Origin of the sequence: Bartonella sp. 1-1C, assembly GCF_002810325.1 — a bacterium.
Lineage (GTDB): Bacteria > Pseudomonadota > Alphaproteobacteria > Rhizobiales > Rhizobiaceae > Bartonella > Bartonella rochalimae.
In genome coordinates this window covers 1,347,550-1,405,220 of record NZ_CP019489.1, presented here as the reverse complement: position 1 = coordinate 1,405,220, position 57,671 = coordinate 1,347,550, and the positions used below count along the sequence as shown (strand labels likewise).

Annotated in this window: 45 protein-coding genes and 3 pseudogenes (2 of these 48 only partly in view); 29 read left to right on the top strand and 19 right to left on the bottom strand. The window is 36.9% G+C overall.

Annotation, left to right across the window (positions count from 1 at the left end; genetic code table 11):
• The 4 genes from B11cv2_RS06295 to argH form a co-directional block, all read right to left on the bottom strand.
• A protein-coding gene (locus B11cv2_RS06295; RefSeq protein WP_100693785.1) for a TIGR02302 family protein crosses the window boundary here: on the bottom strand, positions 1–1,715 show its 5' portion. The gene continues 703 nt to the left of window position 1, outside the view; 1,715 of the gene's 2,418 nt are visible here — the first part of the coding sequence; its start codon is at positions 1,713–1,715; its stop codon lies off the left edge, out of view.
• A 115-nt stretch (positions 1,716–1,830) separates the two neighbouring features.
• On the bottom strand, positions 1,831–3,102 hold the full coding sequence (gene lysA / locus B11cv2_RS06290) for a diaminopimelate decarboxylase (RefSeq protein WP_100693784.1): 1,272 nt from the start codon (positions 3,100–3,102) through the stop codon (positions 1,831–1,833).
• 7 nt (positions 3,103–3,109) lie between these two features.
• Complete coding sequence (locus tag B11cv2_RS06285; protein WP_100693783.1) at positions 3,110–3,289, bottom strand: hypothetical protein; 180 nt, start codon at positions 3,287–3,289, stop codon at positions 3,110–3,112.
• Between the two features lie 64 nt (positions 3,290–3,353).
• A complete protein-coding gene (gene argH, locus B11cv2_RS06280; protein ID WP_100693782.1) occupies positions 3,354–4,754 on the bottom strand; it encodes an argininosuccinate lyase in 1,401 nt (466 codons plus the stop codon).
• Between the two features lie 33 nt (positions 4,755–4,787).
• Between argH and B11cv2_RS06275 the strand changes: the two genes are divergently transcribed.
• A complete protein-coding gene (locus tag B11cv2_RS06275) occupies positions 4,788–5,489 on the top strand; it encodes a TlpA disulfide reductase family protein (RefSeq protein ID WP_100693781.1) in 702 nt (233 codons plus the stop codon).
• A 469-nt stretch (positions 5,490–5,958) separates the two neighbouring features.
• Here the strand turns inward: B11cv2_RS06275 and B11cv2_RS06270 are convergent, their stop codons facing one another.
• Positions 5,959–6,834: a YihY/virulence factor BrkB family protein gene (locus B11cv2_RS06270; protein ID WP_100693780.1), complete on the bottom strand. Its 876-nt coding sequence runs from the start codon at positions 6,832–6,834 to the stop codon at positions 5,959–5,961.
• A gap of 658 nt (positions 6,835–7,492) precedes the next feature.
• On the opposite strand from B11cv2_RS06270, the gene B11cv2_RS06265 reads away from it, so the two are divergent.
• From B11cv2_RS06265 to B11cv2_RS06255, 3 genes and pseudogenes are all read left to right on the top strand, one after another.
• Positions 7,493–8,671, top strand: a complete 1,179-nt coding sequence (locus B11cv2_RS06265) for a COG4223 family protein (RefSeq protein WP_100693987.1) — start codon at positions 7,493–7,495, stop codon at positions 8,669–8,671.
• Positions 8,672–8,683: 12 nt separating this feature from the next.
• Positions 8,684–10,228 (top strand): heme biosynthesis protein HemY, encoded by a 1,545-nt coding sequence (locus B11cv2_RS06260; RefSeq protein WP_100693779.1) that lies wholly within the window; start codon positions 8,684–8,686, stop codon positions 10,226–10,228.
• A gap of 88 nt (positions 10,229–10,316) precedes the next feature.
• A pseudogene (locus B11cv2_RS06255) lies at positions 10,317–11,071 on the top strand (glutamine amidotransferase).
• Positions 11,072–11,416: 345 nt separating this feature from the next.
• Here B11cv2_RS06255 and B11cv2_RS06250 read toward each other — a convergent pair.
• Positions 11,417–16,132, bottom strand: a complete 4,716-nt coding sequence (locus B11cv2_RS06250; RefSeq protein WP_100693778.1) for an NAD-glutamate dehydrogenase — start codon at positions 16,130–16,132, stop codon at positions 11,417–11,419.
• Positions 16,133–16,387: 255 nt separating this feature from the next.
• Between B11cv2_RS06250 and B11cv2_RS06245 the strand changes: the two are divergent.
• From B11cv2_RS06245 to rpsP, 4 genes and pseudogenes are all read left to right on the top strand, one after another.
• Positions 16,388–17,047: pseudogene (locus B11cv2_RS06245) on the top strand (carbonic anhydrase).
• A 227-nt stretch (positions 17,048–17,274) separates the two neighbouring features.
• A complete protein-coding gene (ffh, locus tag B11cv2_RS06240) occupies positions 17,275–18,822 on the top strand; it encodes a signal recognition particle protein (RefSeq protein WP_100693777.1) in 1,548 nt (515 codons plus the stop codon).
• Positions 18,823–18,847: 25 nt separating this feature from the next.
• Positions 18,848–19,108, top strand: coding sequence for a chorismate mutase (locus B11cv2_RS06235; protein ID WP_100693776.1), 261 nt, complete (start codon positions 18,848–18,850; stop codon positions 19,106–19,108).
• Between the two features lie 79 nt (positions 19,109–19,187).
• Positions 19,188–19,556: a 30S ribosomal protein S16 gene (rpsP, locus tag B11cv2_RS06230; RefSeq protein WP_035006476.1), complete on the top strand. Its 369-nt coding sequence runs from the start codon at positions 19,188–19,190 to the stop codon at positions 19,554–19,556.
• A gap of 128 nt (positions 19,557–19,684) precedes the next feature.
• Here rpsP and B11cv2_RS06225 read toward each other — a convergent pair whose 3' ends face one another.
• Positions 19,685–19,900, bottom strand: coding sequence for a DUF1674 domain-containing protein (locus tag B11cv2_RS06225; protein WP_100693986.1), 216 nt, complete (start codon positions 19,898–19,900; stop codon positions 19,685–19,687).
• A 78-nt stretch (positions 19,901–19,978) separates the two neighbouring features.
• Here B11cv2_RS06225 and htpX point away from each other — a divergent pair, with 78 nt between their 5' ends.
• From htpX to B11cv2_RS06200, 5 genes are all read left to right on the top strand, one after another.
• A complete protein-coding gene (gene htpX / locus B11cv2_RS06220) occupies positions 19,979–21,028 on the top strand; it encodes a zinc metalloprotease HtpX (protein ID WP_100693775.1) in 1,050 nt (349 codons plus the stop codon).
• A gap of 42 nt (positions 21,029–21,070) precedes the next feature.
• Complete coding sequence (locus B11cv2_RS06215) at positions 21,071–22,438, top strand: RsmB/NOP family class I SAM-dependent RNA methyltransferase (RefSeq protein WP_100693774.1); 1,368 nt, start codon at positions 21,071–21,073, stop codon at positions 22,436–22,438.
• Positions 22,439–22,495: 57 nt separating this feature from the next.
• Positions 22,496–24,202, top strand: coding sequence for a heparinase II/III family protein (locus tag B11cv2_RS06210; RefSeq protein WP_100693773.1), 1,707 nt, complete (start codon positions 22,496–22,498; stop codon positions 24,200–24,202).
• A gap of 151 nt (positions 24,203–24,353) precedes the next feature.
• Positions 24,354–25,970, top strand: a complete 1,617-nt coding sequence (gene purH / locus B11cv2_RS06205) for a bifunctional phosphoribosylaminoimidazolecarboxamide formyltransferase/IMP cyclohydrolase (protein WP_100693772.1) — start codon at positions 24,354–24,356, stop codon at positions 25,968–25,970.
• A gap of 157 nt (positions 25,971–26,127) precedes the next feature.
• Entirely contained in the window at positions 26,128–26,280 is a 153-nt protein-coding gene (locus B11cv2_RS06200; protein ID WP_100693771.1) for a DUF1127 domain-containing protein, read from the top strand.
• A gap of 271 nt (positions 26,281–26,551) precedes the next feature.
• Here the strand turns inward: B11cv2_RS06200 and B11cv2_RS06195 are convergent, their stop codons facing one another.
• Positions 26,552–27,328, bottom strand: coding sequence for an SURF1 family protein (locus tag B11cv2_RS06195; RefSeq protein WP_371410325.1), 777 nt, complete (start codon positions 27,326–27,328; stop codon positions 26,552–26,554).
• Between the two features lie 252 nt (positions 27,329–27,580).
• Here B11cv2_RS06195 and rpmB point away from each other — a divergent pair, with 252 nt between their 5' ends.
• Positions 27,581–27,874: a 50S ribosomal protein L28 gene (gene rpmB, locus B11cv2_RS06190; protein ID WP_100693769.1), complete on the top strand. Its 294-nt coding sequence runs from the start codon at positions 27,581–27,583 to the stop codon at positions 27,872–27,874.
• Between the two features lie 102 nt (positions 27,875–27,976).
• Positions 27,977–28,630 carry a VUT family protein gene (locus B11cv2_RS06185; protein WP_100693768.1) on the top strand — a complete coding sequence of 218 codons (654 nt, stop codon included), beginning with the start codon at positions 27,977–27,979 and terminating at the stop codon, positions 28,628–28,630.
• A gap of 153 nt (positions 28,631–28,783) precedes the next feature.
• Here B11cv2_RS06185 and cobT read toward each other — a convergent pair whose 3' ends face one another.
• The 3 genes from cobT to B11cv2_RS06170 all read right to left on the bottom strand — a co-directional run bounded on the left by cobT (position 28,784) and on the right by B11cv2_RS06170 (position 32,469).
• Complete coding sequence (gene cobT, locus B11cv2_RS06180; RefSeq protein ID WP_100693767.1) at positions 28,784–30,661, bottom strand: cobaltochelatase subunit CobT; 1,878 nt, start codon at positions 30,659–30,661, stop codon at positions 28,784–28,786.
• A gap of 14 nt (positions 30,662–30,675) precedes the next feature.
• Positions 30,676–31,662 carry a cobaltochelatase subunit CobS gene (gene cobS / locus B11cv2_RS06175; RefSeq protein WP_100693985.1) on the bottom strand — a complete coding sequence of 329 codons (987 nt, stop codon included), beginning with the start codon at positions 31,660–31,662 and terminating at the stop codon, positions 30,676–30,678.
• 189 nt (positions 31,663–31,851) lie between these two features.
• Positions 31,852–32,469 carry a J domain-containing protein gene (locus tag B11cv2_RS06170; protein WP_035006486.1) on the bottom strand — a complete coding sequence of 206 codons (618 nt, stop codon included), beginning with the start codon at positions 32,467–32,469 and terminating at the stop codon, positions 31,852–31,854.
• A gap of 129 nt (positions 32,470–32,598) precedes the next feature.
• Between B11cv2_RS06170 and B11cv2_RS06165 the strand changes: the two genes are divergently transcribed.
• Positions 32,599–32,877: a BolA family transcriptional regulator gene (locus B11cv2_RS06165; RefSeq protein ID WP_100693766.1), complete on the top strand. Its 279-nt coding sequence runs from the start codon at positions 32,599–32,601 to the stop codon at positions 32,875–32,877.
• Positions 32,878–32,901: 24 nt separating this feature from the next.
• Here the strand turns inward: B11cv2_RS06165 and B11cv2_RS06160 are convergent, their stop codons facing one another.
• Positions 32,902–33,867: a tyrosine recombinase XerC gene (locus B11cv2_RS06160; protein ID WP_100693765.1), complete on the bottom strand. Its 966-nt coding sequence runs from the start codon at positions 33,865–33,867 to the stop codon at positions 32,902–32,904.
• A 2-nt stretch (positions 33,868–33,869) separates the two neighbouring features.
• Entirely contained in the window at positions 33,870–34,688 is an 819-nt protein-coding gene (locus tag B11cv2_RS06155) for a SapC family protein (RefSeq protein WP_100693764.1), read from the bottom strand.
• 178 nt (positions 34,689–34,866) lie between these two features.
• Between B11cv2_RS06155 and rimM the strand changes: the two genes are divergently transcribed.
• The 7 genes from rimM to B11cv2_RS06120 all read left to right on the top strand — a co-directional run bounded on the left by rimM (position 34,867) and on the right by B11cv2_RS06120 (position 40,951).
• The gene (rimM, locus tag B11cv2_RS06150; protein WP_100693763.1) at positions 34,867–35,382 is read left to right on the top strand and encodes a ribosome maturation factor RimM; all 516 of its coding nucleotides are present in this window, start codon (positions 34,867–34,869) and stop codon (positions 35,380–35,382) included.
• A gap of 51 nt (positions 35,383–35,433) precedes the next feature.
• Positions 35,434–36,132 carry a tRNA (guanosine(37)-N1)-methyltransferase TrmD gene (gene trmD / locus B11cv2_RS06145; protein WP_100693762.1) on the top strand — a complete coding sequence of 233 codons (699 nt, stop codon included), beginning with the start codon at positions 35,434–35,436 and terminating at the stop codon, positions 36,130–36,132.
• Positions 36,133–36,333: 201 nt separating this feature from the next.
• Positions 36,334–36,771, top strand: coding sequence for a 50S ribosomal protein L19 (rplS, locus tag B11cv2_RS06140; protein ID WP_100693761.1), 438 nt, complete (start codon positions 36,334–36,336; stop codon positions 36,769–36,771).
• A 733-nt stretch (positions 36,772–37,504) separates the two neighbouring features.
• Positions 37,505–37,906, top strand: a complete 402-nt coding sequence (gene sdhC / locus B11cv2_RS06135) for a succinate dehydrogenase, cytochrome b556 subunit (protein ID WP_100693760.1) — start codon at positions 37,505–37,507, stop codon at positions 37,904–37,906.
• A gap of 15 nt (positions 37,907–37,921) precedes the next feature.
• Entirely contained in the window at positions 37,922–38,308 is a 387-nt protein-coding gene (gene sdhD, locus B11cv2_RS06130; protein ID WP_100693759.1) for a succinate dehydrogenase, hydrophobic membrane anchor protein, read from the top strand.
• Positions 38,309–38,312: 4 nt separating this feature from the next.
• Positions 38,313–40,157 carry a succinate dehydrogenase flavoprotein subunit gene (sdhA, locus tag B11cv2_RS06125; RefSeq protein WP_100693758.1) on the top strand — a complete coding sequence of 615 codons (1,845 nt, stop codon included), beginning with the start codon at positions 38,313–38,315 and terminating at the stop codon, positions 40,155–40,157.
• 14 nt (positions 40,158–40,171) lie between these two features.
• Positions 40,172–40,951, top strand: a complete 780-nt coding sequence (locus tag B11cv2_RS06120; RefSeq protein WP_100693757.1) for a succinate dehydrogenase iron-sulfur subunit — start codon at positions 40,172–40,174, stop codon at positions 40,949–40,951.
• Between the two features lie 1,299 nt (positions 40,952–42,250).
• On the opposite strand, the gene B11cv2_RS06115 is transcribed toward B11cv2_RS06120, so the two are convergent.
• Entirely contained in the window at positions 42,251–43,495 is a 1,245-nt protein-coding gene (locus B11cv2_RS06115) for a ubiquinone biosynthesis hydroxylase (RefSeq protein WP_100693756.1), read from the bottom strand.
• 189 nt (positions 43,496–43,684) lie between these two features.
• On the opposite strand from B11cv2_RS06115, the gene B11cv2_RS06110 reads away from it, so the two are divergent.
• The 6 genes from B11cv2_RS06110 to B11cv2_RS06085 all read left to right on the top strand — a co-directional run bounded on the left by B11cv2_RS06110 (position 43,685) and on the right by B11cv2_RS06085 (position 52,385).
• A complete protein-coding gene (locus tag B11cv2_RS06110; RefSeq protein ID WP_100693755.1) occupies positions 43,685–46,090 on the top strand; it encodes a DNA translocase FtsK in 2,406 nt (801 codons plus the stop codon).
• Positions 46,091–46,190: 100 nt separating this feature from the next.
• Positions 46,191–46,823: an outer-membrane lipoprotein carrier protein LolA gene (locus B11cv2_RS06105; protein WP_100693754.1), complete on the top strand. Its 633-nt coding sequence runs from the start codon at positions 46,191–46,193 to the stop codon at positions 46,821–46,823.
• A complete protein-coding gene (locus tag B11cv2_RS06100; protein WP_100693753.1) occupies positions 46,823–47,641 on the top strand; it encodes an exodeoxyribonuclease III in 819 nt (272 codons plus the stop codon). The genes B11cv2_RS06105 and B11cv2_RS06100 overlap by 1 nt, the downstream gene beginning before the upstream one ends.
• Positions 47,642–47,694: 53 nt before the next feature.
• A complete protein-coding gene (locus B11cv2_RS06095) occupies positions 47,695–49,179 on the top strand; it encodes an efflux transporter outer membrane subunit (protein WP_100693752.1) in 1,485 nt (494 codons plus the stop codon).
• A complete protein-coding gene (locus B11cv2_RS06090) occupies positions 49,179–50,399 on the top strand; it encodes an efflux RND transporter periplasmic adaptor subunit (protein WP_371410324.1) in 1,221 nt (406 codons plus the stop codon). The genes B11cv2_RS06095 and B11cv2_RS06090 overlap by 1 nt, the downstream gene beginning before the upstream one ends.
• Positions 50,400–50,402: 3 nt before the next feature.
• Positions 50,403–52,385 carry a MacB family efflux pump subunit gene (locus tag B11cv2_RS06085; RefSeq protein ID WP_100693750.1) on the top strand — a complete coding sequence of 661 codons (1,983 nt, stop codon included), beginning with the start codon at positions 50,403–50,405 and terminating at the stop codon, positions 52,383–52,385.
• A gap of 175 nt (positions 52,386–52,560) precedes the next feature.
• Here B11cv2_RS06085 and B11cv2_RS06080 read toward each other — a convergent pair whose 3' ends face one another.
• From B11cv2_RS06080 to B11cv2_RS06060, 5 genes and pseudogenes are all read right to left on the bottom strand, one after another.
• Entirely contained in the window at positions 52,561–53,262 is a 702-nt protein-coding gene (locus B11cv2_RS06080) for a YdcF family protein (RefSeq protein ID WP_100693983.1), read from the bottom strand.
• Between the two features lie 4 nt (positions 53,263–53,266).
• Positions 53,267–54,241, bottom strand: a complete 975-nt coding sequence (locus tag B11cv2_RS06075; protein WP_245406970.1) for an ABC transporter permease — start codon at positions 54,239–54,241, stop codon at positions 53,267–53,269.
• Positions 54,234–54,893: a cell division ATP-binding protein FtsE gene (ftsE, locus tag B11cv2_RS06070; RefSeq protein WP_100693749.1), complete on the bottom strand. Its 660-nt coding sequence runs from the start codon at positions 54,891–54,893 to the stop codon at positions 54,234–54,236. The genes B11cv2_RS06075 and ftsE overlap by 8 nt, the downstream gene beginning before the upstream one ends.
• 120 nt (positions 54,894–55,013) lie before the next feature.
• A pseudogene (gene acs, locus B11cv2_RS06065) lies at positions 55,014–56,947 on the bottom strand (acetate--CoA ligase).
• 208 nt (positions 56,948–57,155) lie between these two features.
• On the bottom strand, positions 57,156–57,671 hold the 3' portion of the coding sequence (locus tag B11cv2_RS06060; RefSeq protein ID WP_100693748.1) for a YggS family pyridoxal phosphate-dependent enzyme. 165 nt of this gene lie beyond the right edge of the window; the window shows 516 of its 681 coding nt (coding positions 166–681); the start codon falls outside the window, past its right edge; it ends in the stop codon at positions 57,156–57,158.

The window sequence follows — 57,671 nt, the reverse complement described above, 5'->3', positions numbered from 1 at the left end:
TTAGCCATTTCTTCAATTGAATTCAGTTTATTTTGTAATGTATCTATAGAGAGAGTAGCCTCTCTTGAATCTTTATCTTCTGGTGCTTTTTCAGCTAAAGCATGGATATAATCATTTACAGCTTGTCGTAAATCTGCCATAAGTCGCTCGATTTCAGCAGCGGAAGCACCATGCTGCAATGCATCACGGAGAGCAGCTTGTGCTTGTTTTAATCTCTGTTGAGCAGACTCGAGCTGATTATCTTCAATACCTAAAGCAATTGTCCATAAATAATCAACGACATCTCGCAATTGATCCTCTGTTTGTGCCATAGAAAGCCTTGTCCATGCACTCTGTAAAAGAAGGAAGTGAGTTGTATTTTGAAGACCATTTTCTGGACGTAAAAGCAAAGCAGAAATCATATCAAGCACATGCTCGCGTTCAGATGCATTAAGAGCCAATAAACGACGTTGTTCATTGATTGCACGTGCAACAGGATTTGCAAAAATACGCTCTGGTAATGTCATGATAAAAGTTTTACTGCGTCCCTGTTGGCCAGCACCATCTTGTACTATCAAAGTAATTTTTACTTCTGAACCAGCCCACGGATGGCTTGATAAATCTTGCACTGTCCGCATTTTACCTTTTCCACCACGTGCTAAAAGAAGCTTTATTTCAGGTGCTTTATAAAGGGGAGAACTATTTTTTTCTTGATCAAAAAAAGGTTCTATTTCAACAAAAGCATTTGTAACTCCATAGTCATCATCCATTTCATACTGCAATTCTAATGATCCAGATAAAATTCTTCCTGGTTTTTCTAGCCAATGAATCGCTGGTAACTGATCTTTAATCATGCGTAAATGCCATTTTTGTTGCTTATGGCGCGATGATAAAGATAAATAAATTGAACGCTCTAAGTGTGTTTCAAAACGAATAATTGAATTATTTAAAGCCGGTTGTTCGTTCTTCTTAGTAAGTGAAATTTTCTGACCATCTTCTTCAGAGATTGCTGTTACTGTAATACCAGCACCATTGACAATACGTACAACAACCTCACTACCTTCAGGAATTGTAAATTGTGTTGTTTCATTTTGCGTTAAATAAATGGGTGCAACTCCTGTATAAGCAGGTGGTGTAACCCAAGCATCAACGCGCATTAATGTTTCATCAACGGTAGGACGAAAATCAAATGCATCTGCTAAACGTCCACCTGATGAACCAAAAGAAAAACTAAAAGCACAAACACAAAATAGAATAAATAAAGCTCTAAGAGCCATAGGATCGTAGGAAGCACTCTTGAGGTAAACTGATCTAATTCGCAAGTGATATAATTGTTCTGCCATACGGCGTTGATGTTCATGCCAAATATTTGTAGTTATATCTCCTTCATCTTCAAAGTGTAAACGATCCTTTTGAACGTTGAGAGGTTGGTGTTTGAGATTATTTGTTTGTTCGATATGGTCATTAATATCTTTGATTGTAGGCAAACGGAAACCGAAAAGCAGAAAAAGACTCCCCGCTGCTATAAAAAGAATAAGCCACAGAAGAAATAAATGCGCCCAATAACCAAGAGCATTGAAAATGCCAAACCAACTTAGCGAATATAAAAGGCTCATAGCAAGAAAAAAGGGTAATAATCGTGGCCATATTCGCTCGCAAAATAGGAGACACCAAACAAGAATGCGCACAAACAAAAGCTTTAGTTCTGAAAAACTTTTGATGTTTTTATTGTTCATAGATAAATAGTTACCTTTTTTTATAACGGTGCATTGAAATCATAAGATTCATACAAAATAATTATGAGAAAATAAATTGTTTCATGAGAGTTGAGTGAAAATAAGACTAAGATATTTAAAAATTTTCAATCCAATCTGGAATTTGATCGAGTCCGATCAATTGTGCATAATCAAGACGTGGACGAATAATTGCATACCGCATATCTTGAACTAAAACCTCTGGTATTAAAAGTCGGCTATTATAAGTATTTGACATAACCGCACCGTAAGCTCCTGCTCCTGTAACAACCAAAAGATCTCCTTTCGACAAGAGCGGTAAAGAACGATTCAAACCTAAATAATCACCCGTTTCACAAACAGGGCCAACAATATCTGCATTGATCAGTGGAGTATCTATTTTTTCTTTTACCAAGAGCACATTTTGCCAAGCTTCATACAGTGTTGGGCGAATGAAATCATTCATTGCTGCATCAACAATAACAAAATTTCGCTCTTTTCCCCTTTTTAAATGTATTACAGATGTGACGAGTATGCCAGCTTCACCAACAATACTACGTCCAGGCTCTAGAATAATATTGATCCCTAAAGGGGCAATATGTTTTCTAACGAGTGCTGCATAATCAAAAGGAGAAGGCACGGAGTGATGTTCAGAACCATAAGGAATTCCAAGTCCTCCTCCAATATCAACATGGGTTATGGTATAACCATCATTCCACAACTGACGGACAAAATCTGCTGTAATAAGAAAAGCATCTTCAAAGGGTTTTAAATCACAAATCTGACTGCCAATATGTATATCGACACCACAGATATATAAGCTAGGCAATTGAGCGGCTTTTTTATATACTTCTCGTGCTGATGAGAGTGGAATACCGAATTTATTTTCAGATTTCCCTGTTGTGATTTTTTTATGAGTTTTTGCATCCACATCTGGGTTAATTCGTAATGAAATGGGTGCTGTTGTTGAAAGTGCAGCAGCACGTGCTGATAATTGTTCAAGTTCTGGTTCTGATTCAACATTAAAACAATGAATATTTTGCGTAAGAGCAAAATCAATCTCTTTAACTGTTTTACCAACACCAGAATAAATAATTCGGTGAGCAGGGATACCGGCAGCAAGTGCACGTCGGAGTTCACCTTCTGATACCACATCAGCTCCTGCTCCACTCCGTGCTAAGAGCCGTAAAATCGCTTGATTAGAATTCGCTTTGACCGCATAAGCAATTAGAGAAGGCATATCTTGAAATGCTTGCTGATAGTTTTCAAAATTTGTAATAAGTGTACGCGCTGAATAGCAATAAAAAGGAGTCCCTACCTTTTGCGCAAGAATAGAAAGTGAAAGGTTTTCAGCGTGAAGTTCGCCTTGATAATAAGAAAAGAAATGCATAAAAAACCTATTGTATCAGCTGATCAAGAAAAAAAGGCTTATCTGCTTTTCTTTCAGAAATAAATGCTTCTTGTGAAGGATTCATGATTGTTGAAGATGGTAAATCTAGTATTTCTCTCCGTCCACATCCAACTATGATAACACTGCAAAAAAGAATAATTATTAAGTTTTTCACAATGGTTATCATATATCTTTTCCTATTATGTCGATATTGTTTCTGTCTTATTTTTTGTATTAAAAAATAAAATCACTTAAGCGGCTATAAGGCGCTTTTTCCAATAAGAAATTTGACGCAGAACTTCTGAAGGTGCTGTTCCACCAAAACTTTTCCGGCTTTTAACGGATTTCTCAACTGTCAAAATATCAAAAATGGTTGCATTGATATTGGGATGTATCGTTTGAAGTTCAACTAATGTTAGCTCATTAAGAGTGCACTGTTTTTTTTCTGCTAATGCTACAATAGATCCAGTAATATGGTGCGCCTCACGAAAAGGAAGCCCTAATTCACGAACAAGCCAATCAGCTAAATCAGTTGCTGTTGCATATTCAAAATGAGCTGCTTGTTTCATGGCTTCTTTATTAACTTCAAGATCACCAATAATCCCTGTCATGGCTGCTAGCGATAATTCCAAACTCAAAGCTCCATCAAATACATATTCTTTATCTTCCTGCATATCTTTTGAATAAGCAAGGGGTAAACCCTTCATCACTGTTAAAAGTCCAATCAAAGCAGCATTTAATCGCCCTGCTTTAGCGCGTATAAGCTCGGCAGCATCAGGATTTCTCTTTTGTGGCATAATAGATGAACCCGTTGAAAAAGCATCTGATAAACGAATAAAATGAAATTGTGCACTCGACCAAAGAACAATTTCTTCTGCTAAACGGGAAAGGTGCATAGCACAAAGAGTCCCAACGCTTAAAAATTCTAATGCAAAATCACGATCTGAAACACTATCAATCGAATTACGCGTTGGCTCACGAAAACCTAATGCTTCTGCTGTCATAAAACGATCAATCGGAAAACTTGTACCTGCTAGAGCAGCAGCTCCTAGGGGGGATTCATTCATTCGTTCAATGGCATCATGCATACGCGATAAATCTCGACTAAACATTTCAACGTAGGCCATCATATAGTGACCAAATGTAACAGGTTGTGCGGTTTGTAAATGCGTAAAACCTGGCATAAAAGTGTCGACATGCTGTTCTGCTCGAATCAGGAGTTGTTTTATCAACTCTTTTAAAGCTTGGGTCATTTTTTGCATTTTTTCTCGTACCCACAAACGAAAATCAACAGCGATTTGATCATTTCGTGAACGTGCTATATGTAAACGTCCTGCAACAGGGCCAATTAATTCACTCAGCCGTGCTTCAATATTCATATGAATATCTTCAAGTTTTCGTGAAAATGTGAATGTACCCATTTCAATTTCTTGACGAATCTTCTTTAAGCCATGGGTAATTTTTTCATAGTCGGATTGTGAGATGATTTTTGTTTGAGCTAGCATGGCTACATGACAAAGTGAACCTTCAATATCTTGTTTATAAAGTTTTTGATCAAAATCAATTGAAGCGTTAATTTCTTCCATAATTGCGGCAGGTCCTGCTTTAAATCGACCGCCCCACATCTGGTTTTTTAATTCTTCATCTGCCATATCTTAAAATACCTATTGAAAAGGACAAAAATTATGATTCATAAAATTTTTATCAGCCGAAAAAATAAGAATAAAACAACACAATATTTCCTTATGTTTTTTATGATTGTTTTAAGTTTATACACAACAATCAATCAAAATAACAACAACAGAAGAGTATTCTTTCCAAATTTTATTTCAGAGGTAAGAGCTCAAGAAACAGATATCAATAAGCAACAGACGGAAAAAATAAGAGCAATTAAAAAAGCAGCAAAGGGCTTTTTTACACATATACGATTTGCCGATACTCCTTATGATATGAACCAATTGTCTTTTAAAGATATTGAGGGAGAAGATCATAATTTGTCTGAATTTAGGGGAAAACCAATACTCGTCAATTTATGGGCTGTTTGGTGCGCACCTTGTCGTGCAGAAATGCCAGAATTAGCACGATTAAAACGTGATATGGGGGGAAATAATTTTGATGTTATAGCTATTAATGTTGATAAAAATACTTCTGCTGAAAAAATTCAAAAGTTTTTAAATGATGCTCATGCTGATAATTTAGTTTATTATCGGGATAATACAATGAATATTTTTCAGGATATTAGAAAAAAAGGACTCGCTTTAGGTTTGCCTATCACATTTCTCATAAGTAAAGATGGTTATCTTATTGCTTCGTTTAATGGTGCTGCTCCATGGGCTGATGATGATGCAAAAGCGCTTATAAAAGCCGTTATTGAAGAGAATTTATAACTTTAATAATTAAATTTTAAATGGAGTGCGATTAAATCTAAGACTCATGGATAAAGCAGGTGTATTTTTGCAATAAAAAAGGAAAGGTTCACCTGTTAGATAGCTTTATTTCTAAAGATTGTTTATTCTTAACAGTTTGACCAATCACACTCTCGATAAGAAAATACCTCATTGATGAAGCACATTCATTTAGGCTGCAGAATTTATATTTCACGTGCTCAAAGAAGTTATATTTGTACAAGTGAGCTTCGTTTATGATTATCATTTAATCTTGATATTTATAGAATGAGGTTTACAGTGAAAATCACTCTCACGATAAGGGAGATTTTAGGAGAAAACAAACAGTTGGTTACAATCAATATTTCAAGCGGATAAAAGTTTTATATTATGGGCAATTCCAGATTTTAGAAAATTAATATTAATTCCATTTCCGAAAATGATATGCGTTTTTTGTGTTTGTCTTTTGCATTTAATCAATAGAGAATGACTTTAATTTATCTGTGCGTTGTGAATGATCACGATAAAATATAATTGCTGCATTTATTTCTCCTCCTAAAATAAAAATTGCACTTAAGATATACAGAAAAATAATTGCAACCATAATAGAGGTTAATCCTGCGTAAGTAGAGGCATAATTAAACATTGTTAAATATTGTGCAAAAGCAATAGAGGTTAAAAACCAAACAAATATTGTTACTAAGATACCTGGTAAAATATCTATTACTTTTCGCTGTCCTGCTGGCAACCATTTGTGAACAATTAAAAGACTCGTAAAAAGAACAACTATCGCAATTATATAACGCCATAAACGAATTATACCAATATATTCAGTAATTTGAGAAGAGTAGTTTTGCATAATTTTAATCAGTAAAGGTGCTAAAACCAATAAAAAGCTAATAACGACAAGACCTACTGTCCCAATAATGACGAAAAATAAACTTTGAAAACGACAAAAAAACAAGCTGCGTCGATCAATAACACGGTAAGCTTTATTTAATGCTGTACGCAAAGCACCCACACCATTTGAAGCAAAATAAGCGGCTCCAATAACTGAAAGTGTTAATAAATCTCCCCGTTGTGTGGTTAGGACAGTAATGATTTCTTTAGAAAGAGGTTCTGCAATTGCATCCGGCAACAATTGTACAAGTGCTTCAATTTTTTGCGGTGTATATGTAAATGCTCCGAGAAAACTAGCGAGAGATGTCCCAAAAATAAAAAAAGGAAAAAACGCTAAAAGTCCCGAAAGTGCAACATGGCTTGCAAAGGCACTCCCATTATCACGCAAATAATGACTCACTGCGTTAAAAAAAATACGGTAACTATACCACAATGCCCTTTTTATCAAATTTCAATACCTTTGGAAATAGCCTTACACTTAGCATAGTTTTTTCATTAGGAGTATATAAAAATAAAAAACATTTGCACAATAGGAACTGTTTATCAGAACGTTCGTCTATGGTAGAGATAAATATTGTCTACTTTATATTTTAGAATATTGTGAGGAATATATCGGAAATAAAAAGGGAAAAACGATTTTAGGGCATTTTAAGATTGTACTGGATAAATTTATAAGCAGAAACGTTCGTAAATGAAGCCGAATTATTTTAAAAATAATGAAGTTATGGAGAACACTTTAAAGAGTATATAGCATTTAATTATACTTAATAAAATATCATATGGAATTCAACCAAAGGATTTTCTAGTATATTATATATTATGAGGAGTGTCCTTTAAATTTGCATGTTTATATTCTTGCGTCTTTTAAGAATTTCTATTCTAAATTATTTCATTAATATTATAAAGCTGAACATATTCATCATTTTTATTTTAAAAAAGGATCTTGAGTAAGAGAAATTTTAAAAGATTTTATTTGTTCTTATCATACACTGTTCATAAGAAGTCCTCTGCAAAAAATGATGTTATTCGAAAAACATCTAATTTTTAAAGTTTTTTTCATTTTGATATCGTATTGTAAAAAAGCACGTGGTAAAAAAGTGATTATTATGGTAAATTCTTCAAAATCAAAAGAAAAATTAAAAAGTTCTAAGGCATCTGTTATTAAATCTGAAATTATAGCTCATGACTCAGAGCAAGAAACACAACACTCAGAAGAGCCAGTAATAACAAAGCAAAGTGATGTTGAGCGCAAGACTGTAAGTAGTGTCGCTTTTACTTCTTTAATGGTTTCAGGGATTATTTGTGGCCTTATAACTATAAGTCTTTGGGTAGGCTTGGAAAGAGCAGGTTTTCTTCCTTCTTTTTTAGCGGTTGATCATTTGGAAGAAGAAAAAAATCTTCAGATTACTATACATACAAAAGAAAAAGCAGAAGAAACAGAGAAACAGTTGAAGCATATGCTTCAACAGTTTGATGCATTGAAGAGGGAGTTTTCTTCTTTTTCATCACAACAGGTTGAAGCGTTTCAAGAAGATGAATCTTTTCAAAAAGAGAGAAGCAAAGCTTTTGCAATCTTAGAAAAAAAAGTAGATGCTTTTGAAAAGAATATACAGGCTTTGGTTGGAATATCAGAAGATGTAAAGACAGCTTTATTTGTTGGGAAAAGTAATAAAAACGATATTATCACCTTAAAACAACAGTTAGATAATATACAAAAGAAAATATTCACTCAAAATAGCGAACAAAATAGTGAAAAAGGTAAGATAAATATTGCACTGTTTGTTGCAGTAAATGCATTAAAAAACGCTATAGATCGTGGTGGATCTTATGTGCGTGAATTAGAAACGGTACAACATTTTTCATCTTCTGTTGCAGGATTGGATTTGTTACAGAAAACAGCGCATACTGGTCTTCCAAGCTCTGCAAAGCTTTCAGCTGATTTTGCTTATGTTGCAGATAAAATTGTTAGGACACAAAATAGTCTTGTATCGGATACTGATTTTTTAAAGAAGATTGAGATATGGATAAAAAGTTTTATTGTTTCGCGTCCAATTGGGTATGTTGAAGGGACAACAGTGCCTGCAATTGTGGCTCGGATGGAAGTTGCTGTTCAAGCTGGAGATTATGAAAAAGCTTTAGCTGAATGGCAAACTTTACCTCAAAATGCTAAAGATATTTCGGTAGATTTTATTGATCAGCTTAAACGACATCTTGCTGTCCAGCGCATTCTTCAGAAGTTGTTGATTGGAATGCCAAAAGAAACTTCCGAAGCTGCAAAAATGTAAATAGGATCAAAAATGATACGTATTTTTATTTATATTTTTGTCGTTTGTGTGATCGGTGCAATTTTTAGCTGGGGTGCCAATAATAATAGTTTTTTGGTCATAACATTTTTGCAGATGCGATTTACTGTCTCATTGCTTACGATTATTAGTGGGCTTGTTATCCTGTTGATGGTATTAGTGTTTTTATGGAAATTTTTTAGAATTATTTTTTCTATTCCTAGAACTTTATACAGATTTTTTTCAGGACGTTACCAAGAATGTGGTCGCAAAGCGCTTACGCAAGGTCTGCTTGCTGCTTTTGCAGGTGATTATGCGGCCGCGCAAAAGATGGAAAGACGTGCATTAAAATACCTTATAAAAGATTATGAACCACTGATAAAGCTTTTAAGAGCTCAAATCTTATCTTTGCAAAAAAATTCTATGAAGGCTATTGCTCTTTATGAAGAGATGCAAAAAGACGAGCCGACAAAGCTTGCTGGGCTTTATGGTTTGTTTCGTGAAGCTATGAATACGAAAGCTTATGATGTCGCAAAGCACTATGCAGAAGAGGCACTCGCTTTGTCACCAGCGCTTTTATGGGCTCAACAATTTGTCCTTGATCGATTAAGTGCTGAGGGTCAGTGGAATAAAGCGCTTGATGTTTTTTATCGGGCGCAAAGAGCTTTGCCACGTTCTGAGCATTGTAATTCAGAGCGTAACTATACCCATGCTCTTTTATTAAGTGGGTTAGCACTTCACCTTACGGAAACTAAGCTCGCAGAAGCTCGTAAAGCTATTTTAAAGGCTCATAAGTTGATGCCTGATTTTGTACCAATAACGGTGATTATGATCGATATTCTTTATCAATTAAAAGAAGTTCGTAAAGCTGATAAAATGATTATTAAAGCTTGGCAGGAAAATCCTCATCCTGATTTGGGAGCACTTTATCTTAGGAGAGAAGAAAGTGCAGTTGGGCGTTTGAAAAGAGCTAAAGCACTTGCTTCTTATAATAAAGATATCTTTGAATCAGCTTTTATTGTTGCAAAAGCTGCTCTGGATGCAGGCGAATTGGAATTAGCAAGAGAGTACGCACAAAAAGCACTCACCTATCATCCGCGTGAAAGCGTTTATTTATTATTAGCAGATATTGAGGAAGCACAAGGTAATGGTCAAGGGAATCGTCAATGGTTGTCTTTAGCATTACGAGCAGAACCTGATCCAGCATGGGCGTGTGATGGTTCTTTCTTTTCTTCTTGGTTGATCGTTTCTCCAATCAGTGGTCGATTAGGTCGTTGTGAATGGAAAGTACCCCCCCGTTGTTCTCCTATAACATTAGAAGTCGATAACGTGATGCTGAAAAGAGAATGCAAAAAAGGCGTCGTGGATGAAAAAGAAGTTATTAAAAATAAATCCTTTGAAGAAAAATCATCGATAGGGCCTGATTTTTTATTAAAGTCGCGCACAAAAAAACAGAATAGAAAAAAAGTCGATCAGATACCTTTAAGTGTTGAAGATTTAGAGAGTAAAGAAGCAGAAGAAGAGAGTTCTTTGCCAAGAGAGAAATTTCAATTATTTTAGAGGTATTGTAGATATTTTTGATAAAAATAAGGTTCTTATTTATTCTCAAATGAAATGAAATCTGATTGTAAAAATGATTGGTTAAAATATGTTTTTAGCGAAAACATATCTTGATAGAAAACAAAGAAACGGTAAACTAAAAATTGCAGTCGTTTTGCATCGCCAATCTTCACAGACTGGTTTTTTAGGGCAATTTTTACAAAGAAATGGTTTTGCTCTTGATTTTTATTATCCTATTTTAGGACAGAAACTTCCTAGAACATTGAAACATCACGCGGGTGTTGTCATTTTAGGTGGTCCGATGAGTGTGAATGATAAGGATGCATATATTCATGAGGAAATTGATTGGATTTCATTATCTTTGAAAGACAATAAACCTTTTTTAGGGATTTGTCTTGGAGCACAGATGCTCGCAAAAAATTTAGGCGGGCGTGTTGCTGCAAAAAGTGATAAAAGTGTAGAAATTGGTTGGTATCCGTTAGAGGGGACTTTGCAGGGAAAGACCTTATGAATTGGCCAAAAATGGTCTATCATTTACATAATGAGGGCATCTATGATTTGCCTAAAGAAGCTGTTCTTTTGGCAACAAGTCAAACCTATCCCACACAAGCTTTTCATTATGGAAAAAATGCATGGGGTTTACAATTTCACCCTGAATTAACCCGTGTAATGATACAACATTGGTTGATAGATTCAGCTCAAGAATTGACTAAAAAAGGGGCCCAATCTGCTTCTGCACATTTAGAAGGTTATTCACTTTATGGTCAAGTTTTGTGCGAATGGTTTGACAATATATTACAACACATTTTTGGTGTTCCTATTGCTCGCAATACGAAATTGTGAATTGTATGGATTCTAAAAATTATTCTTAAAAAGAGAAATTTGAATTGAAGAAATTATATCAAATAATATGATAATAAAAAATCCCAAAAAATATGAGCATTTTTATGGAAAAAAAGGAACAATAAAAAAATAAGATGAGCACGGTCCTTTTTCTGCTTGTTTCACTATGAGTATGGCTTGTTGATATGCGTCATATTTTTAGGATGAGTGACGATAACTCTCGTAATTTCCGTGTTTTATTTTTTGTTCTCTTTTTTCAAAAAGCAAACAATAGTACATATATCTCCTTGCACTTAATATACAAGGGGATCAATAAAACCTTTTCTAAGGTTGATTGTGAATGTTTTAATTTTGAAAAGCAGTATTTTTAAGTTGGGCAATCATACTTGCTGTAAAAGTAAAGCGAGAAACATTGAGATCACCTTCAATGAGTGCATGAACGCGGTTGATGATATTGTGAATTTGATCTTTATCAGATTTTATCCAAGCTGCTAGAGAATCATTTTTTTCGTTATAATTTCTTAAGATTTTTATAACGATTTGTCGCAAGCTATCAGCAATGTTTTCTTTAGCTTCACTTAAGGCCATACCATCATAATAATCAACAATAGGAATTGTTTGGCTTGCTTCATTAATACGATTTATACGAATAACCTGAGCAAGTGAAAAATAGATTTCTGCAGTTTTCATAAGATCACTTTTGCTTTGTTCTGCAATCAAAGAAATATCACAGATCATCGGAGCAACATCTAAAAGAGCTAATTGTCTTGCTAAAGCTTTTGGCGCTCCTTCTTCATTGTATTGTGTTGCTTTTTCTTCAATTTTTTGACTGATATCTTGATCATTGGCGTGCATAAGCTTTTTTTCAATTAGGCTACGCGCTGTTTTAATTGTTTGCACAAGCTCCTCTAATGGCACTGAGAGATCCATATTGCGCAAGCCCCAATTGGTTGCTTCAAAAAGCATTGAAGTAATTGCTGCATAGAATTTATTTTGATTCAATCCCGGTATTTTATTATCAAGATCGTCAATTTGGCTCGAAAGCTGAAGAATTTCAAAACTATCTCGGATGATAATAAATACACGAATGATGTTTTCAGTTTTTTGACCTGTTATATCTTGCAAGCGATTAACAAAAGTAGGACCACCGCGATTCACAATATCATTAGCAATAAGAGTTGCAATAATATCACGACGTAATTGGTGTTCAATGATTTCCTTTTTAAAATTTTGTTGAAGTTGAGTTGGAAAATAATTTAACAAGGTTGTGTCGAAATAACAATTGTCAACAATAGGATTGTTTGCAATTTCTTCTTGTAGAGTTAATTTAGCATAAGCTAAAATAACTGCAAGCTCTTGGCGGATAAGTCCTTGGTTTTGGTTAATTCTTTGACGTAAAATTTGCTCATTAGGGAGAATTTCAACTCTACGATCTAGAAGTTTTTTCTGTTCTAAATCATGCATAAAACGTATTTGATAAGGTAAATCAATAACACTTCGTTTTTCAGCTAAGGAAAGCGAAAGTGGTTGCAAATAATTATTACGCAAAACCAATTGTTCAACTTGTGGGGTCATTTTTTTCAACAACTCATTACGGGCTTCACGAGTCAGTTTTTTTGTGCGTAGAGCTGAGGCAAGAACAATTTTAATATTAACTTCAAGATCAGAACAATTGACACCTGCGGAATTATCAATGGCATCAGTATTACAGCGCCCACCGTTTAAAACATATTCAATCCGACCGCGTTGTGTAAGACCGAGGTTGGCTCCTTCACCGATAACTTTTGCGCGCACTTGTTCACCGGTGATGCGAATGGAATCGTTGGTGCGATCGCCTACTTGAGTATCCGTTTCGGTTGTTGCACGAATATAGGTTCCAATACCGCCAAACCATAAAAGATCTACAGGGGCTTTTAAAATGGCTGAAATAATTTCAAAAGGTGTTCCCGTTTGCTTTTCAAAACCAATAGCTTGTGCTGCTTCAGGAGAAAGAGTGATTGTTTTGGCAGTTCGTGAGAAAATACCACCACCTTTTGAGAGTTTTGTTTGATCATAGTCTTGCCAGCTTGAACGAGGAAGTTGGAAGAGACGCATACGCTCTGCATAACTTGCTGCTATGTCTGGTTCGGGATCGATGAAAATATCGCGATGATCAAAGGCAGCAATAAGCTTTGTTTGTTGAGAAAGTAACATTCCATTCCCAAAAACATCTCCCGACATATCACCAACTCCAATACAGGTGAAGGGGGTTGTTTGAATATCGTGATTAAATGATTCTCGAAAATGTCTTTTTACAGCTTCCCATGCACCTTTAGCTGTAATACCAATTGCTTTATGGTCATATCCTGCTGATCCTCCGGATGCAAAAGCATCGTCAAGCCAAAAATTATTCGCTTGGCTAATAGCATTAGCGGTATCAGAAAAGGTTGCAGTACCTTTATCGGCAGCAACGACAAAATAAGGATCATTGCTATCGTGACAAATGACATTTTGAGGCTGATATATTTTACCATCGATTAGGTTATCAGTAATCGAAAGGAGTGCTGTAATGTAGTTTGTGTAAGCTTGCCGTGCTGCTTCTGTTATAACGGCACGATCATTAGTTTGAGGAAGGCGATGAGGGAAAAATCCACCTTTCGCTCCCACAGGAACAATAACAGCATTTTTGACTTGTTGAGCTTTAACGAGATCTAATATTTCAGTACGATAGTCTAATGCACGGTCAGACCAACGAATACCACCACGGGCGATAGGACCAAAGCGTAAATGGACACCTTCAACTTCAGGTCCATAAACAAAAATTTCTCGATAAGGACGTGGTTCAGGTAAGCCTTCAATTTGGCGTGGATTTAATTTTGTTGCTATGATACGCCGTGGGCTTCCATCAGGAAGAGGAGAATAGGCATTCGTTCGTAAGCTTGCAACAATGAGATTACGATAACGACGCAAAATAAGATCATCATCCAAACTTGGCACTTTCTGCAATTTTTCTTCAATGCACTGCTGAATGATTTTTTCATTGTTAAGCCGTTCTTTTTCTTTATGGCTTTGATGAAATTTCAAATGAAATAAAGCATAAAGATCTTTAGTAATTTCAGGATAAGCGTTTAAAGTTTGAGCAACGCGTTTTTGTGAATAAGGAATTCCAGTTTGCTGGAGATAGCGTCCATAATGACGCAAGATAACAATTTCGCGCCAGTCGAGTTGAGCTGTTTGTGTTAAGGCATTAAAAGCATCATTGTCCGCATTTTGTTCCCAAACGGCTTCAAATGTTTCAGCATGCTTTTGTGCATTTTTATCAAGATCAATATTGAGTTGGAAATCACTTTCCAATTGCATATCATGAAGATATACAGAATGCCCATAGCCGTCTGGGAGTTCCAATGTCTGTTCAGCAATAACCCGAAAGCCCATATTTTCGAGAAGGGGGACACGTTTGGAAAGGGCAAGGGCTTCGTTACGATGAAAAAGTCGCAGAGAAATATTTTGTTTTTCTTTATTGTGGGCGCGGTAAAAAGTAACGAAAAGAGGTTTTTCGCTATTAAGGTTTAAAATATGGTCAGCATCTTTAATAGCATCTTCAGCTGAAAATAAGTCACGATAGCTATTAGGAAAGTCACTCGCTAAAGATATTTGTTGGTCTGTTGCTTTATGAATAAGGGCTATGGCGCGGATGCTGTCTTCCCAATTTTGGGTTATAGAGCGAATATGATATTCAAGTGTGGTACGCTCAATTACGGGAGCACTGTGACTTCCTTTACGATGGATAATGTAGTGAACACGGATAAGCGTACTTTCCAAGAAGAGTGGATAAGATTCAAAGAAATCACCTTTATAGGTCTCAACAAGATATAGTCCAATTTTTTCTCGGATATTACTACTATATTGATCACGTGGTACGTAGACAAGAATCGAAACAAAACGTCCAAAAGGATCAGTGTGAGCGAGTACCCGTAAACGTGGACGTTCATCCAATTGCATGATAAGCTCTGCATTTTCTGTTAATGTATCGACATCAGAGCGAAACATTTCATCTCTTGGGTAGGTTTCTAAGACACTCATCAATGCTTTTCCAGAATAGTCGGTCTGATTATATCCAAGGCGTTGAATAATCGTCTTCGCTTTTTCTTTTAAAAACGGAATTTGCAGGATAGAGTGCGTATAGGCTGAGGATGTAAACAACCCAACAATACGTAATTCTCCACATAGATACCCTTCTTTATCAAAAATCTTAAGACCGATATAATCCAACCAAACAGGACGGTGGATTTTTGAGCGGCTGTTGGCTTTTGTAACAATAAGCAAATTGTCACTTTCCATAAAAGATAAGACTTCTTTGGGGCGTTCTTCTACGCTTGCATCACCAATAATGCGAATAGAAGCATCAGTGAGAATACCTAGTTCAATACTACCTGTTTTAAAGGCTTTTTTGGGTTCTTGGCCTTTGGTAAAGTCATAGGTCCGCATTCCAAGGAAGATGAAATTATTGTCCATAAGCCATTCGAGAAATTCAATGGCTTTTACCCCTTCATTTTGGTAGTTCGATGGAAGATTTGTTTGATAGGTGTGAATATGCTTCTTGACTTCTTCAAGCATCAGTTTCCAGTCTTGTACAGCTGCATTGACTTGTTCAAGAACGAGAGTGATTTCATCTTTAAGCTTTTTTGTCTTTTCTTTGTTCAATGATTCAATGTGGATTTGCATCAAGCTGATACGTTGTCCAGAATCACATTCAAGAACAGGATGTGCGATTAAATAAATGTGATTTATTTGTTGTTTAAAAACATGCAATATAGAATCAAGAAGAAAAGGTTTGTTATCATTAACAAGTGTAATAACAGTTATAGATTTATCATGACGCGTTAAGGCGTGTTCAAAACAAATTGTACTTTTACCAGGTTGGTGAGACTTAAATGCTTCGATGGCCACATTTGTAGCTTTGTGAAGCTCATCTTGTTTATAAAAAGCAATATCTTCTTTATCAGTATGAGAAAAAAGAATTTGTTCTATTTTATTTTCAGTGCTCTTTAGATTTAGTGCTGTTTTTGTTGACACAATCATCCTCCCTTTATTTATTGTGGCAACCTTTTCTTTAAATCCTAAGAGCAGGTCCTTATGCCATTTTTATACTGTAACATCTTCCTTTTAAAGTGAATAGTTATTTGTTGTTGCTAGAATAAAATTATTTTTACTTCGTAAGAAGTGTTTGGTTGTTTTAAGAAAGTATATCTTGTGTGTAACAAGAATATTTTCATTAATTTTATTTTTGCAGGGTAAGAGCATATTTTAAAAGTGTATAATGAAAGTAAATATATTATGACATGTTTACCAGAAAAATTTTTAAGCGGTTATCAATCTTTTATAACGAATCATTTTACACATAAAGTGGAACGTTATTGACAATTAGCAGTGGAAGGACAGAAGCCTAAAACTTTATTGATTGCGTGTTGTGATTCGCGCGCGATACTAGAAATTATTTTTGATGCGAATCCTAGTGAAATTTTTGTGGTGCGTAATGTTGCTAATTTAGTTCCTCCTTTTTCTCCTGATTATCAATATCAGGCAACATCAGCGGCTATTGAATTTGCAGTGCAAGTGCTGAAAGTTAAGAATGTTGTTATTTTGGGGCATGCGCATTTCGGGGGAATTAATAATGTTCTTAATGGAAAATGCACATCTTTATCATCAAATGATTTTATTGGTCGATGGATGAGTCTTTTGGCTCCTGCTGCAGAAGAAGTAATTGGAAATAAATTGATCACTCCTTTAGAGCGACAGACTGCATTAGAACGACTTTCTATTCGTTATTCATTACAGAATTTGGAAACATTTCCATGGTTAAAGGCTCGTAAAGATCAAGGACTTTTGACAATACACGGTGCTTGGTTTGACATTGCAAACGGTGAATTATGGAGTATGGAGCAAGAAACGGGTAATTTTGTGCGTGTTGAGCGTGGAACTTCTGTGCAGATATAAGTGATTTTTATTTTAGTTTTCATATAAATGAGATGCTGTGTGATATATCTTGACAAAGAAAGGTTTTTGTTGTTTGAAAGAAACAGCATTCAATGACAAGATTAATTTGGAGCCACCGTCTGGGACCCTGTTGTGGTATAAAAAGATCCCAGAGGTCAACATCCGACAACGCGTTGCGTCCTCGGGTGCTATATTGATTTGTTTGTTATGAAGCAATGAGGTAAATGATGTTTGAAACTTTGCAAGAACGTCTTGGTTCCATTTTATCTAATTTAACGGGACGTGGCGTTTTATCAGATAAGGATATAACGACAGCGCTGCGTGAAATTCGTCGTGCTCTGTTGGAGGCTGATGTTGCTTTAGATGTTGTTCGTTCTTTTACCGATAGAGTTCGTGAGAAGGCCGTTGGCACTGCAATTGTTAAGTCCATTAAACCTGGTCAAATGGTTGTGAAAATTGTTCATGATGAACTGGTTCATATGCTTGGGGGAGAAGGTGTTTTAAGTGATTTCAATGCGCCAGCACCCGTTGTTATTATGCTGGTTGGTCTACAAGGATCAGGGAAAACAACAACAACAGCAAAACTTGCAAAGCGTTTAATAGACAAACATAATAAAAAAGTTTTAGTAGCATCGTTGGACACACGTCGTCCTGCGGCGCAAGAGCAGCTCCGTCAATTAGGGGAGCAAGTGCAAGTTCCGAGTTTACCGATTATTCCTGATCAATCTCCTGTCGATATTTCTGCGCGTGCAGTGCAAGCTGCTAAATTAGGGGGATATGATGTTGTGCTTCTTGATACAGCAGGACGTAACCATATTGATGAAGCGCTTATGCTTGAATTGAAAGAAATTAAAGCAGCTTCGCAACCTTATGAAATTATGTTGGTGGCTGATAGTCTTACTGGTCAAGATGCGGTTAATCTTGCACGTTCTTTTGATGAGCGTATAGGAATTACAGGAATTATTTTAACACGTATGGAAAGTGATGGGCGTGGTGGAGCTGCTCTTTCAATGCGTGCAGTGACAGGCAAGCCGATTAAAGCAATCGGAACTGGTGAAAAGATGGATGCTCTAGAAGAATTTCATCCCAGTCGTATTGCAGATCGTATCCTCGGTATGGGTGATATTGTTTCTTTGGTTGAAAAGGCTGCTGAAACAGTTGATCGTGAAAAAGTAGCGGCTTTTGCGAAAAAAATGCAAGCCGGAAAATTTGACCTGAATGATTTTGCCGAACAGTTGCATAAAATGAAAAAACTGGGTGGAATGGGGGGTATTATGGGTATGATGCCAGGGTTAAGTAAGGTGAAGGATCAAATTGCAGCGGCAGGTTTTGATGATCGTCTTTTTAATCGGCAATTAGCAATTATTTCATCTATGACACATGCAGAGCGCGCTAGCCCTGAGATTTTAAAACATAGTCGTAAACAAAGAATTGCTAAGGGGTCGGGGACAAGTGCAGCAGATATTAATAAGCTTTTAAAAATACATCGCCAAATGGCTGATATGGTAAAAGCTATGAGAGGGAAAAATACAGGCGGTTTTATGGAGAAAATGTTAGGGAAGTTCGGTTCCAAAACGGGATTTGGTGATATGAAAGATCCTGGTACTATACCCGATTTATCAGAACTTGATTCAATGCAATTCTCAAAACTGCAAAATCAGATTGGAAAGGGTCATTTAGGGGGTGGATTACCTAGACTTCTGGGGCGCGAATTAACATTTCCTGGTCTTTTAAAGGGGACGGAGAAAAATTCTCCTTTTTCTAAGAAAAAGTAAAAAGACAAAAAGAGAAGGAAGTGTAATGCAGGGAAAAGCACCCAATGATTTAGGGCATTTGTGGACATCGCTTGATCATTTTAATGCAGCACTGGGTCATTTTTTAGCAAAAAGATTTTATTGTACGCAAAGGATAGGAGGGGATAAAGTGCGTTATGGCTTTCTTGAAGTTGATTGTGCTTATGAGCAGTGTCAGGTGGTGCATTTGCAGCGATTAATGCGAGACAGTTATCTTAATCCGAATCTCGCTAAGAAATTTACAGGTCATTATTCAAGAAGTGATTGATAATCAAAAAATAATTTCTAAAGAACACAGAAAACAAATTAGTTTAAACGACAAGTCAAGATGACAACAGGAGAAAAATATGGCATTAAAAATTCGTTTGTCCCGTGGTGGTTCAAAAAAGCGTCCTTATTATCATATCGTTGTTGCGGATGTACGGAGTCCGCGTGATGGGCGTTTTCTTGAACGTGTTGGTGCTTGGAATCCAATGTTGCCTAAAGATGGAGAACGTGTAAAACTTAATGAAGAGCGTATCCAATATTGGCTTGGTCAAGGAGCTCAACCGACAGATCGTGTTCTACGGTTTTTAGATGCCGCTGGTTTAAAAAAGCGTCCGGCACGTAATAATCCTCATAAAGGTGAGCCTGGGAAAAAAGCACAAGAACGTATAGCTGCAGCAAAACAAGCTGCTGAAGAGGCGTCAGAAACAATTTCAAAAGAAGAAGCATAGATGAGTTAGTAAATCAACAGTGTGAGCCTTAAAAGCTTATACAATGTAAAATTTCACTGTTGGTTTTATTTTAAAAAGATTTGTTTTTTTTAGAAGATGGTTTGGTTTTTTTAAAGTCAATAAAGGCTTTAAAAGTCAATGGCGCGCCCATTTACTTCCCAATCTCCATAACGCGCGGGATCTTTTCCACCCCGTCCGCCGTTTTCTAATGGCTGATTTTTATTTGTTGCACATTTACGTCTTTCTTCAGCTTCTTGAAGGGCACGTTGTGCTTCAGGGGGAATCCGTGTGTGTTGGGGAATAGTGGTATTTTGTGTTCTCATTTTTTTGTCTTTTTTGTTCATTTGTACCTCAATTTCATTGAAGAAATAACAAGAGAGCCCCATCATATAATAATAATATTCTATCATGGAGTTTTAATTATGAATAGAGTGCGTACAGCAATGCTTTTAGCTTTTATGACTGCCCTTTTTATGGGATTTGGTTATCTCATTGGAGGAAGCAATGGTATGCTTATTGCGCTTTTAATGGCAGGGGGCTTAAACTTTTTTTCTTATTGGAATTCAGATAAAATAGTTTTGCGTATGTATGGAGCGCGTGAGGTTGACCAGTATTCTGCACCAGTTTATTTTAATATTGTGCGTGAATTAGCTCAGAAAGCTTCTCTTCCTCAACCGAAGGTTTATGTCATTGATAGTGCACAACCGAATGCTTTTGCTACGGGGCGTAATCCCCAAAATGCTGCTGTTGCTGCTAGTACAGGATTGTTGGAAAAGTTAAGTGCAGAAGAAATTTCTGGAGTTATGGCTCATGAACTTGCGCATATTGAACATCGTGATACATTAACGATGACTCTTACAGCAACAATTGCAGGAGCTATTTCAATGCTTGGTAATTTTGCTTTATTAACGGGAGGACAGCGTAATTCTTCAAGGTCTTCTCAAGGTACCGGGACATTTGTGGGTATTATTGCTATGTTGATAGCCCCTTTCGCGGCTATGTTGGTGCAAATGGCTATTAGTCGTACGCGTGAATATGCTGCTGATCGGAGAGGTGCTGAAATATGTGGTAATCCTTTATGGTTAGCTTCGGCTTTGAGAAAGATTGCAGGGGGTGGATATACGATTTATAATGAAAAGGCGGAACATCATCCAGCGACAGCTCATATGTTTATTATTAATCCTTTGAGTGGTGAAGGTGCGGATAGCCTTTTTTCTACACACCCAGCGACGGCAAATCGGATTGCGGCATTGCAACAACAAGCCATAGAAATGAATATATCAACAATTGATCAAGGCATTATCAAGCACTATGAGGAGAATAATCTGAAAGGGCTAAATAATATCTTAGACTATGAAAATCTCAATTTTAAGGATAAGAGTAATATGCTAAGCGATGAAGATACAAATGTTCTACTACAGGTGAAAACTCGTCCTTCTTGGCTTCGTCGTAAAAATCCGAAGAAGTTTTAATCATAAAGATTAAAAGAAACAAGTTAGAATAAAGGCATTGTGTTGAAAGATAAAAAAGCGGGGCATATGTTTGAGAGAGATGTGCCTGGGTTAGCTGTTCGGCAAGTGTGCGTTCGTTTGTTAGGTGCAGTACTTGATAAGCGTACATCTCTTGCTGGTTTGACAGATAATGAGTATGGTCATCCACAATATTTAAAGCTTTCATATCGTGATCGTTTATTGTGTCGGGCTATTTTGGGAGCGGCATTACGTCATCGAAGCCAGATTACAGTGGCTTTATCACGCTTTTTAGTGCGACCTTTGCCAGCACAAGCATTTTCTCTGCATCATCTTTTACATATTAGTATAACACAAATTCTTTATCTTGATATTCCCGATCATGCAGCGATTGATTTAGCGGTACGTGTGGCAAAGATTGATCCGCGGATGCGCCGTTTCTCGGGATTAGTGAATGCTATCTTACGTAATTTTGCACGTGAGGCGCCTATTTTGCGAATGCAAACGCCTACAATTAAAGCTATTCCAATGTGGTTCGGGCAACTTTTAGTATCGACATATGGAGCAGAGAAAGCTGATCAAATTTTAGCCATCCAAAGTATAACACCTCCTCTTGATTTAACGGTGAAATCTGATAGCGCTGGTTGGGCAAAGCGGTTGGGAGGAATTGTTTTGCCTAATGGTTCAGTTCGCCTTATTTCTTCGGCTTATTCTATTGCTGATTTACCAGGTTATGCAGAGGGAGCTTGGTGGGTTCAAGATGTTGCAGCAGCTTTACCTGCTCGTTTGTTGGGAAATGTGTATGGCAAAAAGGTAGCAGATCTTTGCGCAAGTCCTGGAGGAAAAACCGCGCAATTGGCTTTGCAGGGAGCAGATGTAATGGCTCTCGATATTTCAGCCAATCGATTAAAGCGTTTAAGAGAAAATATGGATCGCCTCAATTTTTCAGTGCACTATTGGCTTGGTGATTTAAGAGAATTTCATCCTGATCAGCTTTTTGATGCTGTTCTTCTTGATACACCTTGTTCTTCTACAGGGACAATACGCCGTCATCCAGATATTTTGTGGACAAAAACCATGGACGATGTTACCAAATTAGCAGAGGTGCAATATGGTTTGCTTTTAGCAGCGATTGCTTTAGTGAAAAAAAATGGACGCGTTGTTTTTTCTAATTGTTCATTGGCAAGAGAAGAGGGAGAAGATCTTGTTAAGAAAATTTTAGCAACGCGTGATGATATTGTTTTAGAGCCTATTTTAGCAGAGGAAATGGGTGCTATGGCACATTTGATATCAATGGAGGGTTTTTTGCGGACAATCCCTTCTGATTGTTGTTATGAAAATTTTAATGCAGAAGAAAAGTTATTCTTAGGAATGGATGGTTTTTTTGCTGCACGTTTCCGAAAGGTACATTAATTAACGTTTCATTTACTCAAATAGTTGAAATTATATTTGATAAATGTAGACGGAGATATGGTTGTGGTAATTACAGAGATTGCTCCTCAGATAAAGGCATCAACCGTTGTATATGGGTTACAACATTTTCTACGACGTTTACGGGCAGGACCACTCTTTCGTTGGCGATTTTCTGGTTTTCGTCCACAAAAGATTTTAGCACATCCAATTGATTTGCATCTTGCTGATCCAACGATAGCGCATGAATTTTACCATGGCCGTTTTTCTTTTTCGGGTTGTATGGTTCAATCAGATGCTCTTTCTCCTTTTGCATTGGTGCCGCCAATGTTGCAATGGGAAATAGCATTGCATGATTTTCATTGGTTGCGTCATATGACTGCTGCACGGAGTGAGTTGGCAACAGTTTATGCGCGTTCTTTGGTGGAAGATTGGTTGGAGTATCATAGTAAAAAGATAAAAGGGCCTGCTTGGAGTGGAGCCGTTGTGGCAAAGCGCCTCATTTCATGGATTTGCCATTCGCAAATGTTATTGGAGGGGGTGAGTAAAAGTTTTGAAAAGCGCTTTTTACGTTCACTTGGTTTTCAGTTTCGCTATTTGCGAATCTTGATTCGTTGTATGGAAGCAAATGAACAACGTTTACAAGCTGCAATTTCTTTAGCACTTGTATCTTTAGCATTGCCTGTTTCTGCAGCAGCAAAGAAAAAAGTACAAACTTATCTTGTTTATGAACTTTCGCAGCAAATTCTTATTGATGGAGGCCATATTTCTCGTAGCCCTGTTATTTTGCTCGATTTATTATCAGATTTATTATCTTTACGCCATCTGTATCTGCACAGTAATGAAACAGTGCCACGTATTTTAATTGATTCTATTGAGCGTATGCTGCCTGCTTTGAGATTTTTTATTCATGAAGATCAAACATTAGCTCGTTTTAATGGCGTTGGACCTATTATACCAGCAAGTTTATCGGCTATTTTAAATTGTGATGAAACCGTTGGACATCCTTTTAGTTATGCTCGTTATTCTGGCTTTCAGCGTTTACGGGCTAATCAAACAACAGTTCTTGCAGATACGGGAAAATTTCCACCCGTTTCTGTTGCAGAATATGCCTGTTCAGGATGTTTGTCATTTGAGATGTCTTCGCAGGGAAAACGCTTTATTATTAATACAGGGGTTAATCCTTCTGCAGAATATCGACATTTTGGGCGTTTGACAGCAGCACATTCAACGGCAACAGTGAATGATTGTTCAGTGGGTGCTTTTCGTAAAAAAAGGAACAATGGCGCTTCTCTTTTACTTAAAGGACCGACAAATGTTCAAGTACAACGCATAGAAGATTTAGAAAAAATTGGCTTTATTGCTTGCCATGATGGCTATGTAAAGCCCTTTAATCTTATGCATGAGCGTGGCCTTATTTTAACTAGAAATGGAGAAATGATTGAAGGTTTCGATCACTTTTTTACACCGCGGAAAAATCAATGGTATAGATATAAGGACAATCAAAATGAAGACGATAGTGTTGCTGTTCGGTTTCATCTTAATCCGCAGGTTGAGGCTCATTATGATGGCAATCGCGTTTGTTTAGTTGTAGAAAGTGGGCAAGAGTGGCATTTTATGTCACCTGATGCTGACATTTTTCTTGAAGATTCAATTGATTTTGCTCATTTAAAAGGCCCACAACGCACACAACAGATTGTTTTATATTTTCGCCCTGCATTGCAGAGAAAAATTCATTGGCGTTTTATACGTCATAGATTAGCATAATCTTCGCTTGGAAAGATCAACCAAGATAATTCTATTATTTGTGGGTTGGGGCATTGTCTGCATGCCCTTTGGGTATGTTTTGGCAAAAGCTTATGCTATGTTCATAGCGGCTTTTTTTGAATTTTAGCCATTTTATTTTAGGATTTCTATTATGGTTGTTATTGCAAAACAATTTTCTACGGTGGATCTTCGTCACGTTCGTCGTGCTCTTCTTTCTGTTTCTGATAAAACTGGTTTGATTGAGTTTGCGCAAACACTGCATGCTTATGGAATTGAATTAATTTCAACGGGAGGAACATCCAAAGCGTTAAGTGCTGCTAGTTTACCTGTTACCGATGTTTCTGATATTACAGGGTTTCCAGAAATAATGGATGGACGCGTCAAGACACTTCACCCTTTAGTTCATGGTGCTTTATTAGGAATAAGAGACGATCCAGACCATAAAGCTGCTATGGAACAGCATGGCATCAATGGAATTGATCTTCTTGTGGTTAATCTTTATCCCTTTGAAGAGACTTCTCGGTTAGAGGGAGATTCGCAGATAATTCTTGAAAATATTGATATTGGTGGACCGGCGATGATTCGTGCAGCGGCTAAGAATCACGCTTATATTGGTGTTGTAACAGCAGTTTGTGATTATGCATTGATTGTGGATGAATTAAAACAACAGGATGGGTGTTTAAGTTTTTCATTGCGGCGTCAATTAGCAACACGTGCTTATGAGCGTACAGCTGCTTACGATGCTGCGATAGCGGCTTGGTTTGCGAAAGATTTAAAGATTAAAGCACCGTCTTGGCAGAGTTTTTCTGGTCATCTTGAAAATGTGATGCGCTATGGAGAAAATCCACATCAACAAGCAGCATTTTATCTCTCTGGTGATAAACGTTTTGGCGTTGCTACTGCGACACTTTTGCAAGGCAAAAAACTTTCTTATAATAATATGAATGATACCGATGCAGCATTTGAACTTGTCTCAGAATTTGATTCTCAAAAAAGCGCGGCCGTTGCTATTATTAAACATGCTAATCCCTGCGGTGTTGCAGAAGGGCAGAATTTAAAAGAGGCTTATTTGAAAGCTTTGGCGTGTGATAATACCTCAGCATTTGGTGGTATTATTGCTTTAAATCGTCCTCTTGATGAAGCCTGTGCAGAAGAGATTGTTAAAATTTTCACTGAAGTAATTATTGCTCCTGATGCTACAATGTCTGCACGCGAAATCATTGCTCAGAAAAAAAATCTTCGTTTGTTGATAACAGGAGGAATGCCTGATCCCCGTGATAACGGGTTCATTGCTAAAACACTTTCAGGAGGACTCTTAGTGCAAACACGTGATAATGCGGTTGTTGATGATTTTGAATTGCAAGTAGTCACAAAACGCGCACCAAGCCAAAACGAAATGCGTGATCTTAAATTTGCTTTTCGTGTTGTTAAACACGTCAAATCAAATGCTATTGTTTATGCAAAAAATAACGCAACGGTTGGGATTGGGGCTGGCCAAATGAGTCGTATCGATTCGGCAAGAATTGCAGCACGGAAGGCTGAGGAAAGCGCACAAAAAATGGGCTTAACGGAATCTTTAACGAAGGGATCTGTGGTTGCATCAGATGCATTTTTCCCCTTTGCAGATGGTTTGTTATCTTTGATTGAAGCTGGTGCAACAGCGGTTATTCAACCAGGTGGATCGATCCGTGATGAAGAAGTGATTGCAGCAGCTAATGCGCATGGCTTAGCAATGGTTTTTACAGGAGTGAGACATTTTCGCCACTAAATTTATGGTCTTTTTTCATTTTTTATTCTCAAAAATAAGAAGAGTAAGCTTCTGTGTTATAAATGCAAATCAGTTATGCAATTATAACACTCCTCATTTTTGTAATTTGTTTTATCTTTCTTGTTTAGAAATTTAATATAATAGTTTGGTAAAAAATATGAATATTTTGCGTTCTTACAGCCAATGGCGTCGTTATCGTCAGACAGTTAATGCGTTAAGTCGTCTTTCAACATATGAGCTTAGTGATCTTGGCATTAATCGTGCTGATATTAATTTGGTTGCATGGCGTTCTTCACGTAAATCATTGTAATATTATTTTTTGATAAAAATTTGGAAATTATTCAGCGTTCTAAGGAACGCTGTTTTTATTTATAGTGTTGTCAATAAATTTTAAAGAAAGACGGTATTGTCTGCTGGTTTAGAGGGTGTAATATGTTCTTCTTTAGTAAGGAGAAAGAACGGAAAAACAGAAAAATAAGCTGTAATTTGTTCTGCTTTCGAGAAGTGTTGGTATGGTTTTGAGGATAAGAATGAAGTTTTTGCATTTAAATGTATAAGGGAGAATAGTTTTTGTGTCTTTTTCAGTTTTTATATCGTATTAGAAGAAGCGATGTCCCTAAAACACCAGCGGCTAAAATAAACCATGTTATTGCATATATTAAGTGGTTGTTGTGAAATTGCACAACAGTAAGGCTAGGAATGGGAAGATTTTCTTGTGACGCTGTTTCTGATTGCGCATCAATAAAATAGGGAGCAACAGGAAAAAGGTCTAATTTTTGGGCCATAGCAGGGAGTTCGCGCGTATGCCATACATTTTGATCAGGTTTGTTTTTGCGTGGAAAAACCCCATTTTTTTCACTCATCCTTAAAAGGCCTGTAATCGTAATCTGATTCAGAGTATGTGCAGAATTATTATCAAACGAAGCGTTTTTTTCCTCTTGTTCAAATTGATGACGTGCTTCCATAGGAATAAAACCGCGGTTGATAAAGGTCACTGTGTTATCGGTTGTTTTTAAAGGAGTTAAAACCCAATAACCCGTGGTATTTTGTGTAACAGCGGTTACGAGAATATTTTTGTTTGTAAGAAGCTTTCCGGTGATTGTGACGGGACGATATTCATCTTTGTTAAAAGTAATATCTGGCCATTGCTTGTAAGGTGGTGCTTTGATAGGTGTGAGATGGACACGTTGATTAACACTGGTAATAAGATTTGTTTTCCATTTTAGTCGTTGTATTTGCCATACACCTAATGCACTAAAGACAATAAACAGAAATATCCATAAAGCGCTCAATAAAACAGAAAAAAAACGGATGTTTTTGCATTGAAGATTTATTTTAGAATGACCCATTCTAGTTATGATAATGAATATCTTTTAACATGAAAAGAGCCTAAAGAAAGTATTTTATAGGATTTTACCAAAAAATGGTAAAATTAACCGATAGAGGAATGAAAAAGTCTCTAAAAGACTTGACCTTTTATAGCCAACGACTTATAAAAACTTAATTTTCCGATAATGCTTGTTCAAGGTTATGGGTGGAGTTGTTATTTCCATTCATTTTATTTTTCTGGCGTTGGAGTTTGGAATTTCTTAAATTTAAAGGTGAAATCTATGTCTCGTGTCTGCGAATTGACAGGAAAAGCGGTTCAGTATGGCAATAATGTCAGCCATGCCAACAATAAGACCCGCCGTCGTTTTTTACCAAATCTTTGCAATGTGACATTGATATCGGAATTGCTTCAACAGAGTTATCGTTTGCGTATTTCTGCAAATGCTTTACGTTCGGTTGAGCACCGTGGTGGTCTTGATAATTTTTTAGTTAAAGCTGATGATAAGGAATTGTCGCAGCGTGGGCGTTTATTGAAGCGCCAAATTATGAAAAAGAAAGCTGAAAAAGTAGCTTGATTCTTCTATTTTCCTGCAGAATAGAAAGTTTACCTTCATTTAGGGAAAAGCTCGCCTATTTAGGCCTAATATTTTATTTTGATTCTATTCTAGGTTAAAAGAATGTCTTCAGCATATAAATCTTTAGCTGCGCAAAAAAAGAAAAATTGTCTTTTTTTTGCAAGCTTTGCGATGTGTGTTGCGGTAGTTGCTTCCAATATTTTGGTTCAATATCCTGTTGGTTTCTTTAGTTTGGATGAGCTATTAACCTATGGAGCTTTTACATATCCCTTTGCTTTTTTAATTAATGATTTAACCAACCGCTTTTATGGTCCCGATGCAGCAAGGCGTGTTGTGTATGTTGGTTTTATTTATGCTGCTTTTATTTCTTGGATATTAGCTACACCGCGTCTCGCAATTGCTTCTAGTACAGCGTTTTTGTTTGGGCAGTTACTTGATATAATAGTCTTCACACCTTTGCGGCGTAAAACATGGTGGAAAGCCCCTTTAATAGCAGCATTAGTGAGTTCAGCTTTAGATACAATTTTGTTTTTTTCTCTTGCTTTTGCAAGCAGTTTTTCCTTTATCGATCAATTGGTTGATTATTCTGATGGTTCTATTATTGACAGTATCAGTGTCATGGGTATTGAAATTCCTGTTTGGATTTCACTTGCTTTTGGCGATTTTTTAATAAAAATTGTTATGAGCCTATTTATGCTTGTTCCTTATGGGGTAATTTTGAAGAGTTTTCGGACTCCTTTTTATCAAGGGCGTTGAGAAGAGAAGATATCTTTTGTTTATTCGAAAATAACGATATTTATTCTATTCCTGAAATAGAAAGATTTTTATTCTACAGATAATGTGTAACAATATTGATGCAGGATCAATGGTTATTCGGGGTTTTTATCTCTTCAAATTCTGTTCTAAAGATTAAGGATTCTTACTAAAGAGTGCTGTAAGCTGTTTTGTTATGGCATTCGCTAATTCTTCAGCATTGACGATTGTTACAGCGCGGTGATAATAACGTGTTACATCATGGCCGATACCAATAGCGATGAGTTCTATAGGGGAGTTTGCTTGGATTTCTTGAATCACAGCGCGCAAGTGTTTGTCCAGATAATTACTGGGGTTAACAGAAAGAGTTGAATCGTCAACAGGAGCACCATCAGAAATAACAATCAATATTCGACGATGTTCATGGCGTGAGATCAAGCGCTGATGCGCCCAAATAAGGGCTTCTCCATCAATATTTTCTTTCAGTAATCCTTCTTGCAGCATTAATCCTAAATTGCGTCGAGCACGGCGCCATGGTGTATCAGCGCTTTTATAAATGATATGGCACAAGTCATTTAGACGTCCTGGATGAGAGGGTTTATTTTGATGAATCCATTTTTCGCGCGATTGTCCTCCTTTCCATGCTTTTGTGGTAAAGCCTAAAATTTCTACTTTAACTCCACAACGTTCAAGAGTTTGTGCTAAAATATCAGCACAAGTTGCTGCAACAGTAATGGGTCGTTCTCGCATGGAACCTGAATTATCAATAAGCAGTGAAACAACAGTATCACGAAATTGTGTTTCACATTCCATTTTAAAAGAAGGCGGTTGCATTGGATCAATAATAAGGCGTGGAAGGCGTGTTGTATCAAGATAACCTTCTTCTAGATCAAAGTTCCAAAAACGATTTTGTTGTGCCATGAGGCGGCGTTGGAGTCGGTTTGCTAAGCGTCCAACAATGTTTTGGAGATGATTTAATTGTTGATCAAGATAATGACGTAAATGATCTAATTCTGTTATAGAACAAAAATGAGTCGCATCCAAAATAGCATCAAATTCATGAGTAAAAATTTTATAATCAGCTAAATTTTCCATTTTCTGAGAAATATGAAAAAAGTATTTTGATTTTCTTGATTTGTTTTGTTGAAAAATTTCTTGTTCATCTTGAGATGCATTGTTATCATTTGACTGAATGGTTTTTTCTGTGCCTTTATTTTGTGCATCATTACTTTGTTCGGTTGTTTTTTGTTTTTCACTTTGAGATTTTTTTTCGTTTATACTTTCTTCTTCTGTTTGATTTTGTGTATCGTGGTTCTGTCTCTGTTTTTTAGAAGTCCGATTTTTAGGGTTTCCTTTTAATGGATTCGCTATTTCAAGGGCTACGAGCATTTGACATGCTATTTGTGCGAAAACATTTTGGTTATAAACATGAAGTGTTAGCTCATGTAATTCTGTTGCGACTTTTTGTTCTATTGATTGACGCCATAGCTCCAAGACAAGTCCGGCTTCTTTTGGGGGAGGGCGTTTTGTTATTTTTTCACGTAATAAAAGCGCAATCGCTTCTTGAAAAGGAGCTTGATTTTGATTCCTTATCATCTGATAATGGGCTTTTTGATATTTATCAGCGAGCATTATATCAAGATTTTGTGCGATTCCTTTCATTGTTAAAGTGCCAATTGCTTCAATACGTGTTTGTTCAAGTGCATCAAAGATCGCTCGTGCTTCTGGTTCTATCGGGGCAAATCGAGTATGAATATGGCTATCATGCCATGCTTTGCGGAGTGCCATAGAATCGCTTAATCCACGAGTAACAGCTATATCTTTATCGGTTATTTGTTGAGGTAATTCTGGTAAACGTGCGCAATTATTGCTTAAGGATGGCTTGTTATGACTAAACATAACGTTAAGTTCGCGTGTGTTAGCAATGGCACGAATACAAGTAGATGTGGCTCTTTTAAAAGTTTCAATATCAAAGTGGCTCTTAGAAGAATGTTTTGCTGAATTTTTGCTATTATCACCTTCTTTTGCAGCCATAATTGACGCATTCCTTAAGGCAAGACATGATGAATCAGTGATTCAGGAAGCTCATTTCCAAAGGCACGTTGGTAAAATTCTGCAACAGTTGTTCGTTCAAGTTCATCACATTTATTGAGAAAAGTTAAACGGAAAGCAAAACCAATATTTTGAAAAATTGTGGTATTTTCTGCCCAAGTTATAACGGTACGCGGGCTCATAACTGTAGAAATATCTCCATTCATGAAGGCTTTGCGGATCATATCAGCAACATGTACCATTTGTGAGATGGTTTTTTTACCCTCAGTGGTTTGGAAATGTTTGACTTTCGAACAAATGATATCAACTTCTTTATCATGGGGTAAATAATTTAATATTGTTACAATTGACCAACGATCCATTTGCGCTTGATTGATTTGTTGGGTGCCATGATATAGTCCCGTTGTATCGCCAAGACCAATAGTATTTGCTGTTGCAAAAAGTCGAAATGCTGGATGAGGAGTAATAACACGGTTTTGATCAAGCAAACTGAGGCGCCCAGAGGATTCAAGTACTCGCTGAATGACAAACATAACATCTGGCCGTCCTGCGTCATATTCATCGAAAATAAGGGCAATATTATTTTGATAAGCCCATGGCAGAATACCATCTTTAAATTCGGTGATTTGCAAGCCATCTTTCAAGATAATGGCATCTTTTCCGATTAAGTCAATGCGACTAATATGTCCGTCAAGATTAATTCGAATACAAGGCCAATTAAGACGTGCAGCAACTTGTTCAATATGCGTTGATTTTCCTGTACCATGATAGCCAGATATCATAACACGTCGGTTAAAAGCAAAACCTGCTAAAAGTGCTAAAGTTGTTTGTTGATCAAAAAGATAATCGGGATCTAAATCAGGAACATGAGAGCTTTTTGTGCTAAAAGCAGGCACTTTCATTTCAGTATCAATATTGAATACATCCTTTGCCAAGACTGTTGTGTCAGGCATATTTGAGACTGCAAGATTTGTTTTTGTCATCATTTTTGAGGAGGATATCCGCTGTTTATTATTTTGTTGTCAAACACTATAGAACATGGACCACTTATGCAAATGCTCTGATGGCAAAAGAGATTGGCTGTGAAGGAGATGCTGTGTTGCATGATCGTTTTTCAAAAATCTTAAATGTTTAATCATTGAACAATAGAATGGAGTATTTAAATATAGATTTTAACATCTACCAGATTTTTTCAGTAAATTATAGGCATGAAGCACGTTACGAAAGCGTTCTTCTGAAGAACGATTCCCACCATTAGCATCAGGGTGATGTTTTTTAACAAGCTCCTTATATTTTGTTTTGATATCTTCGGCTGAAGCATTTTCTTGTAAGCCCAAAGTATCAAAAGCTTTAGCTTCCAAAGGTTTTAGTTTTCGTGTATCCGTAGTCTTTGAGTGTCGTTGGGTAAAAAGTTTAAATGGATTACGCACACGATTTTGGTAAGCAGCGGTTCCAGATCGAATTTTTGCGTAATCGGAAGCTGTTTTTTTAACCGTGCTATTATTACCTGCAGACCACGTTGGACGATGCCCTGTAAGAGCATCTTTTTGAAACTTTGCAATGTCTTCATCGCTGAGACCTGAGAAATAATTAAAATTTTTATTATAAGCACGGATGTGTTCAATACAAAAATATAGATATTGACCTTCGTGATTTCGCCCTGCTGGTGCTTTGTGCGATCCTGCTTTTTCGCACCCTTCCCATTGGCATTGTTGTATTTGTAATTGACTCTGTTTTTTTTTGTTTGAGCTAATACGAATTGAGTCGAATAATTTAGATGTTGTTGTCATATTTTTGCCTTATGCAAGATCGATCTTTTTGATAAGAATTGACTTGTAAAAAATTTCTTTCCACATTTAATTTTATTAAATTTTGTCTTAAAAAATTAGTTACAATATCCATTTTTGTGAAGGAAAAAAATGTCTTGTACGGTTTATACAACAATTGAAACAAAACTGCGTGATGCTTTTTTGCCGCAAAAGCTTGAAATTATTAATGAAAGCCATCTTCATGCAGGTCATCCTCACGAAGAACATGCTTTTGATGGTAAGGGAGAAACACATTTCCGTGTGAAAATGCTTTCTTCTTCTTTTTCTGGTATGAAGCGTGTAGAAATACATCGGGCGATTTATAAAGTTTTACAGAAAGAGTTGGCAACAAAAATTCATGCTTTAGCGCTTGAGATTGAAAGTGTTTAACATGTTTTTTCAGTTCAAAAGTTTTTAGGCACGTGGATGTGCTTTTTGGTAAATTTCTAATAAATGATTTGTATCAATATGGGTATAGACTTGTGTTGTGGATAGGCAGGCATGGCCGAGAAGCTCTTGAATAGTGCGTAAATCTCCTCCCCGTGATAAAAGATGGGTGGCAAAAGAATGACGTAAGGCGTGTGGTGTGGTTGTTTCTGGTAAGCCAAGATGTGCTCGTAAGTTTTGAACAGCTCGTTGAATAATAGCGGGTTGTAAAGGTTTTCCTCGGACACCAAGGAATATTGGCTGAGTGTTTACTAAAGGATAAGGACAGCATTTGAGGTAATTCTCTATCGCTTTATGGACAATTGGAATCAGTGGGATAAGACGTGTTTTTCCTCCTTTTCCAGTGACGGATAAGCTTTTTATACTGGGATCAGCAAATTGCTCTGGAGTGAGTGCTAAGGCTTCTGATATCCGCATTCCACAACCATAAAGAAGAATCAAAATAGCGGTATTACGAGCAATAATCCAAGGTTCAGTTTCTTGTTGATTTTCTTCTTTGACTATACGGAGTGCTGATTCTATGGTCAAAGGTTTTGGTAACGATTTTCGATGTTTTGGTGTTCGTACAAGTTTTGCAGCAGGAACATTGACAAGTTTTTCCCGAGATAAATAATTAAAAAAAGAGCGTAAACTTGCCATGTTTCGGCTTAAGGAGCGAGCACTTATGTTTTGTGTTCGACGATAAGCTAAATAAGCACGCAAATCAGCTACATGCAAATCAGCAAGATCGTTGAGAGCTGGTTGATATCCTAAATGTTGACAAAGAAAAAATAAAAACTGCCTTGTATCACGCTCATAAGCCACGGCCGTATGAAGAGCCATTCGACGTGTTTGTATGAGATGATCCAGCCAATTCTTTCTCGCAATGAGGAGGGTATGATCAGCTGGAACTAGAGGAATTTTTTCATTTTTACTGTCATATTCGAAGAGCATTTTTAGTTAAGAGCGCTTTTCTTTTTCTTAGTCTTTGTTTCATTTTCTTGACTGTTTTGTTTTTTAAACTCTTCATGAGTGAGTTGATTTTCACTTTTTACAGAAAGAATCTTTAAAAGGTTATTCATTGACATAAGATGCGCAAAAATCCATCCAAGAAAACCATTTTTATGCAATTTAGCAAGTTGATGAGCAAATAATTTGTTGAATTTTTCTTCATCAACCATCCAGAAATCTTCTAATTGCGCTGATACACCTCTGTCATTTTTCACATTAATTGATTTTTGACATAAAAGGTCCATTTCTACAAGGGTCTCGATAAATTCAGCGGTTTTTTCCATACTGATTTTAAAACTTTCGAGAAAATTAATACATTCTTCCATAAAGGGCGAAATAGATCCATCTGAATTGAAGAGATTTTTTCCTGAAACTTCATTAAACATACCTGATTGTTGATCAAAGCAAACAGAAAGTTCTTTTTCATTTTGCATTTTTGCAAGAACAAAAGGATAGCGACGAACAAAAGCAGGAATATAAGTATCCTTTTTCCACTGTTTATCAGAAGTAATGTAATCATTATCGTTATTAGAAAGGCCTACGAGTGCAACGGACGTATAATGACGTTTTTTCTGCTCATCTTCCGCACTCATAAATAGGATGGGATAATCTATAGCAGCTTGAAAATATTCAGCACTGGCTAAAGGAATCCAATGGGTATCCTGTGCAAAAGACATATCATTTAATGGGCTGAATTTGAGGTTTTTATGAGTGACTTTGTTCAGTGGAGTCACATTTTTGTAAAAGAGCATGACATTTGCCATAATATTTTCTCCTTATGATTAATTTCTATTTTGTTACCAAAATGAGCCTTTTTAGAAGATTTTATGTGGCAACAATATCGAATGCGAGTTACAGGATGAATTAAATACTTTAAGTTTATAATGATTCTTTCTTTTTTAAATAAAAAAATTTAATTATAGGAAGTGTAATGGAAAAAGTATGAAAAAGAAAGTATATCTTGCCATTATTGGTGCGGCCCATGGAATTAATGGGGATGTTGTTGTTAAAGTATTGAGTTCTAACCCTGAAAGTTTAAAGAGCTATAGTGTTTTTTATGATGAAACAGAACGTTCTTATGAAGTTGTTACCTTTCGTGTGCAAAAGAATAATGCAATTATACATTTTAAAGGAATAGAAGAACGGAGTGCTGCAGAATCTTTAAGGGGAATCAAACTTTATGTTGAAAGAAATCAATTGGCTGATGATTTGGATGAAGATGAATTTTATCAAATAGATTTGATCGGCCTTTGTGTTTATAATTGTGCCAAACAATTTCTAGGTAAGGTAAGTGGTTTCTTTAATTTTGGCGCTGGTGATTTAATTGAAATACAGTTGGTTTCTGGTAAAAAGGTTCTTATTTCCTTTAGCAAAGCCGCTGTCCCCGAAATTTGTGTTGCTTCTGGTTTTCTTATTGTAGATCCAATAGCTGCTGGTTTGTTTCATGATCAAGAGTAATATGCATAAGTAATGTGCGTAGATTAAATGAAGGGATGAAGAGTTATCAATATGGGATTTCATGCGCGTATTTTAACACTTTATCCTGAAATGTTTCCAGGAATTTTAGGATATTCTTTAGCAGGACGGGCTTTAAAGCAAGGAATATGGTCGCTGGAAACAGTGCAAATTCGAGATTTTACTTTAGATAAACACCATAGTGTTGATGATACACCAGCTGGTGGTGGTGCAGGTATGGTCATGCGTGCTGATGTATTAGCAGCAGCAATTGATAGTTGTCCATTGGACACACCAAGATTATTACTCAGTCCACGTGGGCAACCTTTTGATCAAGCTTATGCACGTTCTTTAGCAGTTGGGTCAGGGGTGACGCTGATTTGTGGGCGTTTTGAGGGGGTGGATGAGCGTATCATTGAAGCACGGCAATTAAAAGAAATTTCTATTGGTGATTATATTCTTTCAGGAGGAGAAGTTGCTTCCCTTGTTGTGTTGGATGCAATTATACGGCTTTTACCTAGTGTGATAGGGAATAAGATTTCTGTAGAGTGTGAAAGTTTTGAAAATGGTTTACTTGAATATCCACAATATACGCGTCCTCTTGTTTTTGAAGGACGAGGCATTCCACCGGTTTTAACATCAGGTCATCATAAAGCTATTGCTCATTGGCGGCAAGAACAAGCTGAATTGCTCACGCATCAACGTCGTCCTGATCTTTATGCTCTTTATAAGAAAAAACATCAGAAAGCTTGATTCATCTCAAAAAATAATATACTGTTAGCGTAGTTTTCTTCAAAGAAATTTTCTGTATATTCTAAATTTTAAGTGTATATCCAAAAATTGAAAGATGGTGTATTCGCTTTCTATATTCAACGTAGCCTAAAGAGTATTTAAAATTTTTTTGGTGAGAGTTAAGCGCTCTAACTGTTCGAAAAGAACGCGAAGGATAAAAAAATGAATATTATAGCACAGCTTGAGGCTGAACAGTGCGCAAAAATTGAAGCAAAACGTCAACTGCCTGTATTTCAGGTTGGTGATACAGTGCGTGTGATGGTTCGTGTGACAGAAGGTACACGGACGCGTATTCAGGCCTATGAAGGGATTTGTATCGCTCGTTCAGGGGGCGGTTTAAATGAAACTTTTACAGTTCGTAAAATTTCTTATGGCGAAGGGGTTGAGCGTGTGTTTCCAGTTTATTCTCCTCTAATTGAAGGGGTTGAGCTTGTCCGTCGAGGTAAAGTTCGTCGTGCGAAGCTTTACTACCTACGTGGTCTCAGGGGAAAAGCAGCGCGTATCGCTGAAAAGAGAGAGTATCATAAAAAAGATGAAAAAAGTGCAAAAGAAACAGAAGAGAAAGCTATTGTAGACAATGTTACAAATGTCTCAGAATGAATTACTCAATAAATTATATGAATGAAATTTATTTAAAAATGCAGCTGTAAGGCTGCTTTTTTATTGTAATAATTAAGACAAAAAAGGAATAAAATGTCCATTTTTAAAGAATTTGTAATAAAATTTTTAATGTCTTTTTTGCTTTTTATTATTAATTTTTCTCATGAATAGAGAACATTTACAGCAGAATATATTTTGTGAGAATAGAAATTTTGATATTTTCAGCGATGATCGTTTAAACTTAAGCTCAAATTTAGAAGAGTGCGTGATGCATATAGTAAGCGAAAGATCTTATAAGTTTTCACGCAATAAAGTTGGTAGAAATGTAAATGTTCAATATTGGATTATAAAGAACGGCTAGTTTGTCATAGAACGTAAAAAATTAAAAATATCTTTTTTATAAAGAGTTACAATCATAATCATTATAGAATATACTCGCTGATCTTAAGGAAAAGTAGAGTGAAAGATATGTAAAAATATGTTTATATTTAAGAAATAATGTTAAACCTTTGACGTGAAGATGAAATTGTACTAAACAGAGAAAGTTTTATGGTCTATGGCTGTATAACAAATCGGTTTTTTTATACGCGACCTTTAATCCGTCATTTTAATAACCGGCCTGTAATGTTAGTCCCTTAGGACTGAACAAGTTGAGATGATTGTGCACTGAATCGTTTTGCGTGGATTTTCTCGTAATAATAAGGTTGCAGTGAAAGCCAGGTCAGGATGTTTTATGATAGAGACAACCAGAACAAAAGATCGCCCTCGTTCTCCTCATTTAAGCGTTTATCGCTGGTCAATTACTATGGCAATTTCGATAGCGCATCGTATTACTGGTATAGTGCTTTATTTTGGGATGTGTTTTTTAGCTCTTTGGTTAGTTTCGATTGCTTGTGGCCCTGATGCATTCAAAATGGTTAACAAGATTTATGGATCTTTTCTTGGGCTTTGTCTTTTGTTTTTTTATACATTGGCTGGAGTTCATCATATGGTTGGATGTGTTCGCCATATTGTTTGGAATCTGAACCCTCGCTATTTAGCAAAAGAAAAAGCAACCTTAACTGCTTGGGCTACAGTTTTTATTTCTCTTATTGTCACGATTGCACTTTGGATCATTGGGTACGGTGTTGTTTAATTAGGGATAGAAAAAATGAAAAAAGATTTGCGAACAGAACTTGGAAAGGTACGTGGTTTCGGTAGCGCACATACAGGAACAGAGCATTTTTGGTTAGAGAATCTGGTCAGTTTTGCTAATGTGCTTCTTTGGACATTTTTTATTATTCTCGTTATGTCATGCGTGGGAAAAGATTACAGTGTTGTTCATGCGAAACTTTCACATCCCATGGTTACAGTTTGGATGGGGTTGATGATTTTTTCAAGCCTTTATTATATGAAACTGGGTATGCAGGTTGTTATCGAAGATTATATTCCACATGAAGGTATGCGAATATTCTTTTTTGTATTGAATATTTTATTTTGTTTTATTCTGGGCAGTATAATGATGTTTGCTCTTTTGAAAATCGCATTAGGGGCTTGAAAATATGGTGAGAGCAATATCATCTCTAGGTGCTAGAGTGGGGCGTGCTGCCTATAACTATGTTGATCATAAATTTGATGTTGTGGTTGTTGGTGCTGGGGGAGCTGGTTTGCGTGCAACCCTTGGTATGGCTGAGCAAGGATTAAGAACAGCATGTATCACAAAAGTTTTTCCAACGCGATCACATACAGTTGCAGCGCAAGGCGGTATTGCAGCATCCTTGTCGAATATGGGGCCTGATAATTGGCAATGGCATTTATATGATACGGTGAAAGGATCTGATTGGCTTGGCGATACCGATGCAATGGAATATTTAGTGCGAAATGCACCCGCAGCTGTTTATGAATTAGAACATTATGGAGTTCCTTTTTCGCGTACGCAAGAAGGGAAAATTTATCAACGTCCTTTTGGTGGTCATACCACAGAGTTTGGTGAAGGCCCACCAGTCCAACGTACTTGTGCTGCAGCTGATCGTACTGGTCATGCAATTTTGCATACGCTTTATGGGCAAAGCCTTAAGCATAATGCGCAGTTTTTTGTTGAATATTTTGCCCTTGATTTGATCATGACAGATGGTGTGTGTACGGGTGTTGTCGCTTGGAATCTTGATGATGGTACAATTCATCGTTTTTCTGCGAAGATGGTTGTTCTCGCCACTGGCGGTTATGGGCGGGCTTATTTTTCAGCAACATCAGCGCATACATGTACAGGTGATGGTGGTGGGATGATTGCTCGAGCTGGGTTACCGCTTCAGGATATGGAATTTGTTCAATTTCATCCTACAGGAATTTATGGTTCTGGTTGCTTAATTACAGAAGGTGCACGTGGTGAAGGTGGCTATTTAGTGAATTCTGAAGGTGAGCGCTTTATGGAACGTTATGCACCATCTTTTAAGGATTTGGCATCACGTGATTTGGTTTCACGTTGTATCACACTTGAAATTCGGGAAGGGCGTGGTGTTGGTGCGAAAAAAGATCATATTCATTTGGTCCTTAATCATATTGATCCAGCTATATTGCATGAGCGTTTACCGGGGATTTCTGAATCAGCCCGAATTTTTGCAGGGGTTGATTTGACAAAAGAGCCAATTCCTGTTTTGCCAACAGTTCATTATAATATGGGTGGTATTCCTACCAATTACTATGGAGAAGTTTTAAATCCAACCCTTGATTCTCCTGATCGTGTTCAACCAGGTTTGATGGCTGTGGGTGAGGCAGGATGTGCATCTGTTCATGGCGCTAATCGTTTAGGATCAAATTCATTGATTGATTTAGTCGTTTTTGGACGTGCTGCTGCAATTCGTGCAGGAGAAGTCATCGATCGCGATGCAGAGATCCCAGCTCTTAATGAAGCCGCAGTTGATGCAATTATAGCACGTTTTGACCGTTTACGTTTTGCTCAAGGACAGGTTCCAACAGCTATGCTGCGTGAAAAAATGCAGCGTGCGATGCAAGAGGATGCTGCGGTATTCCGTACAGCAGATTCTTTAGAGCAGGGATGTCAACGGATCAGTAAAATTTGGGACGAACTTTCTGACCTTAAAGTAACAGATCGTTCACTTATTTGGAATTCTGATTTAATGGAAACATTAGAGCTTGAAAATTTGATGGCAAATGCAATTACGACTGTTTATTCTGCAGCTGCTCGTTTGGAAAGTCGTGGTGCTCATGCACGAGAAGATTATCCAGAGCGTGATGATAAAAATTGGCGTCGCCATACACTTTCGCATCTATCTCAGGATGGAAAGGTGATATTATCGTACCGTCCTGTTCATGTTGATCCATTAACGTCTGAAGAAGATGGTGGTATAGATTTAAAGCGTATTATGCCTAAAAAGCGTGTTTATTAAGGGGAAAGTGAGTTATGGTACAAATTAGGCTTCCCAAAAATTCTCAAGTTAAAACTGGAAAAGTTTGGCCTAAACCTGAAGGTGCTACGCATTTAACAGAATTTCATATTTACCGTTGGTCACCTGATGATGAGAAGAATCCGCATCTTGATACTTATTACGTGGATCGTTCACTGTGTGGTCCGATGATTCTTGATGGGCTTTTATTTATTAAGAATCATATTGATCCAACTTTGACACTTCGTCGGTCATGCCGTGAGGGCATTTGTGGTTCATGTGCGATGAATATTGATGGAACCAATACATTGGCTTGTACTAAAGGAATGGATGATGTAAAACATCCAATTAAAGTGTATCCACTTCCTTCTATGCCTATTGTAAAAGATTTGGTTCCTGATTTAAAGCGTTTTTATGCACAACATCGTGCTATTGATCCTTGGCTAAAAACTGTTTCTCCTAAACCTGCAAAAGAATGGTTACAAAGCTATTCTGATCGTCAGAAAATTGATGGTCTTTATGAGTGTATCCTTTGTGCATGCTGTCAAACGTCGTGCCCAAGTTATTGGTGGAATGGTGATCGTTATTTAGGACCTGCTGTTTTACTCCAAGCTTATCGCTGGATTATTGATTCTCGTGATGAAATGAGTGGTGAGCGTCTTGATAATTTAGAAGATCCTTTTCGGCTTTATCGGTGCCACACGATTATGAATTGTGCGCAAACTTGTCCGAAAGGTTTAAATCCAGCTAAGGCGATTGCTGAAATTAAAAAACTTATGGTTGAACGACGTCTTTGAAAGTTTATCAGCTAAGATAGAAAATAAGTGTAGGCTCGTTGGTGGCTGGTATATGTATATTTTTGAAGGTAAATGAAGTAGACGCGGCCTGAGTGTAAAGTCTTTTCTGTATGTTTACTCTTTGCAGATTGGTTATAGTCGCTTGCAAGAGATTGTTATTATATCATTACTTTCTCGTTGGACTTTGCATTTGTTAAAAATGATATGCTCAAGCTTTAGAATTTTATAACTTAATTTGTATTTGAAACTGTGTTTATAGTGAAAATCTGATTGAGTTTGTTCCTATTCTCTGAGTTTTTTTGATTTTTAAAAAAGTAAAGATTGCTGAGTGTATTTGCTGTACCGTTTTGCTCTAAACAATTAGCTATATCAATTGATGCTATAATTCTTACATGTTGAAAATACGTTAGTTGTATAAAATAGACGAGTTCGCAAAATCTTCAAATTTTAGAATTAATATTCTATATGTGATGAGATAGGGTATTAGCGTTTGTAGGATAGCGCTCTTATTGTGGTATCTTTCTCTTTGGTTGAATAGTGAAGTGCAATTATCTCTGTGTTTATTACAGCAGTAATCCTAAGCGGATTAGATTATTCATATCACTTTATATCCTCTCATTTTGTGAAGAATGGGGCTACGCTATTTATTTTTAATTTTTCAAGTGCATGACCACTTCTCATTATTCTTTTATTCACTTTAGCTTCCATCTTCGCTTATTCTATAATTTCTATATATTATCCTAGATTTCTATAAAGGGTGCTCTTTTTAAAAAAGATCAGCGATATTGATAATTTTAAGAATTTTTTCTGTGCATTTTATTTGTCTTTATTTCAGCGATTTTGTGTTGATTCGAGCACGTATTTCCCTTAATTTTCAGGGTTCACATTTTGAGAATGATACACTTTTGTTCCCCCTTGCTCAAAAGAATCATAGTGGTTATATTTAAAGATCATCACAGCTTATTTTTAAATTTTTTATCAGAATTTCGATCTTGATTAATATAAAAAAGCGTTTTTATTTGTGTTAGTTTCATTTTTTAAAATTTTGTCTTTTCACGCTTATGCAAAAGCTTTTTAAGCTGTGACTATTACGGTATGAAAATGATCTATACCTAGGATTTATTATTTCATTGCATTGTTGAATGATAGAGATATTGTGTCTTTTTTCGTAAAAATTTCACTTTAATCTTCAGAAATCACGATTTGAAGTATGTGTAAAGAATATGGACTTTAAATTTTAGAGAAAATAGGAGTGCATTTTGTTGACATACAGGAGATTGAAGGTGTTTATTTTCGTTATTAGAGTGGAAGTCCACGGAGAAGGCGTGGTGCGTTGGAGGTGAGGCCAGAAGCTTCTTGCATAAGATATTTTTTTATTTTTGGCATTTGATTAATAAGTCCAAGGCCAACATCGCGGAAGAGGCGTAGGAGTAAGATATCATTCGAAAAAAGTCTGTTGAGCCAGTCATTACTAAGAGACATTCGTACAGTTTCAAAACGTCGCCAACTTTGATAGCGTTCGAGAGCTGTCATTGATCCGATATCGAGGCCCAATCGTGCTGTTTCGATGATGACTTCAGCTAAAGCGGCACTATCACGGAGTCCTAGATTAAGCCCTTGTCCTGCAATAGGGTGGACTGTGTGGGCGGCATCTCCTACGAGAGCAAAACGAGGTTTGATGCATTGATTTGTTAAGGAAAGAACGAGGGGAAATGCTTGGCGTTCACCATTCCAAGAAAGTTTTCCAAATTGATGACCAATACGTTTTTCTATCTCTGCTTCAAAAATTAAAGCGTCTACTTTAAGATAAGATTGGGCAGTGTGATGTTTTTCATTCCATACGATAGCTAATCGGTTGCCTTTGAGAGGTAGGAGAGCAAAAGGTCCAGCAGGGAAGAAATGTTGAATTGCTCGGCCATGGTGCGCTTTTTCATGTTCGATAATGCATGTGATTGCTGTTTGTGGATAAAAATGAGCAAAGCTTTTAAGATCGGCTTTTTCCCGTAATGTAGAGTGTGCTCCACTCGCTGCAACCAGCAATTTTGTTTGCCAAATTTCTTTATTACTTAAGGTGATGGTTGTATGCTGGTTCTCTTGATGAAAATGAACAACAGTGGTTTTTTCGATAAAAGAGATATGCAAATCTTTTGCACGTTTTTTTAATACACTAACGAGCTTTTTATTTTCAACCATACTTGCAAAGGGTTCGTTGGGTGTTATATCTCCTTCAAAGGTTAAAAAAATTGGTTTGATTGGATCATTGAGGCGTGCGTCGGTGATGGTTATTGAATGGATAGGTTGAGCATAAGGTTTGATATGTTTCCAACACTGTAGTTGTTCAAGCATGCGAATAGAAGCAGCAGAAAGAGCAAATGCTTGTGTATTTTTGAGAGGTGTGCTGCTTTGGGAAGTGGCATCAACAATATTTATTCTCAGTTCAGGGGCAGCATGTTTGAGAGCTATGGCAAGAGTCAAACCAACAGCTCCACCACCTGCGATAAGAAGATCACATTGTTTTATTGTTTGATCGGTGTAAGAAGTCACGTCGTTTCTTTCACTTGTAGGTAGTTTATTTCATCTTAAATATGTGAATATTGACCTTATTATCATTTTTTGTGCAGTCTTAAAGAAAAATTGTTGTAATTATATTGGTTAAAACTGTGTTAATATTTTTTATGTTACAAATTTTAGATATAGTTCTTGTATTAAGAATCTTACGTTCGGGATTGATGAATGCATCGGGGTTCCTCTCTTTATGATTTGCCAAAAAAGCCAGAATATCGAAATTCGCATTTTATTAAAATGTTTTTGCAACAAATAGGGGTTTTGATTGGATTTAGTCTTCTAGGGCTTTTGATTTTTTGTATCTTAGCTTTAGCAACATGGAATTTTGCAGATCCATCATTAACTTACGCTAGTCCTAATGAGATCACAAATCTTATGGGATGGCCTGGTGCGATTTTTTCAGATCTTGCTATGCAACTTTTTGGTTTGGCAAGTCTTGGTATTTTGTTGCCTCCATTATTTTGGTCACTTTTATTACTTGCACAAAAAAGCATTCATAATTTTCTTTTTCGTCTTTTTTTATGGTTGATTTCAATAATTTTGTTTACAACTGCATTTGCTTTAATGACTCCTTTTGCATCTTTTACAAATTGGCCATTGCCGATTGGTTTTGGGGGAGTTTGGGGGGATAAGATTTTAAATGTTATTTCTTTTTCTTCACCTATAGAGAGCGTGTTGTGGGGTATTGCTTTGGCGTTTGCCAGTTTTGTAATGGCTATTTTTTCTGGCAATGTAGTGTGGCGACGTCAGACCGATATAAGTGAAAGCGAATCAGTTCGTGTAGATCCAATTTTTGAGACATTAGAAAATGAAGAGTATTCTAATAATGAAGTTCATAGTGGTTTCTTCTCTACATCTTTTGGAGCAGTTTTGCATTTTCTTTATTTTTTACAAGCCCGTTTTGAGCGTTTTTTTTCGTTCATGAGGTGGTTTAGAAAAACGGAAAATTCATTTGATCGAATTGAACCGGTTTTTTTTAATGAAAAAACAGAATTTCAGAATTTCCAAAATACAGCTCTTTCTGCTTCTGATAACTGTGTGATAAAGACTTCAAAAGCGCGTTCAAAGTATCGTTTTACCCTTCCACGGTTAGATTATCTTGCTATTCCTTCATCAACAGTAAAAAATATGCGCCTTTCCCCTGCTACTTTAAAGGCCAATTCTCAGGAACTTAAAAATATTTTATTAGATTTTGGGGTTAAGGGAGAAATTATTGATGCACGTCCTGGTCCAGTTGTAACTTTGTATGAATTTGAACCGGCTGCTGGTATTAAATCTTCTCGTATTATTGGGCTAGCAGATGATATTGCTCGCTCTATGCGTTCTATTGCAGCACGTGTTGCTGTTATCCCAGGACGGAATGTTATTGGAATAGAATTACCTAATGCATCTCGTGAAATAGTCTATTTACGAGAAATTTTACAGGCGCGGGAATTTTTTGGTACTGAAGCAAAATTAGGGCTTGCATTGGGTAAAACAATAGGAGGTGAAACAGTTGTTGCAGATTTAACGAAAATGCCTCATCTTTTAGTGGCAGGTACGACGGGATCAGGTAAATCTGTTGCTATTAATACAATGATTTTGTCTCTTCTTTATCGTTTAACACCTGAACAATGTCGCTTAATCATGGTTGATCCTAAAATGCTTGAGCTTTCGATTTATGATGGCATTCCTCATTTATTAACGCCCGTTGTGACAGATCCTAAAAAAGCAGTCATTGCTCTTAAATGGGCGGTTCGTGAAATGGAAGAGCGCTACAGCAAAATGTCAAAAGTCAATGTTCGCAATATTGATGGATTTAATGCTCGCTTAAAAGAAGCACAAAAACAGGGTGAAGTTTTAACACGGACGGTTCAAGTTGGATTTGATCACAAGACCGGTGAACCCTTATACGAAACAGAGACCCTCAATTTAAATCCTTTACCTTATATTGTTGTTATTATTGATGAAATGGCAGATCTCATGATGGTTGCTGGTAAGGAGATTGAGGGCGCTATTCAACGTTTAGCGCAAATGGCACGTGCTGCTGGTATTCATGTCATTATGGCAACACAACGTCCTTCAGTCGATGTTATTACAGGAACAATTAAAGCGAATTTCCCTACACGCATTTCTTTTGCTGTAAGTTCAAAAATTGATAGTCGGACCATTCTGGGGGAACAAGGGGCTGAACAATTATTAGGGCAAGGGGATATGCTTTTCATGATGGGGGGAGGACGTATTCAACGTATTCATGGAGCTTTTGTAGCAGATGATGAAGTGGAACAGGTTGTTGCACATCTGAAAGACCAAGCAATGCCTGATTATTTGGAGACTATTACAAAAGAAGTTACAGATCGGGAGAGCAGTGTTTCATCTGTTTCTTCCTTAGAAGATGAGCCTTATAGAAAGGCCGTGATGGTGGTTCTGCGTGATCGTAAAGCTTCAACTTCTTATATTCAGCGTCGTTTGGGTATTGGCTATAATCGTGCTGCTTCATTAATTGAGCGGATGGAAGAAGAAGGAATTATTAGCCCAGCTAACCATGCAGGAAAACGAGAAATTTTAGTGCCTGCTTCAGAAGAACCCTTTTAAATAAAGTTTTTTAAAACATATTTTTAGAAAATCCTTATCATCTATTGCTTATATCAAAATCAATAGAGTATGTATGGTGAGCATATGAGGAGCATTATGTATGAGGGTGTATTTTTTTTCGTTGAGAAGAACGTTTAGTCTTATTTTGTTATTTTTTCTGTTGAGTAGTTCTGCTTTTTCGCAGTCCGCGAAACAGTTCGCTCGGGCTCAGAATATTATTAATCATTTTGCGGCGATTAAAGTGATGACAGGGGATTTTATTCAATTTAATCCAAAGGGAAAAATGACAAAAGGAACATTTTATTTGGAGCGTCCAGGGAAAATTCGTTTTAGTTACAAAGGCGTGCCATTGCAGATTATTTCAGATGGTAAATCTGTAGGGATTAATAATCGGGCTTTAAATACGTGGAGCTTTTACCAGTTGTCTCAAACACCAATGAAATTTTTATTAGGGAATGTGATTCATTTATCGTCAGAAAATTTGTTAGCATTTCGAGAGGATCCGACAACAATCATGATTGTTTTACGGGATAAAACAATTGGAAAAGGGCAAATAAAGATGATCTTTGATTCTCAAAATTATGCATTGCGACAATGGGCAATTCTTGATCAACAAAATTTAGAAACAACTGTTAAAATCATGAATGTGCGTACAAATGTTAGATTTTCTGATGATATGTTCGTCATTCCCCATAAAAATACTGTGACGCTACAAAGTCGGAATAACAATTAATGCTTTTTCATATTGCTACTTGGAATATTAATTCTATTCGTTTGCGTCTTTCCCAGGTTCTTCAGTATTTAGATATTTTTTCTGTAGATATGTTATGCTTACAAGAAATAAAATGTCCAGATGATTTATTTCCACGTCAATTTTTTGAAGCAGCAGGTTATCAGCATATCGCATTGAGCGGTCAAAAATCTTATCATGGTGTGGCGATTATTTCTCGTTTGCCTTTTATCAGTGTTGAAAGGCGCTTCTTTTGTCAAAAAGAAGATTGTCGTCACCTTTCAGTTGTTATTGAACTTCATGGGAGAAAAATTCGGATTCATAATTTTTATGTTCCTGCTGGTGGTGATGAACCTGATGTAAACAAAAATGAAAAATTTCGTCATAAACTCGATTTTTTAGAAGAAATGTCTTCTATCCGTGCAGATCACAGAGATGGTTTAGAGTCTCTTTTGTTAGGTGATCTTAATATTGCTCCTTTGCCAGAGGATGTTTGGTCTCATAAGCAATTATTGAAGGTTGTTAGCCATACGCCGATTGAGACAGAGCGTTTACAAGCTTTATGTTGTGAAGGTGGATGGGTTGATTTGATGCGGATGAAATTTCCAATTCCTACTAAACTTTATACCTGGTGGAGTTATCGTGCACGTGATTGGGCACTTTCTGATCGCGGTCGACGGCTTGACCATATTTGGTCTTCACCAAATTTAGTGCCTTTCGTTAAAGAACTTACAATTTTTCGTGATACACGGGGATGGCCTCAGCCTTCAGATCATGTTCCAGTACAAACTTTATTTGATTTTTCAGGCAATTTAAAATAAGCATTGAATGAAGAAAAGGAATGGATTAATTCTCGAAGAATGTAGAGGAATGGATGGGGATCAGTAGTGTAAGACAGATTTTATTAAAAGAGTTTTTGTATCCTTTTTGTCTGTTTTTTTTTGTTTTACCAGGGTGTGTTGTTGGTCCTGATTATCATAAAACATCTTTTTCTGTTCCAGAAATTTGGGGGCAAGAGTCGTTTGTACAAACATCTGAACGTCCCGCTACACTTGCAGGTTGGTGGAAAAATTTTAATGATCCGATTTTAGATAAGTTAATTCATGATGCAATCGCTGCAAATAATAGTATTGCGGTTGCTAAAGCACGGGTTCGTGAAGCACGGGCGAGTTTAGGGCAATCGATTGGACGTCTTTCGCCAAGTGTTTCAAGTTCAATTGTCGGCACTCATAGTTCTCGTCAATCGGATACTTCTTTGAGCCAATATCGTGGTGGTTTTGATGCAAGCTGGGAGCTTGATCTTTTTGGGGGACATAAAAGAGCAGTTGAAGCAGCACGTTATGGTCTTGATGCGGCTGTAGAGGATTTGCGGGCTACAATGGTTACTCTCTTAGGAGATATTGCAACGAATTATATTGAAATGCGTGGTTGGCAACAAAAACTGTCGATTGCACACTCTATTGCTGCATCGCAGCGAAAAACAGCGCAATTAATAGAAGCTAAATTAGAAGCTGGTGATATTTCAGAGCTGGATAATTCAAATGCACAAGCGCAAATGATCAATACAGAGGCAGACATCTTACAGATGGAAGTGAATTTATCAATGAGTATTCATCGTCTTTCTGTTTTAACTGGGTGTGTGCCTATAGCATTACAGGATTTTTTGCAAAAAAGCGCTAAAAAGAAACAGATTCCAAGACCAAAATGGCCAATCTCTGTGGGAATTCCCGCTGATATTTTGTTGACACGTCCAGATTTACGACGTGCTGAGCGTCAATATGCTCAAGCGACAGCGCGAATTGGTCAACGCGAAGCAGAACGTTATCCTTCATTAAGCTTAACAGGTAATATTTCTACGACAGCAGAATCCATGGGTCAATTAGCAAAAGGTTCGACGATTGGTTGGTCCTTTGGACCAAGTATTCGCTTTCCTTTTTTTAATGGAGGACAAGTGGTTGCTTCGATTGCTGTAGCACGTGCTCAGCGTGATCAAGCTTTTATTGCTTATCGAGCGGCAGTGTTAGGAGCTTTAGAAGAAGTAGAGAATGCATTGGTGCGACTGTACAAAGAACAACAACGTTTAAAAAAGTTGTTGGCTGCAAATGCAGCTTATTCACATTCATTGAAGCTTTCGAAAGACCTTTTTGAAAGTGGTAATACCAGCTTTCTCGAATTACTCAATGCTTATCGTTCCTACTATTCTTCGCAAATGTCATTGAGTGATAGCTATATTGCTTTGGCTAAGCATTATGTTGCATTGATGAAGGCATTAGGAGGAGGATGGAATGGTGTTGTTGATGTATCTCGTCCAGAAGTCGTTGATAAGATTACCAGTTCACATGTGAGGGCGAAACAATGATGAAATTTCTTATGGAAAAATATTCAACTATAAAACGCAAAAAGCTTTTTTTATTTTGCAGTGTGGTTTTTATCATCTTTGCCTTTAAGATGCTCTTTGTTTTATTTGGGGGTAAAAATACACCAAATTATATGACAGCAGTAGTTACCCGTGGTGATATTGAAGAAACGGTTTTAGCTTCTGGAATTGTGCGTCCTTATCGATTGGTGGCTGTTGGTGCGCGTGCAACAGGGCGTGTGGTTTCTGTCCGTGTTTCATCAGGAGATTTTGTAGAAGAAGGAGATCTTATAGCAGAGATTGATCCTACGGATCAGGAAAATGATCTGAAAAGAAAAAAAGCAGTTTTGTCTTATTATTATGCGAGTTTAAAAGAGCATGAAGCTTATCTAATTTTAGCGAAAAAAAATTTAGAGCGTCAAAATAAACTCATTGAAGCACGAGCAATTTCACGTGCTAATTTTGATGACGCAGTCACGCAAGTCAAAATACGTGAAGCTCAAGTTGCTCAACTTCAGGAACAGATTGTACAAGCACAAATTGATGTGAGAAGTGCAGAAGTGAATTTAAGCTATACGAAGATAACAGCGCCTTCTTCAGGAACAGTTTTAGCAACCGTTGTCGAAGAAGGACAAAATATTAATGCAACTCAGTCAGCACCGACAATTGTTATTTTAGGAGATTTGACGAAAATGACAATTAAGGCACAAATTTCAGAAGCGGATATTTTAAAAGTTCATGCAGGACAAGATCTTTATTTCACCATTTTAGGAGACGCAAAGCGTCGTTATGAGGGATCATTAGAGACAATAGAACCTGCTCCTGAAGATATTCGTAGCGATATTAGTATTAATCCTAACATGTCGGGATCGAGCTCTTTAGCGTCATCAGCTATCTATTATAATGGGCTTGTGCATGTTAACAATAAAGATCGTTTTTTGCGTACTTATATGACCGCTCAAGTGCATATTATATTAGGGCGTGCTCGAAATGTCTTGTTGGTTCCAAGTGATGCTTTGCGCAATGAGACAAAAGATCGTAAAGCATGGGTGCAGCTTTTGGTTGGTCGCGATAAAGTGATTACAAAACAAGTAACAGTCGGACTCAATAATAAAGTGATGGCTGAGATTGTTTCTGGGCTTAATGAGGGGGATGTTGTGGTGGTTGGTGCACGAGATGGGTTGCTCGTATCTTCTAATTTACAGAGTGAAAACAGGGCTTAAAACATGATAACAGAATCGAAGGATACTGTTCTTGTCTTGGAAGATGTCGTCCGCGAATTTCGTGCAGGTGAGACATTGATCCGTGTTTTAAAAAACATTAATTTAACCATTAAGCGTGGTGAGATGGTTGCAATTGTAGGAGCATCAGGTTCAGGAAAATCTACGCTCATGAATATTTTAGGCTGTCTTGATCGACAAAGTTCAGGGCGCTATTGGATTGCTGGTAAAGACACGGCTTTGCTTTCAGCAGATGATTTATCAGCTTTGCGACGCAATCATTTTGGTTTTATTTTCCAGCGTTATCATTTGCTCAAAGAATTAACGGCTCTTGGAAATGTTGAAATTCCGGCTATTTATGCAGGCTGTTCAGCAGAAATAAGAAAACAACGTGCACAGAGCCTTTTAACACGTTTAGGAATGCGTGATCGGATGGGCCATTATCCCAATCAGCTCTCAGGAGGGCAGCAGCAACGTGTTTCAATTGCTCGTGCTTTAATGAATGATGCTGATATTATTCTTGCAGATGAACCAACCGGTGCTTTAGACAAAAAAAGTGGTCAAGAAGTTTTGCATATTTTAGATGAGCTTCATCAAGAAGGACGGACTATTATCATTGTAACGCATGATATGCAGGTTGCGGAAAGGGCAGATCGCATTATTGAGATCAGTGATGGGGAGATTATTTCTGATACTGTTTCAAAAATTAACAAAACACCCCATAAGGAACATTCTTTTCAAAAAGAGGATGCTCTCAAAAGTACTCAACAGTTGGGAATTTTCCGCGCTTTTATGGAACGTTTTGGTGAAGCGTTTGTTATGGCTTTATTGGCCATGAATGCCCATCGAATGCGAACTTTTTTAACAATGCTTGGGATGATTATCGGTATTTCTTCAGTTGTTGCGATGATTGCTTTGGGAAATGGTACCCAGAAAAAGATTCTTGAAAATTTAAAGAGTTTCGGGACCAATACCTTGACAATTATGCCAGGTAAAAGCTTTTCTGATCCACAATCAGGAAAAATAACCAGTTTAGTGGAAGCAGATGCAGAAGCACTGTCTGAATTGCCTTATGTTGCTGGTGTCACGTCTCAGATTTCAGTAAGTTCGATGGTGTATTATAATGCAATTGAAACAAAGGCTGTTGTTGTTGGTGTAGGAGAACAATTTTTTGAAATACAGGGGCTACAAGTCATTCAAGGAAGGTTATTTGATCAATCAAGTGTGCGTGATCGGGCTGTTGATTTGATAATAGAAAAAGAGGCAATTTCTGTTCTTTTTCCTCATAGTCAAGAAAATCCTATTGGAAAAATTGTACGTGTGGGGAATGTGCCAGCTCGTATCATTGGTGTTGTGGATTCACAAAACCATAGCGGTGTTTCAGATACAATCCAGATTTATTTACCTTATACGGCAGTACAAATGCGCTTTCTTGGTAGAACAGATGTTCGTGCTATTATTCTTAAAATTGCTGATAACGTCGATTCACAGTTAGCAGAAACTATGATTCGGCGTTTGTTAATTATGCGGCATGGGCAAGAAGATTTTTTTATTAAAAATTCGGAAGAGTTTCGCAAAAAAATTATGAATAGTACAGATATTTTAACGCTTTTAGTGACGTCAATTGCAGCAATTTCACTTGTTGTGGGCGGAATTGGAGTCATGAATATTATGCTCGTTACTGTTTCTGAGCGGATTAATGAAATTGGGGTGCGTATGGCAATTGGTGCACGTCAGAGTGATATTTTGCAACAATTTTTAATTGAATCGATTTTAGTTTGTCTGATTGGTGGAAGTTTAGGCATTCTCTTTGGACTTGCTATTGGGGGAGTATTTATGTTGGGAAATTCTCCTATACAATTGATTTATACTGTTCGTTCAATCATAATAGCTGTTCTCTTTGCAGCCTTTATTGGGGTGAGTTTTGGTTTTTTTCCAGCACGAAAAGCTTCACGGCTTGATCCTGTCGTTGCTCTTGCACGGGATTGAGAAATCTCATTCAAGAGGATGATGACTCTTTTTGTGATTGTAAGAGCAAAGGACGATCTTGTTTATAAGATTATTGAGTGGTTCTTGGAATGTTAAGAGTTAAGAATGTCTATGATTCAGGGCAATATAGAAAAAGGATGAATTGTCTAAAGTGAAAAGACAGTTGAGAATTTTTTTATAAAGAAAACAATATTATTCTTATTTTTACACTGATGTTTTTGATATATTCAAGGGCAAGAAGACGTATTTGATTGACTTGTTTTATCCAGCTATCGGCAACATCTTGTTTTATAGGATAGGCAATAAAATTGATGTCAGGCATTAAATATTTAAACTCGAGTAAAGAGCGTGTCATGTGATAATCGTCAGTAACGATATAAAGTGTTTTATAGCGATTTTTTTTGATCCAATGAGCGCTTTCTTCAGCGTTTCCTCGGGTATTAATTGCTTGATGATCGATATCGACACAACAGGAAAAGAGTCGAGGATTGATATTCATTATACGGATCAGTTTATTGGGATGTGTTCTTGTGTTCACTCCGCTGATTAAGAGTCGCGAACCAAGCTTTTTTTGTAAAAGCTTTAATCCTGTTTCTATTCTGTTTTTTCCTCCTGTAAGGACGATAATTGCATCGGCTTTCGGTAAAGGGTGCGGAGGGGTAAATTGTCCAACTTTTTCAGTAAAAGCGACAAAAGTAAAACAAAAAATGAGAATGATGATCAAAATAAAAAGTGCTGTTGGTGGCAAATAGTAAAAAAATCGTTTACGTTTTTTCGTAATATTTATTCTGTTTCTGTGTTCAAGAAGAGAGTTTTGCAGTCTATCACGAGCAAAACTATCATGTGAAAAATTGGGATCAGGAGTATTGTAGGTCATAAAATTAAAATAAACCGTTTTCACATTGATCGATTTTTTTAAGTTGTGCGAGAATCGTAATTCGATTGGTAAGCGTTGTAACGATGGCGACACAAAGAATAAGAATGAAAATTTTTCCATAGGTAGTAAAGCTAATGGAAAAGTGTCCAAATAAAGCGATAATTTGACGCGTTTTTTCTAACCCTAAATTGTAATTCGTCCAAACGAGAAAAGCATTAAAGAGTAGTATACCTATTACACCGCCATATAATGCACCGCGAAATGCAGTTTTAAAAAAATGCCAATCAAACTGTTGGGCAATGAAGACGGTTTCAGTACCCAGAAAATATAAGACATTAATGATATGTGCATTTTCTGCTAGCGCGTTACATGTAGCGAAAATAATTGTAAGGATTAATGAGCCAAGAATGAGAGCTAGAATTGCAAAACCAATAAAAACAGTTGTTTGTGTCATAGTGCTAAATCGATTCATCCAAAAGCGGTGATCATCAAATTGACCACCTGGAATTTGTGTTTTAATAGCATGACTGATTGCTTGAAAATCGGTTTTTTCATTTTCTTTCAAAGTGACAATGATGAGTCGGGGAATGGGAAATTCCTTAAAGGATATACCTGTTCCAAGCCATGGTTCAAGTAATTTTTCAGTAGCTCTTTGATCAATAATTTTGGCGTTTTGTACTCCTCGAAATGTTTTCACTAATTTAACAGCATCATGAAGAGATTTTTCAATATCAATATTTTCAATTGGACGGATTTGAATTGTTGCTTCATAGCTTATTTGACTGCTCCAATTATTGGCAGCGCGTTGTATTAAATCAACGCTGATTAATGTTAAGCTTGAAAGAAATGTCATAATAGCAATGACTGCAACTAATGCTTGCCCAGAGATATTACTACTAGGAATAAGAGGTGTTCTTTTTCCTTTATCAACTGTAAAGATGCGTTTTAGAATGTAGAAAATGGAGGAAGATTTATTCATAAATTGTCATCCGTCCCTGGTGCAGAATTAAACGCCGGGCTGCAACTTGCTCCATCAATGAGATATCGTGGGTAGCAATGACGACAGCTGTGCCAAAACGATTTAATTCAATAAATAAACGAAGTAAGCGCGATGCTAAAGATGGATCAACGTTTCCTGTGGGCTCATCTGCGAGAAGAATTTCGGGTTGATCAATAAGAGCACGTGCAATCGCTACTCTTTGTTTTTCTCCACCTGAAAGGACGGGTGGTAAAACATGAATATAATTTCCAAGACCGACCCATCGCAAAAGATCTTCTACTTCACTGCGATAGGTTGCTTCTTCTTGTCCTTTGATGCGTAAAGGCAGAGCAACATTTTCATAAGTTGTCATATGATCAAGCAATCGAAAATCTTGAAAAACAACCCCAATACGTTGTCGTAGAGCAGGAAGTTCTCGTCGCTTAAGTAATGCTGTATCATTGCCAAATAAATCAATGTGACCACGGGTTGGTTTTATTGCAAGAAACATAAGACGCATCAACGACGTTTTTCCTGATCCAGAAGCTCCGGTTATAAATTGAAACGATCCTTCGGGAATGTGAAAGCTGATATCTCGGAGGATTTCAGGTCCCATTCCATAGCGTAAACCAACATTTTCAAAACGAATCACTTTTAAATACCACTTCTGTTTTTGGAGTGAATATGATGACAATGCTCTCTTAAAATACTTAATTTACTTTCTTTTTCCAGTATTATTGTTCTATTGGTAACCTCAATTATTTTCTATATTTTACCGGTTTGCAATAAGGTCATCGATAACTTGTGGTTCGGCAAGGGTTGAAATGTCTCCTAGGGTATCAAGATTATTTTCAGCAATTTTTCGCAAAATACATCTCATGATTTTTCCTGATCGTATTTTGGGCAATTGAGCAGTAAATTGAAGTTTATCTATTATTGCAATAGCCCCAATTTCTTTTCTTACATGTTGAATAAGATTTTGGTGTAACTCCTCACTTGATATTATTCCTTCCACTAAGGTTACAAAACTATAAAATCCCTGTCCTTTAATTAGAGTGAGGATATCTTATAATAGCAGCTTCTGAAACAGAAGGGTGTGAAACAAGGGCTGATTCAAGCTCAGCAGTTCCTAGTCTGTGACCAGAAACGTTAAGTATATCATCAATTCGTCCTATAATCCAATAATAGCTATCGCTATTCTGTTTACACTCATCGCCTGTAAAATATTTTCCTTTATATGTGGAAAAATATGTTTGGATAAAGTGCTCATGGTTATTATAAAGGGTACAATTTGGCTTAGGCACTGAATCAGTGATACAAAGACTTCCTTCTGCTTCTCCTTCCAAAACGTTTCCTTGCGCATCAGTGATTTGTAAATGGATTCCGAAGAATGGATGTGTAGCTGATCCGACTTTAAGTATTATTACTCTGGGGAGAGGAGTGATGGTATGTCCTCTTGTTTCTGTTTGCCACCATGTGTCAAGAATGGGACAACGGCTGTCTCCAACGGTATGATGAAACCATTCTCGTGTTTCTGGATTGATCGGTTCGCCTACTGTTCATAAGAGGCGAAGAGAGGTTCTTTGAGAGCGGATAGCGTATGCGTTTTCTGTGCCCATTAAAGCACGAATGGTCTTTGGTGCGGTGTAGAGTGTATTGACTTTGTGTTTATCGACAATATCTCAGAATCTCCCTTTATCGTGGAAAGTTGGTGTGCCTTCGAACATTAAGGTAGTTGCACCATTACATAAAGGTTCATAGACCAAATAAGAGTGGCCAGTGATCCAGCCAACGTCAGCTGTACACCAATAAATTTCATGGGGATGGTAATCAAAAACATATTGATGTGTCATCGATACATAGATAAGATATCCACCTGTTGTATGCAGAACACCTTTTGGTTTGCCTGTTGATCCTGAAGTATAGAGTATAAAAAGAGGATCTTCTGCATTCATTTTTTCAGGGGGACAATCAGTTGGGGCTTGAAGTGCTTCTTCATGGTACCAGAAGTTACGTTCTGCAACCCAGTTAATTTTTTCATTTATGCGTTGTATGACCATGACGTGGTTGACATGCACATTACGGTGTGCTGCTATATGAATAGCTTGATCAATATTCTCTTTTAAATTAATTGTTTTTCCTCCACGTAAACCCTGATCAGCAGTAATGATAAAAGTTGATTCACAATCAATGAGACGCCCTGCAATCGCTTCAGCAGAAAAACCAGCAAAGATACCTGAATGAATAGCTCCAATAGGGGCATATGCGAGCATAGCGTAAGCTGCTTCAGGAAGCATCGGTAGATAGATGGTGACTCTGTCTCCTTTTTTAATACCGTATTTTTTTAGATGTTTGCAAAACGACAGACTTTTTTATACAGAGAATTATAAGTTATTTTTTGATCAATATTGGGATCATCACTTTCCCAAATAAGTGCGATTTGATCACCGTGATTTTTTAAATGACGATCAATATAATTATAAGCCACATTGGTAATTCTATCTTCATACCATTTAATCGATACAGAGTCATTAAATGAAGCGTTTTTTGCCTTTGTGTAAGGTTTAAACCATTCAATACGGTGACCGTGCTTTGCCCAGAAAGCTTCTGGATTGTTAATGCTTTCTTGATACTGTTGTTGGTAGGTTTCGTAGTGAATGAAATTTTTTTTGAGATGCATTGGGTCTGATAAGTTTTTTCAGACATTGTTCTCCTTCTTTTTATGAGGTCAAAAAGATTACTCTGTGGTTATTTTGTTATTCTATTTTTTCATGAGTGCTTTGATAAGAATGAAAATTTTATATTTAACTTAGTTTAAGTCATAGGCTTGAATAGTTAATTTTATGCAATGAAGATCAAAAAAGCTTTTTTATGTGTGTTTGTAAAAGATGGAAAGTCTTAAGAAAGACAATCATTAAAAGGAGCGGGGACCAAATAAAGCTGATCCAATGCGGAGAACATTTGCACCAAATTGGAGAGCGATTTTAAAGTCATTGGACATGCCCATAGAGAGTTTTGAAAGACCAGTTTCTTTTGCAAGTTTTGCTAAAAGAGCAAAATAAGGACCAGGATTTTCTTGAAGAGGGGGGATTGCCATCAGTCCAATGATATCAAGTCCATAATTATTTTTGCATTGAGCAACAAAGGCTTTTACTTCGTGTGGAAAAATTCCACTTTTTTGTGGTTCTAATCCTATATTAACTTGAATATAACAGGGGAGATGCTTTTTCTGCTTGTGCATTTCTTCTGCTAGGCTTTTAGCTATTTTTTCTCGATCAACAGTTTGAATAACATCGAAGATTGTAACAGCCTCTGCTGTTTTGTTGGATTGTAAGGGGCCAATAAGATGAAGTTCTATTGTGTTAAATTGTTGTCGTAAGGAAGGCCATTTTTCGGCTGCTTCTTGCACACGATTTTCAGCAAAAAGGGA

Excerpts from the sequence above, each read along its gene's own strand:
- lysA (WP_100693784.1), bottom strand. The coding sequence starts at position 3,102 with ATGCATTTCTTTTCTTATTATCAAGGCGAACTTCACGCTGAAAACCTT.
- B11cv2_RS06285 (WP_100693783.1), bottom strand. The coding sequence starts at position 3,289 with ATGATAACCATTGTGAAAAACTTAATAATTATTCTTTTTTGCAGTGTT.
- argH (WP_100693782.1), bottom strand. The coding sequence starts at position 4,754 with ATGGCAGATGAAGAATTAAAAAACCAGATGTGGGGCGGTCGATTTAAA.
- B11cv2_RS06275 (WP_100693781.1), top strand. The coding sequence starts at position 4,788 with ATGATTCATAAAATTTTTATCAGCCGAAAAAATAAGAATAAAACAACA.
- B11cv2_RS06265 (WP_100693987.1), top strand. The coding sequence starts at position 7,493 with ATGGTAAATTCTTCAAAATCAAAAGAAAAATTAAAAAGTTCTAAGGCA.
- B11cv2_RS06260 (WP_100693779.1), top strand. The coding sequence starts at position 8,684 with ATGATACGTATTTTTATTTATATTTTTGTCGTTTGTGTGATCGGTGCA.
- B11cv2_RS06250 (WP_100693778.1), bottom strand. The coding sequence starts at position 16,132 with ATGATTGTGTCAACAAAAACAGCACTAAATCTAAAGAGCACTGAAAAT.
- ffh (WP_100693777.1), top strand. The coding sequence starts at position 17,275 with ATGTTTGAAACTTTGCAAGAACGTCTTGGTTCCATTTTATCTAATTTA.
- B11cv2_RS06235 (WP_100693776.1), top strand. The coding sequence starts at position 18,848 with ATGCAGGGAAAAGCACCCAATGATTTAGGGCATTTGTGGACATCGCTT.
- rpsP (WP_035006476.1), top strand. The coding sequence starts at position 19,188 with ATGGCATTAAAAATTCGTTTGTCCCGTGGTGGTTCAAAAAAGCGTCCT.
- B11cv2_RS06225 (WP_100693986.1), bottom strand. The coding sequence starts at position 19,900 with ATGAACAAAAAAGACAAAAAAATGAGAACACAAAATACCACTATTCCC.
- htpX (WP_100693775.1), top strand. The coding sequence starts at position 19,979 with ATGAATAGAGTGCGTACAGCAATGCTTTTAGCTTTTATGACTGCCCTT.
- B11cv2_RS06210 (WP_100693773.1), top strand. The coding sequence starts at position 22,496 with ATGGTTGTGGTAATTACAGAGATTGCTCCTCAGATAAAGGCATCAACC.
- purH (WP_100693772.1), top strand. The coding sequence starts at position 24,354 with ATGGTTGTTATTGCAAAACAATTTTCTACGGTGGATCTTCGTCACGTT.
- B11cv2_RS06200 (WP_100693771.1), top strand. The coding sequence starts at position 26,128 with ATGAATATTTTGCGTTCTTACAGCCAATGGCGTCGTTATCGTCAGACA.
- rpmB (WP_100693769.1), top strand. The coding sequence starts at position 27,581 with ATGTCTCGTGTCTGCGAATTGACAGGAAAAGCGGTTCAGTATGGCAAT.
- B11cv2_RS06185 (WP_100693768.1), top strand. The coding sequence starts at position 27,977 with ATGTCTTCAGCATATAAATCTTTAGCTGCGCAAAAAAAGAAAAATTGT.
- cobT (WP_100693767.1), bottom strand. The coding sequence starts at position 30,661 with ATGGCTGCAAAAGAAGGTGATAATAGCAAAAATTCAGCAAAACATTCT.
- cobS (WP_100693985.1), bottom strand. The coding sequence starts at position 31,662 with ATGACAAAAACAAATCTTGCAGTCTCAAATATGCCTGACACAACAGTC.
- B11cv2_RS06170 (WP_035006486.1), bottom strand. The coding sequence starts at position 32,469 with ATGACAACAACATCTAAATTATTCGACTCAATTCGTATTAGCTCAAAC.
- B11cv2_RS06165 (WP_100693766.1), top strand. The coding sequence starts at position 32,599 with ATGTCTTGTACGGTTTATACAACAATTGAAACAAAACTGCGTGATGCT.
- B11cv2_RS06160 (WP_100693765.1), bottom strand. The coding sequence starts at position 33,867 with ATGCTCTTCGAATATGACAGTAAAAATGAAAAAATTCCTCTAGTTCCA.
- B11cv2_RS06155 (WP_100693764.1), bottom strand. The coding sequence starts at position 34,688 with ATGGCAAATGTCATGCTCTTTTACAAAAATGTGACTCCACTGAACAAA.
- rimM (WP_100693763.1), top strand. The coding sequence starts at position 34,867 with ATGAAAAAGAAAGTATATCTTGCCATTATTGGTGCGGCCCATGGAATT.
- trmD (WP_100693762.1), top strand. The coding sequence starts at position 35,434 with ATGGGATTTCATGCGCGTATTTTAACACTTTATCCTGAAATGTTTCCA.
- rplS (WP_100693761.1), top strand. The coding sequence starts at position 36,334 with ATGAATATTATAGCACAGCTTGAGGCTGAACAGTGCGCAAAAATTGAA.
- sdhC (WP_100693760.1), top strand. The coding sequence starts at position 37,505 with ATGATAGAGACAACCAGAACAAAAGATCGCCCTCGTTCTCCTCATTTA.
- sdhD (WP_100693759.1), top strand. The coding sequence starts at position 37,922 with ATGAAAAAAGATTTGCGAACAGAACTTGGAAAGGTACGTGGTTTCGGT.
- sdhA (WP_100693758.1), top strand. The coding sequence starts at position 38,313 with ATGGTGAGAGCAATATCATCTCTAGGTGCTAGAGTGGGGCGTGCTGCC.
- B11cv2_RS06120 (WP_100693757.1), top strand. The coding sequence starts at position 40,172 with ATGGTACAAATTAGGCTTCCCAAAAATTCTCAAGTTAAAACTGGAAAA.
- B11cv2_RS06110 (WP_100693755.1), top strand. The coding sequence starts at position 43,685 with ATGCATCGGGGTTCCTCTCTTTATGATTTGCCAAAAAAGCCAGAATAT.
- B11cv2_RS06105 (WP_100693754.1), top strand. The coding sequence starts at position 46,191 with ATGAGGGTGTATTTTTTTTCGTTGAGAAGAACGTTTAGTCTTATTTTG.
- B11cv2_RS06100 (WP_100693753.1), top strand. The coding sequence starts at position 46,823 with ATGCTTTTTCATATTGCTACTTGGAATATTAATTCTATTCGTTTGCGT.
- B11cv2_RS06095 (WP_100693752.1), top strand. The coding sequence starts at position 47,695 with ATGGGGATCAGTAGTGTAAGACAGATTTTATTAAAAGAGTTTTTGTAT.
- B11cv2_RS06090 (WP_371410324.1), top strand. The coding sequence starts at position 49,179 with ATGAAATTTCTTATGGAAAAATATTCAACTATAAAACGCAAAAAGCTT.
- B11cv2_RS06085 (WP_100693750.1), top strand. The coding sequence starts at position 50,403 with ATGATAACAGAATCGAAGGATACTGTTCTTGTCTTGGAAGATGTCGTC.
- B11cv2_RS06080 (WP_100693983.1), bottom strand. The coding sequence starts at position 53,262 with ATGACCTACAATACTCCTGATCCCAATTTTTCACATGATAGTTTTGCT.
- B11cv2_RS06075 (WP_245406970.1), bottom strand. The coding sequence starts at position 54,241 with ATGAATAAATCTTCCTCCATTTTCTACATTCTAAAACGCATCTTTACA.